At 75.0% G+C, this 57,671-nt stretch carries 49 protein-coding genes (1 of these 49 running past the window's edge); 27 read left to right on the top strand and 22 right to left on the bottom strand.

The genetic code is table 11. The features are described from left to right. The 4 genes from SLP03_RS14050 to dxs all read left to right on the top strand — a co-directional run. Nucleotides 1–177 carry the 3' portion of an APC family permease gene (locus tag SLP03_RS14050; protein ID WP_319461028.1) on the top strand. The gene continues 1,890 nt to the left of window position 1, outside the view, so the window shows 177 of its 2,067 coding nt (coding positions 1,891–2,067); the start codon falls outside the window, past its left edge; it ends in the stop codon at nucleotides 175–177. Continuing rightward, entirely contained in the window at nucleotides 174–1,421 is a 1,248-nt protein-coding gene (locus tag SLP03_RS14045; protein WP_319461027.1) for a class I SAM-dependent RNA methyltransferase, read from the top strand. The genes SLP03_RS14050 and SLP03_RS14045 overlap by 4 nt, the downstream gene beginning before the upstream one ends. A gap of 9 nt (nucleotides 1,422–1,430) precedes the next feature. Continuing rightward, entirely contained in the window at nucleotides 1,431–2,591 is a 1,161-nt protein-coding gene (locus SLP03_RS14040; protein ID WP_319461026.1) for an anhydro-N-acetylmuramic acid kinase, read from the top strand. Nucleotides 2,592–2,686: 95 nt separating this feature from the next. Further along, on the top strand, nucleotides 2,687–4,636 hold the full coding sequence (gene dxs, locus SLP03_RS14035) for a 1-deoxy-D-xylulose-5-phosphate synthase (protein ID WP_319461025.1): 1,950 nt from the start codon (nucleotides 2,687–2,689) through the stop codon (nucleotides 4,634–4,636). Nucleotides 4,637–4,710: 74 nt separating this feature from the next. Here the strand turns inward: dxs and SLP03_RS14030 are convergent, their stop codons facing one another. Then, nucleotides 4,711–5,904: a hypothetical protein gene (locus SLP03_RS14030; RefSeq protein ID WP_319461024.1), complete on the bottom strand. Its 1,194-nt coding sequence runs from the start codon at nucleotides 5,902–5,904 to the stop codon at nucleotides 4,711–4,713. 146 nt (nucleotides 5,905–6,050) lie between these two features. Here SLP03_RS14030 and SLP03_RS14025 point away from each other — a divergent pair, with 146 nt between their 5' ends. Next, nucleotides 6,051–7,919 carry a hypothetical protein gene (locus SLP03_RS14025; RefSeq protein WP_413644521.1) on the top strand — a complete coding sequence of 623 codons (1,869 nt, stop codon included), beginning with the start codon at nucleotides 6,051–6,053 and terminating at the stop codon, nucleotides 7,917–7,919. Beyond that, nucleotides 7,883–9,679, top strand: coding sequence for a hypothetical protein (locus SLP03_RS14020; protein WP_319461023.1), 1,797 nt, complete (start codon nucleotides 7,883–7,885; stop codon nucleotides 9,677–9,679). Before SLP03_RS14025 ends, SLP03_RS14020 begins: the two co-directional genes overlap by 37 nt. Before the next feature lie 59 nt (nucleotides 9,680–9,738). Here SLP03_RS14020 and SLP03_RS14015 read toward each other — a convergent pair whose 3' ends face one another. Next, the gene (locus tag SLP03_RS14015) at nucleotides 9,739–11,598 is read right to left on the bottom strand and encodes a hypothetical protein (RefSeq protein WP_319461049.1); all 1,860 of its coding nucleotides are present in this window, start codon (nucleotides 11,596–11,598) and stop codon (nucleotides 9,739–9,741) included. 125 nt (nucleotides 11,599–11,723) lie between these two features. Between SLP03_RS14015 and SLP03_RS14010 the strand changes: the two genes are divergently transcribed. Continuing rightward, nucleotides 11,724–11,870 (top strand): hypothetical protein, encoded by a 147-nt coding sequence (locus SLP03_RS14010; protein WP_319461022.1) that lies wholly within the window; start codon nucleotides 11,724–11,726, stop codon nucleotides 11,868–11,870. Then, the gene (locus SLP03_RS14005) at nucleotides 11,867–13,153 is read left to right on the top strand and encodes a PQQ-binding-like beta-propeller repeat protein (RefSeq protein WP_319461021.1); all 1,287 of its coding nucleotides are present in this window, start codon (nucleotides 11,867–11,869) and stop codon (nucleotides 13,151–13,153) included. The genes SLP03_RS14010 and SLP03_RS14005 overlap by 4 nt, the downstream gene beginning before the upstream one ends. Before the next feature lie 8 nt (nucleotides 13,154–13,161). Here the strand turns inward: SLP03_RS14005 and SLP03_RS14000 are convergent, their stop codons facing one another. Next, the gene (locus tag SLP03_RS14000) at nucleotides 13,162–14,355 is read right to left on the bottom strand and encodes a peptidase C39 family protein (protein WP_319461020.1); all 1,194 of its coding nucleotides are present in this window, start codon (nucleotides 14,353–14,355) and stop codon (nucleotides 13,162–13,164) included. Nucleotides 14,356–14,517: 162 nt separating this feature from the next. On the opposite strand from SLP03_RS14000, the gene SLP03_RS13995 reads away from it, so the two are divergent. From SLP03_RS13995 to SLP03_RS13975, 5 genes are all read left to right on the top strand, one after another. Beyond that, nucleotides 14,518–15,186, top strand: coding sequence for a response regulator transcription factor (locus SLP03_RS13995; protein ID WP_319461019.1), 669 nt, complete (start codon nucleotides 14,518–14,520; stop codon nucleotides 15,184–15,186). Next, nucleotides 15,183–16,340, top strand: a complete 1,158-nt coding sequence (locus tag SLP03_RS13990; protein WP_319461018.1) for a HAMP domain-containing sensor histidine kinase — start codon at nucleotides 15,183–15,185, stop codon at nucleotides 16,338–16,340. The genes SLP03_RS13995 and SLP03_RS13990 overlap by 4 nt, the downstream gene beginning before the upstream one ends. Nucleotides 16,341–16,652: 312 nt before the next feature. Continuing rightward, nucleotides 16,653–19,193 carry a malectin domain-containing carbohydrate-binding protein gene (locus SLP03_RS13985; RefSeq protein WP_319461017.1) on the top strand — a complete coding sequence of 847 codons (2,541 nt, stop codon included), beginning with the start codon at nucleotides 16,653–16,655 and terminating at the stop codon, nucleotides 19,191–19,193. An 80-nt stretch (nucleotides 19,194–19,273) separates the two neighbouring features. Further along, nucleotides 19,274–20,176, top strand: a complete 903-nt coding sequence (locus SLP03_RS13980; protein ID WP_319461016.1) for an AEC family transporter — start codon at nucleotides 19,274–19,276, stop codon at nucleotides 20,174–20,176. Nucleotides 20,177–20,344: 168 nt separating this feature from the next. Then, nucleotides 20,345–20,731 (top strand): VOC family protein, encoded by a 387-nt coding sequence (locus SLP03_RS13975; protein ID WP_319461015.1) that lies wholly within the window; start codon nucleotides 20,345–20,347, stop codon nucleotides 20,729–20,731. Nucleotides 20,732–20,796: 65 nt separating this feature from the next. Here SLP03_RS13975 and SLP03_RS13970 read toward each other — a convergent pair whose 3' ends face one another. The 4 genes from SLP03_RS13970 to SLP03_RS13955 form a co-directional block, all read right to left on the bottom strand. Further along, complete coding sequence (locus SLP03_RS13970) at nucleotides 20,797–21,684, bottom strand: hypothetical protein (RefSeq protein WP_319461014.1); 888 nt, start codon at nucleotides 21,682–21,684, stop codon at nucleotides 20,797–20,799. 291 nt (nucleotides 21,685–21,975) lie between these two features. Beyond that, nucleotides 21,976–24,078, bottom strand: coding sequence for a 3-hydroxyacyl-CoA dehydrogenase NAD-binding domain-containing protein (locus SLP03_RS13965; RefSeq protein ID WP_319461013.1), 2,103 nt, complete (start codon nucleotides 24,076–24,078; stop codon nucleotides 21,976–21,978). Beyond that, nucleotides 24,075–25,268 carry an acetyl-CoA C-acyltransferase gene (locus SLP03_RS13960; RefSeq protein ID WP_319461012.1) on the bottom strand — a complete coding sequence of 398 codons (1,194 nt, stop codon included), beginning with the start codon at nucleotides 25,266–25,268 and terminating at the stop codon, nucleotides 24,075–24,077. The genes SLP03_RS13965 and SLP03_RS13960 overlap by 4 nt, the downstream gene beginning before the upstream one ends. Nucleotides 25,269–25,468: 200 nt before the next feature. Then, a complete protein-coding gene (locus SLP03_RS13955; RefSeq protein WP_319461011.1) occupies nucleotides 25,469–26,791 on the bottom strand; it encodes a ribonuclease D in 1,323 nt (440 codons plus the stop codon). Nucleotides 26,792–27,015: 224 nt separating this feature from the next. Between SLP03_RS13955 and SLP03_RS13950 the strand changes: the two genes are divergently transcribed. Then, nucleotides 27,016–28,281: a trypsin-like peptidase domain-containing protein gene (locus SLP03_RS13950; protein WP_319461010.1), complete on the top strand. Its 1,266-nt coding sequence runs from the start codon at nucleotides 27,016–27,018 to the stop codon at nucleotides 28,279–28,281. Between the two features lie 142 nt (nucleotides 28,282–28,423). Next, entirely contained in the window at nucleotides 28,424–29,185 is a 762-nt protein-coding gene (locus tag SLP03_RS13945; RefSeq protein ID WP_319461009.1) for a hypothetical protein, read from the top strand. Nucleotides 29,186–29,302: 117 nt separating this feature from the next. On the opposite strand, the gene SLP03_RS13940 is transcribed toward SLP03_RS13945, so the two are convergent. Beyond that, a complete protein-coding gene (locus SLP03_RS13940; RefSeq protein ID WP_319461008.1) occupies nucleotides 29,303–29,875 on the bottom strand; it encodes a DUF3000 domain-containing protein in 573 nt (190 codons plus the stop codon). Nucleotides 29,876–30,053: 178 nt separating this feature from the next. Between SLP03_RS13940 and hemE the strand changes: the two genes are divergently transcribed. From hemE to hemQ, 3 genes are read left to right on the top strand one after another with little or no spacing between them, the layout of a single operon-like run. Then, on the top strand, nucleotides 30,054–31,154 hold the full coding sequence (gene hemE, locus SLP03_RS13935; RefSeq protein WP_319461007.1) for a uroporphyrinogen decarboxylase: 1,101 nt from the start codon (nucleotides 30,054–30,056) through the stop codon (nucleotides 31,152–31,154). 2 nt (nucleotides 31,155–31,156) lie between these two features. Further along, a complete protein-coding gene (gene hemG, locus SLP03_RS13930; protein WP_319461048.1) occupies nucleotides 31,157–32,566 on the top strand; it encodes a protoporphyrinogen oxidase in 1,410 nt (469 codons plus the stop codon). Next, entirely contained in the window at nucleotides 32,563–33,264 is a 702-nt protein-coding gene (gene hemQ, locus SLP03_RS13925; protein ID WP_319461006.1) for a hydrogen peroxide-dependent heme synthase, read from the top strand. Before hemG ends, hemQ begins: the two co-directional genes overlap by 4 nt. Before the next feature lie 58 nt (nucleotides 33,265–33,322). Here the strand turns inward: hemQ and SLP03_RS13920 are convergent, their stop codons facing one another. The 3 genes from SLP03_RS13920 to SLP03_RS13910 form a co-directional block, all read right to left on the bottom strand. Next, nucleotides 33,323–35,626, bottom strand: coding sequence for an N-acetylmuramoyl-L-alanine amidase (locus tag SLP03_RS13920; protein ID WP_319461005.1), 2,304 nt, complete (start codon nucleotides 35,624–35,626; stop codon nucleotides 33,323–33,325). 99 nt (nucleotides 35,627–35,725) lie between these two features. Further along, a complete protein-coding gene (locus SLP03_RS13915) occupies nucleotides 35,726–36,172 on the bottom strand; it encodes a GNAT family N-acetyltransferase (RefSeq protein WP_319461004.1) in 447 nt (148 codons plus the stop codon). Between the two features lie 66 nt (nucleotides 36,173–36,238). Beyond that, nucleotides 36,239–36,499, bottom strand: a complete 261-nt coding sequence (locus SLP03_RS13910; protein WP_319461003.1) for a Prokaryotic metallothionein — start codon at nucleotides 36,497–36,499, stop codon at nucleotides 36,239–36,241. A 155-nt stretch (nucleotides 36,500–36,654) separates the two neighbouring features. Between SLP03_RS13910 and SLP03_RS13905 the strand changes: the two genes are divergently transcribed. Then, nucleotides 36,655–36,930, top strand: coding sequence for an isoamylase early set domain-containing protein (locus SLP03_RS13905; RefSeq protein WP_319461002.1), 276 nt, complete (start codon nucleotides 36,655–36,657; stop codon nucleotides 36,928–36,930). 12 nt (nucleotides 36,931–36,942) lie between these two features. Here SLP03_RS13905 and msrB read toward each other — a convergent pair whose 3' ends face one another. Next, nucleotides 36,943–37,353 carry a peptide-methionine (R)-S-oxide reductase MsrB gene (gene msrB / locus SLP03_RS13900; RefSeq protein WP_319461001.1) on the bottom strand — a complete coding sequence of 137 codons (411 nt, stop codon included), beginning with the start codon at nucleotides 37,351–37,353 and terminating at the stop codon, nucleotides 36,943–36,945. Nucleotides 37,354–37,400: 47 nt separating this feature from the next. Here msrB and ligD point away from each other — a divergent pair, with 47 nt between their 5' ends. From ligD to SLP03_RS13875, 5 genes are all read left to right on the top strand, one after another. Further along, nucleotides 37,401–38,429 (top strand): non-homologous end-joining DNA ligase, encoded by a 1,029-nt coding sequence (gene ligD / locus SLP03_RS13895; protein ID WP_319461000.1) that lies wholly within the window; start codon nucleotides 37,401–37,403, stop codon nucleotides 38,427–38,429. 109 nt (nucleotides 38,430–38,538) lie between these two features. After that, nucleotides 38,539–41,730 (top strand): ABC transporter permease, encoded by a 3,192-nt coding sequence (locus tag SLP03_RS13890; protein WP_319460999.1) that lies wholly within the window; start codon nucleotides 38,539–38,541, stop codon nucleotides 41,728–41,730. A 67-nt stretch (nucleotides 41,731–41,797) separates the two neighbouring features. After that, the gene (locus SLP03_RS13885) at nucleotides 41,798–44,518 is read left to right on the top strand and encodes an FtsX-like permease family protein (RefSeq protein ID WP_319460998.1); all 2,721 of its coding nucleotides are present in this window, start codon (nucleotides 41,798–41,800) and stop codon (nucleotides 44,516–44,518) included. A gap of 1 nt (nucleotide 44,519) precedes the next feature. After that, the gene (locus SLP03_RS13880) at nucleotides 44,520–45,509 is read left to right on the top strand and encodes an ABC transporter ATP-binding protein (protein WP_319460997.1); all 990 of its coding nucleotides are present in this window, start codon (nucleotides 44,520–44,522) and stop codon (nucleotides 45,507–45,509) included. After that, the gene (locus tag SLP03_RS13875) at nucleotides 45,506–46,225 is read left to right on the top strand and encodes an ABC transporter ATP-binding protein (protein ID WP_319460996.1); all 720 of its coding nucleotides are present in this window, start codon (nucleotides 45,506–45,508) and stop codon (nucleotides 46,223–46,225) included. Before SLP03_RS13880 ends, SLP03_RS13875 begins: the two co-directional genes overlap by 4 nt. Before the next feature lie 33 nt (nucleotides 46,226–46,258). Here SLP03_RS13875 and SLP03_RS13870 read toward each other — a convergent pair whose 3' ends face one another. After that, complete coding sequence (locus SLP03_RS13870; protein WP_319460995.1) at nucleotides 46,259–46,711, bottom strand: GNAT family N-acetyltransferase; 453 nt, start codon at nucleotides 46,709–46,711, stop codon at nucleotides 46,259–46,261. A gap of 72 nt (nucleotides 46,712–46,783) precedes the next feature. Here SLP03_RS13870 and SLP03_RS13865 point away from each other — a divergent pair, with 72 nt between their 5' ends. Further along, the gene (locus SLP03_RS13865) at nucleotides 46,784–47,296 is read left to right on the top strand and encodes a potassium channel family protein (protein ID WP_319460994.1); all 513 of its coding nucleotides are present in this window, start codon (nucleotides 46,784–46,786) and stop codon (nucleotides 47,294–47,296) included. On the opposite strand, the gene SLP03_RS13860 is transcribed toward SLP03_RS13865, so the two are convergent. Both SLP03_RS13860 and SLP03_RS13855 read right to left on the bottom strand, forming a co-directional pair. Beyond that, nucleotides 47,223–48,791, bottom strand: coding sequence for an alpha/beta hydrolase (locus tag SLP03_RS13860; protein WP_319461047.1), 1,569 nt, complete (start codon nucleotides 48,789–48,791; stop codon nucleotides 47,223–47,225). The genes SLP03_RS13865 and SLP03_RS13860 overlap by 74 nt on opposite strands. Before the next feature lie 55 nt (nucleotides 48,792–48,846). Continuing rightward, nucleotides 48,847–49,959 (bottom strand): ATP-dependent DNA ligase, encoded by a 1,113-nt coding sequence (locus tag SLP03_RS13855; protein ID WP_319460993.1) that lies wholly within the window; start codon nucleotides 49,957–49,959, stop codon nucleotides 48,847–48,849. Nucleotides 49,960–50,093: 134 nt separating this feature from the next. Here SLP03_RS13855 and SLP03_RS13850 point away from each other — a divergent pair, with 134 nt between their 5' ends. Together SLP03_RS13850 and SLP03_RS13845 are read left to right on the top strand one after the other, a co-directional pair. Further along, the gene (locus tag SLP03_RS13850; RefSeq protein WP_319460992.1) at nucleotides 50,094–50,306 is read left to right on the top strand and encodes a hypothetical protein; all 213 of its coding nucleotides are present in this window, start codon (nucleotides 50,094–50,096) and stop codon (nucleotides 50,304–50,306) included. A 109-nt stretch (nucleotides 50,307–50,415) separates the two neighbouring features. Then, nucleotides 50,416–50,919, top strand: a complete 504-nt coding sequence (locus SLP03_RS13845; protein ID WP_319460991.1) for a DUF1990 domain-containing protein — start codon at nucleotides 50,416–50,418, stop codon at nucleotides 50,917–50,919. A 31-nt stretch (nucleotides 50,920–50,950) separates the two neighbouring features. Here the strand turns inward: SLP03_RS13845 and SLP03_RS13840 are convergent, their stop codons facing one another. From SLP03_RS13840 to SLP03_RS13810, 7 genes are all read right to left on the bottom strand, one after another. Further along, on the bottom strand, nucleotides 50,951–51,865 hold the full coding sequence (locus tag SLP03_RS13840; RefSeq protein WP_413644520.1) for a DNA-3-methyladenine glycosylase family protein: 915 nt from the start codon (nucleotides 51,863–51,865) through the stop codon (nucleotides 50,951–50,953). Nucleotides 51,866–52,139: 274 nt separating this feature from the next. After that, a complete protein-coding gene (locus SLP03_RS13835; protein ID WP_319460989.1) occupies nucleotides 52,140–52,799 on the bottom strand; it encodes a hypothetical protein in 660 nt (219 codons plus the stop codon). A gap of 205 nt (nucleotides 52,800–53,004) precedes the next feature. Beyond that, a complete protein-coding gene (locus tag SLP03_RS13830; RefSeq protein ID WP_319460988.1) occupies nucleotides 53,005–53,796 on the bottom strand; it encodes an anti-sigma factor family protein in 792 nt (263 codons plus the stop codon). Next, nucleotides 53,793–54,491: a sigma-70 family RNA polymerase sigma factor gene (locus SLP03_RS13825; RefSeq protein WP_319460987.1), complete on the bottom strand. Its 699-nt coding sequence runs from the start codon at nucleotides 54,489–54,491 to the stop codon at nucleotides 53,793–53,795. Before SLP03_RS13825 ends, SLP03_RS13830 begins: the two co-directional genes overlap by 4 nt. A gap of 82 nt (nucleotides 54,492–54,573) precedes the next feature. After that, on the bottom strand, nucleotides 54,574–55,431 hold the full coding sequence (locus SLP03_RS13820; RefSeq protein WP_319460986.1) for a fused MFS/spermidine synthase: 858 nt from the start codon (nucleotides 55,429–55,431) through the stop codon (nucleotides 54,574–54,576). Beyond that, complete coding sequence (locus tag SLP03_RS13815; protein ID WP_319460985.1) at nucleotides 55,431–56,393, bottom strand: hypothetical protein; 963 nt, start codon at nucleotides 56,391–56,393, stop codon at nucleotides 55,431–55,433. The genes SLP03_RS13820 and SLP03_RS13815 overlap by 1 nt, the downstream gene beginning before the upstream one ends. 131 nt (nucleotides 56,394–56,524) lie before the next feature. Beyond that, on the bottom strand, nucleotides 56,525–57,671 hold a 1,147-nt coding region (locus SLP03_RS13810; protein WP_319460984.1), incomplete at its 5' end, for an SbcC/MukB-like Walker B domain-containing protein.

The following is a 57,671-nucleotide window of genomic DNA, read 5'->3' as shown; positions in this document are numbered from 1 at the left end:
GTGCCGTGGCAGCTCGCCTCGACCGCCAGTAAGAACCTGGACCGGTTGGACGCCACGCTCAGCCGAGGGCCGGCGCGCGGGCCGCGGGTCGCCCCGCGCAGCACCCTGTCGCCGACCGCCCCGCCGGTGGTCTCCGCGCCGGCCGGTGAGAGCGGCCCGGCCGGGGACCGCCCGTGACCGCCGACGGTGTGGTCGGGCAGCGGCGGGCGCTGGAGGAGGCCGAGCGGGTCGAGCTGACCGTGGACGCGGTCGCCCCGGGCGGGCACTGCGTGGCCCGGCTCGACGGCCAGGTGATCTTCGTGCGGCACGCGCTCCCCGGCGAGCGGGTGGTGGCCGAGGTGACCGAGCTGCACCGGGGCTTCGCCCGGGCCGACGCGGTGGAGATCCTCGAGGCCTCGCCGGACCGGGTCGAGCCGCCCTGCCCGTACGCGAGGCCGGGCCGCTGCGGCGGCTGCGACCTCCAGCACGTGTCGCCCGGTGCGCAACTGGACTGGAAGACCGCCGTGGTGCGCGAGCAGCTCACCCGGCTGGGCGGGCTCACCGACGCCGAGGTCGACGGGCTCGGCGTCCGCGTCGAGGCGTTGCCCGGTGGGCCGCTGGGCTGGCGCTCCCGGGTCCGGTACGCGGTCGACGCCGCCGGCCGGGCCGGGCTGCTCAAGCACCGCTCGCACGAGGTGGTGCCGATCGAGCGCTGCCTGATCGCCCACCCGGCGATCCAGGAGCTGCCGGTGCTCGCCCCCAGCGGGGCGCGCTGGCCGGACGCGGACGCGGTCGAGACGGTCGCCTCCACCGGCGGGGACGTCAGCGTGGTGGCGGTGGCCGAGGGGGTGCCGACGCCGGTCAGCGGACCGGCAGTGGTGCGGGAGGTGGCCGCCGGGCGGGACTGGTCCGTGCCGGCGTCCGGCTTCTGGCAGGTCCACCCGGCCGCCGCGGACACCCTGGTCGGGGCGGTGCTGGAGCTGCTCGACCCGCGGCCCGGCGAGTCGGCCTGGGACCTGTACGGCGGCGCCGGGCTGTTCGCCGCGGCCCTCGCCGGCCGGGTCGGCGACGCCCGGGTCACCCTGGTCGAGTCCTCCGCGGAGGGGGTGGCCGCCGCCCGGGCGAACCTGGCCGACCTGACCCGGGTGGAGGTGGTGGCGGCCCGGGTGGAGACCGCGCTGGCCCGCCGCCGGGTCACCGGCCCGGTCGACGTGGTCGTGCTCGACCCGCCACGTTCCGGCGCGGGCGCCCAGGTGGTGCGCGACGTCGTGGCCGGCCGCCCGCGCGCGGTGGCGTACGTCGCCTGCGACCCGGCCGCCTTCGCCCGGGACGTGGGTACCTTCACCGGCCTGGGCTGGCGGCTGGCCGCGCTGCGCGGCTTCGACCTGTTCCCGATGACCCAGCACGTCGAGCTGGTGGGCCTGCTCCTGCCGCCCGACTAGCCTGGCGCGATGAAGATCGTCGGGCTGATGTCGGGGACCTCGTACGACGGGGTGGACGTGGCCGCGGCCGAGTTCACCCGCGCCGGGGAGACGCTGCGGCTGCGGCCGCTCGGCACGGCCAGCCTGGACTACGACGACGGGCTGCGGGCCGAGATCGGCGCGCTGCTGCCACCGGGCGGCACCACGATCGAGGCGGTCTGCCGGCTGGACAACCGGCTCGGCGAGGTCTTCGCCGACGCGGCGGCGACCGGCGTGGAGCTGGCCGGTGGCGCGGCCGACGTGGTGGTCTCGCCGGGGCAGACGGTCTTCCACTGGGTCGAGGCGGGCCGGGCCCGGGGCACCCTGCAGCTCGGCGCGCCGGCCCGGGTGGCCGCGCGGGTCGGCGTACCGGTGCTCAGCGACCTGCGGTCGGCGGACGTCGCGGCCGGCGGGCAGGGCGCGCCGCTGGTGCCGGCCTTCGACGCGCTGCTGCTCGACCCGGCCGCCGGGCCGCGGGCCGCGCTCAACCTCGGCGGCATCGCCAACCTCACCGTGGTCGCGCCCGGCGCGCCCGTCCTCGGGTACGACGTGGGCCCGGCGAACGCGCTGCTCGACGCGGCCGCCCGCCGCCTCCTCGGCCGCCCCTGCGATCTGGACGGGGCCCGCGCGGCGGCGGGCCGGGTGCACCCCGGGCTGCTGGAGCTGCTGCTCGCCGAGCCCTACTACGCCGCGGCCCCGCCCAAGTCGACCGGCAAGGAGCTGTTCCACGCCGGCTACCTGGACGACCGGCTGGCCGCGCTGGGCGAGCCGGTGGCTGCCGACGACGTGCTGGCCACGCTGACCGAGCTGACCGCCCGGACGGTGGCCGCCGAGTGCGACCGGCACCGGGTCACCGAGGTGGTCGCCGCCGGCGGGGGAGTGCGAAATCCCACACTCCGGGGCCGGCTCGCCGCGCTCGGGGCCGGCCGCTGGCGGCTGCGCACGACCGACGAGCTGGGCGTGCCGGCGCAGGCCAAGGAGGCGTACGCGTTCGCCCTGCTCGGCTGGCTGTCCTGGCACGGCCTGCCGGGGGCGATCCCGTCGGTGACCGGGGCCCGGCGGGCCGCCGTGCTCGGCTCGTGGACCCCGGCCGGGCCGGCGTACGCCGCCGCCGCGTCGGCCCCGCCGCGCCGGTTGGTGATCACCCCGTGACCGCAACGGCCGCCCGAGCCGGATATATCCGCTCCCACCTGCGAGGATCTCGGGCCGAGCTGCGGGTTGGCGGGTGGCCGATAGACTCTTCCGTCATGAGTGTTGAAGAGGGCACGGCCGACCACGGTCGGCTGCTGGGCGCCGTCCGCGGCCCGCAGGACGTCAAGCGGATGACCGCCGAGCAGCTGGACATCCTCGCCGCCGAGATCCGTGACTTCCTGATCGCGAAGGTCTCCCGCACCGGCGGGCACGTCGGGCCCAACCTGGGTGTGGTGGAGCTGACCCTGGCCATGCACCGGGTCTTCGACTCTCCCCGGGACCGGCTCCTGTTCGACACCGGCCACCAGGCCTACGTGCACAAGATCCTCACCGGGCGGCAGGCCGGCTTCGACAAGCTGCGCCAGCGCGGTGGGCTCTCCGGCTACCCGAGCCGGGCCGAGAGCGAGCACGACCTGATCGAGAACTCGCACGCCTCCACCGCCCTGTCCTACGCCGACGGCCTCGCCAAGGCGTACGCCCTGCGCGGCGAGCAGCGCAGCGTGGTCGCCCTGGTCGGCGACGGCGCGCTCACCGGCGGCATGTGCTGGGAGGCGTTGAACAACATCGCCACCGCCGGCAACCCGCTGGTGATCGTGGTCAACGACAACGGCCGGTCGTACTCGCCGACCATCGGCGGCCTCGCCGACCACCTCTCCTCGCTGCGACTCAGCCCCGGCTACGAGAAGGTGCTGGACAGCGTCAAGGACGCCCTCGGCTCGACCCCGCTGGTCGGCAAGCCGATGTACGAGGTGCTGCACGCGGTCAAGAAGGGCATCAAGGACGCGGTCGCCCCGCAGGCGATGTTCGAGGACCTCGGCATCAAGTACGTCGGCCCGGTGGACGGGCACGACGTGGCGGCGGTCGAGTCGGCGCTGCGCGCCGCGAAGAACTTCGGCGGCCCGGTGATAGTGCACGCGGTCACCCGCAAGGGCTACGGCTACCGCCCGGCCGAGGAGGACGAGGCGGACCGCCTGCACGGCCCGGGCAGCGCGTTCGACATCGAGACCGGCAAGCTGGTCGCCGCCCCGTCGGTGAAGTGGACCCACGTCTTCGCCGAGGAGTTGGTGGCGATCGCCGACGAGCGCCCGGACGTGGTCGGCATCACCGCCGCCATGGCCGAGCCCACCGGCATCGCCACGCTCGCCCGCAAGCACCCGCACCGGGTGTACGACGTGGGCATCGCCGAGCAGCACGCCGCCACCTCCGCGGCCGGCCTCGCGATGGGCGGCCTGCACCCGGTGGTGGCGGTCTACGCCACCTTCCTCAACCGGGCCTTCGACCAGGTCCTGCTGGACGTGGCGATGCACAAGCTGCCGGTGACCTTCGTGCTGGACCGGGCCGGCATCACCGGCCCGGACGGGCCGAGCCACTACGGCATCTGGGACATGTCCGTCTTCGGCGTGGTGCCCGGCCTGCGGATCGCCGCCCCCCGGGACGCCGGCAGCCTCCGCGAGGAGCTGCGCGAGGCGATCGCCGTGGACGATGGTCCGACCATTGTCCGCTTCCCGACCGGCACGGTCGCCGCGGACCTGCCGGCCGTGCGCCGGGTCGGCACCGTCGACGTGCTCGCCGAGTCGGCCCGTACCGACGTGCTGCTCGTCGCCGTCGGCTCCTTCGCCCAGCTGGGCATGGAGGTGGCCGCCCGGGTCGCCGAGCAGGGCTACGGGGTCACCGTGGTCGACCCGCGCTGGGTCCGCCCGGTCCCGGCCGAGCTGGTCGAGCTGGCCGCCGGCCACCGGCTCGTGGTCACCGTCGAGGACGGCGTCCGGGTCGGCGGCGTCGGCGACGCCCTCGCCCAGGCGATGCGGGACGTCGACGTCCGGGTGCCGCTGCGCGACCTGGGCGTACCGGCCGACTGGCACCCGCACGGCACCCGCGCGCAGATCCTCGCGGACCTCGGCCTGACCGCCCAGGACGTGGCCCGGGACGTCACCGGCTGGATCTCCGGGCTCGACGCCGAGCCCGTCGAGCCCGTCGAGCGCGACGAGGCCGGCGCCAAGAACTGACGCACCGCGAGGAACGGGCGGCCCGAGAACTCCGGGCCGCCCGTTCGTCGCGTTCAGCACCGCAACCGGCGGCGTCAGCGACCGCCGACGGACCGGTACCAGGTCTTCTCGGTGCCGGCCAGGCTGAACGTCTGCTTCCTCGCCGGCTGCGGCACCACCACCAGGCCCGGCCGGTCCACCAGGCGCGACGTGCCCGGCGGCGCCGCGAACGAGGCGTCCCGGTTGGCCCGCCAGTTCAACACCGCCAGCGGCCGCCCCGGCACCGGCAGCAGGTACGCCTGGAGGGTGGTGGAGCGGTCGGCGGGGGACACCACCGGGGTCCCGCCGTCGGCCGGGCGGTAGACCACGGCGGTCATCGTGCCGGTGGCGCTCTCCCAGCTCAGCTGCTCCAGGTCGGCCGGCTCGCCACCGCCGTGGGCGACCTCGCCCAGTGAGCGGACGGCGAGCTTCGCCATCGGCCAGGACTCCGGCGTCGAGCGGGGGGCGTCCTGGTCGCCGATCCGGCGCGGAATGCTGCCGAACGGGCCCTGCTCGCCGGCGAGCACGCAGGTGTCCAGCCCGGTGAGGGCCCGGCGGCCGGAGCCGGTCTCGTCGCGGACCAGCGGGTACCGCGGGTCAGCGGTGGCCGTACCGAGGTCGAGCAGGCGGTCCGCGGCCCGGCCGCGCGGCAGCGAGCGGGTGGGCCGCAGCGTGGCGGTCAGCGCCGCCGCCCGGCAGGCCGGCACGGCGACCGGCCCGGTGAGGCCGTCGGCGGTGGGCAGCGCCCGCCCGTCGGGGCCGAGCAGCCGCTCCACCCGGGCGGAGGTGAGGTAGTGCCGGCCGTCCGGGAGCTGTACCGGCAGCACGTCGGAGTAGACCAGGTAGCCGGGGTCGGTGTACTCGGTGGCGTGGCTGATCGTCCACCGGTCGCCGTCCCGGGTGAGCTGCAACAGCCAGGAGGCGCTCTCGCCGGGTACGTCCGCGGCGACCAGGGCCAGCGGCGTCCCGCCCACCTGACCGGAGAAGAGGATGCCCGACGAGGGCAGGTGCGCCCGGTCGTCGACCGGCGAGCGCCAGTCGCGGACCGCTGTGGTGACGGCCGCCGTCGCGGCGGCGTCACCGGTCAGGCCGCCGCGCGCCGGCCAGACCGCCAGCGACCCGTCCAGGCTGTCGTAGCCGACCGGCAGTCTGGTGGCCTGCCGGTCGGTGACCGGACCGCACGCGGTCGCGGTCAGCAGCAGGGTCAGCAGTGCGGTGGCCGTCGTGCCGCGCCGGCGGACTGAAGCCACCTGTACGCCCCCGATCGCGTCGCCGGTCGTGTTTTCGAAGCCACATGGTACGAGATGTCCGGTCGCCCGGCCCGCTGGCCCACGGCCACAAGGGACGACGTGGTGCGTTTCGTGCCGCTTTCCGGCTCCGGTAGACTCCGCCGACTGTGACCTCTGCCGAGCCCCGCGTCGAGTCCCGACCCGGCGCCCGCGCCGGCTCCGAGGTCGCTGTGACGCCGGACACTCCGGCGTGGCCGGGCGCCGGAGGGCGGGTGGCCGCGCTGCTCCGGGGCCGGCGGTGGACCCCCCGCCGGCAGGACCTCGCGGTGCACGGCGTCTTCCTGCTCGTCGCGGTCTGGGTGACCAGCCGGATCTGGGTCGACCCCGCCGGTCGGGTCGCCTCGCTCTACAGCAGCGACCCGGCGCAGGTGCAGTTCTTCCTCGCCCACTCGGTCCGGGTGGTGCTGCACGGCGAGTTCCCGTTCTACACCGACCAGTTCAACTATCCCGACGGGGTCAACCTGATGGCGAACACCGCCATCCTCGCGCTCGGCATCCCGATGGTGCCGGTGACCCTCCTCTTCGGACCGGCCGTCTCCTTCGTGACGCTGGTGACACTCGGCCTCGCCGGCACCGCCGCCGCCTGGTACCACGTGCTCTCCCGGCACGTGGTGCGGAACCGGCTGGCCGCCGCGGTGGGCGGCTGGTTCTGCGGGTTCTCACCGGCGATGCTCTCGCACGCCAACTGGCACCCCAACATCATCTCCCAGTTCCTGCTGCCGTTCATCGTCTGGCGGGTGCTGGTGCTGACCCGGGCCACCCGCCCGGTCCGCGACGGCGCGCTGCTCGCCCTGCTGGTCACCGGGCAGGCGTTCATCAACGAGGAGATCCTGCTCTTCACCGCGCTGGCCTGCGGCGCCTTCCTGCTCGCCGTGCTCGCCCAGCGGCGCGACCGCTGGCCGGCCGCGTGGCGCCCGCTCGCCACCGGGCTCGCGGTCTGCGCGGTGCTGGCCGGGGTGTTGCTGGCGTACCCGCTCTGGGTGCAGTTCGCCGGGCCGATGGCGTACCACGGGCTCAGCGACACGGTCCGCGACTACGGCAACGACATCGCCGCCTTCTTCGCCCCCGGCTCGCCCACCCTGGGCGGCAACGAGCGGGCCAACGTCAACCTGGCCCCGAACTACTCCGAGGAGAACGCCTTCTTCGGCTGGAGCCTGTCGCTGCTGGCCGTCGGCATCGTGTTCTGGCTGCGGCGCGAGGTGGTGGTCCGGGCGCTCGCGGTGACCGGGCTGATCTTCGCGGTGCTCTCCCTCGGCGAGCGGGTGTCCTGGTGGGACCGGGACCTCGCCACCGGCCCGTGGGAGCTGCTGGTCCGGTTGCCGCTGCTCGACGCGGTGGTGCCCACCCGGTTCGGCCTGATCACCGGCGTGGTGATCGGGGTGCTGCTGGCGCTGGCGGTCGAGCGGGCCTGGTCGCTGCGGACGGTCGAGCGGCGGACCGTGCGGACGCTCACCGTCGCCGGCCTGGTCCTCGCGCTGCTGCCGATCGCGCCGATGCCGCTGCAGGTCACCACCCGCCCGGCGGTGCCGCGGTTCATCACCGCCGACCGCTGGCGCGAGTACGTCGGCCCGGACCAGACCCTGGTGTCGGTGCCCGTGCCGAGCATGGGCAACACCCAGGCGATGCGCTGGGCCGCCAGCACCAACCTGGACTTCAAGATCCCCGGTGGTTACTTCCTCGCTCCGCGCAACGGCGTGACCGGCGACCCGGGCCGGTTCGGCGGGCGGCCGAGCGGCATCGGCGACCTGCTCGAGGAGGTGGCCACCACCGGCCGTACCCCTAAGCTGGACGACCGGCAGCGCCGGCGCTGCCTGGACGAGCTGCGGCACTGGCGGGCCGCCGTCGTGGTGCTGCCGCTGGACCAGCAGAACGCCGAGCCGCTGCGGCGTACCGTCGAGCAGTTGGTCGGCCCCGGCCGGCAGGAAATGGACGTGTGGTTGTGGGACGTCCGGACACTGACCGGCCGGTCGGCCTGACCGCCGCCCCGCCGGCCGCGCCCGCCCCGGCCGACCCGCCCCGCCGCCGGTGGCCGCGCCGCGTGGACGTGCTGGTGGTCGCCGGCTATCTCGCGCTGGCCGTGCTGCTCACCGGCGGACAGTGGGGCCGCCCGGGCCGCCTCTTCCACCAGGCCGGCGACCAGATGCTCTTCGAATGGATGCTGGCTCGGGCGGCGCGGGCGGTGGCCGGCGCGGACAATCCGCTGCACAGCACCGCCCTGAACGCCCCGGACGGGGTCAACCTGATGGCCAACACCTCGGTGCTCGGGCTGGGCGTGCCGCTGGCCCCGGTGACGTTGCTGTTCGGCTCCCAGGCGGCCTTCCTGGTGGCCGTGGCCTGCTGCCTGGCCGGCACCGCCACCGCCTGGTACGCCCTGCTGGCCCGCCGGCTGGTCCGCTCCCGGACCGCGGCGGCGGTGGGCGGGCTCTTCTGCGGCTTCGCGCCGGGGATGATCTCGCAGGCCGGCGCGCACCTGCACATGGCCGCCCAGTTCCTGGTCCCGGTGATCCTCGGGCTGGTGTTCCGGCCCGCCGCCGACCGGGTGCGGCGGGACGGGGTGCTGCTCGGGCTGGCGGTGGCGTACCAGGTCTTCCTCGGCGAGGAGGTGCTGGTCTTCGTCGCCCTCGCCGCCGGGGTCCTCGCCGGGGCGTACGCGCTGGCCGACCCGGGGGACGCGTGGCGGCGGGCGCCCGCGCTGCTCGGCCGGCTCGGCGTCGGCGCGCTGGTGGCGGGGGTGCTGCTGGCGTACCCGCTGTGGTTGCAGTTCCACGGTCCCGGCAACTACGCCGGGATGCCCTTCTTCGCGCAGGGCTACCGACTCGACGCGGCCTCGTTCACCGCCGCCGCCCGGCAGACCGTCACCGGGGACGCCCACGCGGCGGGGCTGCTGTCGCCGAACGCCACCGAGGAGAACTCCTTCTTCGGGCCAGGTCTGCCGCTGCTCGCCGCGCTGGTGGTGGTCCGGCTGTGGCGGCGGCCCCTGGTCCGCGCGCTGGCCGGCTGCGGCCTGCTCTTCGCCCTGCTCTCCCTCGGCACCGACATCCGGGTCAACCACCACGACACCGGGCTGCCCGGGCCGTACCGGCTGGTCAGCGGCCTGCCGCTGCTCGACCTGGTGGTACCCGCCCGGTTCGCGCTGGTCTGCGTGCCGGTGCTGGGGGTGCTGCTCGCCCTCGCCCTGGACCGGGCGTACGACCACCGGGTCGGGCGGGCGCGGCGGCTGCTCTGGACCGGGGCGGTGGCCGCCGCGCTGCTGCCGCTCACCCCGACGCCGATCCGTACGGTGCCCGTCGGGCCGGTGCCGGCGTTCGTGGCCGACGGCGGATGGCGGGCGTATGTGCCGGCGGGGCGGACCCTGGTGCCGGTGCCCCCGGTTACCGGGGCGGCAGTCAGCCCGGCCATGTTCTGGTCGGCCCGGACCGGGCTGGCCTTCACCGCGCCGGGCGGCTACTTCATCGGCCCGGCGAGCGCGGCCGACCCGACCGCGCACTGGGGCGCGCCGGACACCCCGACGTCGCTGCTGCTGCGCCGGGCCGCGGAGAGCGGCCAGGTGCCGCCGGTGGGCGACGCGGACCGCCGCCAGGCGGTCGAGGACCTGCGCCACTGGCGGGCCGCCGTCCTGGTGCAGGCCGGTTCGTCGCCCGCCGACCCGGTCCGCGTGACGCTGGACGCCCTCATCGGCCCCGGCCGGGACGTGGTCGGCGCCCACATCTGGGACGTCCGCCCGCTGGTCGGCTGACCCGAAGCGACGGGTCGGCCCCTGCCCTGCCGGCCGGCTGTCAGGCGGGAAACCCCGGCTCACACCAGGCCGCGGACGTCCCAGAGCCAGACGTCGTCGACCCGCTGGGGCGGGCCGAGCAGGGCGGTCATCAGCTCGCGCAGGACCCGCTCGCGTGGGTTCGCGCCGAGCACCACCACCGAGGCCTTCCAGAAGCGCAGGTCCTCGACCGCCTGGCGACGGTTCTCGGCGGTGAGCGGCGGCACCCGGTCGGCGTCCATGCTGGCGTAGATCAGGGTGCTGGTCGGCCGGTTCGGGGCGCCGAAGACACCCTCGCCCTGCTCGTTCGGGCCGATGAAATAGCCGCCGGGAATCGGGAACTCCTGCCCGGTCAGGGCGCTCCAGCGCAGCGTCGGCAGGCCGTGCACGTTGCTCGGGACGGGCACCGGCACCAGCGTCCGGCCGGCCGGGACGTACGGGCGCCAGCCGCCCGCCGTGATGAAGTGCGGCGGCGGGTCGACGTGCTGGGCGGGCAGTGGCCGGGGGATGAGCGGCAGCAGCGCGAGCGTGATCGCGGCGTACCCGATCGGGCGCAGCCACCGGCGACGCGGCCGGGTGGCCGGTGCGGGCCCGGCGGTGGCCCCCCGGGCCCCGGCGTCGGCGGCGCGGCGTGGGGCCGGCACCGGCGGAGGGCCGCCGCCGGCGAGGGCGTCCCAGGCCAGCGCCAGCAGGACACCGATCGCGCCCGCGACCACCAGCGTCAGCCGGGTCGGCATCATCATCTCGACCAGCGGCAGGTCGTCCGGGATGTACGCCCAGGGCCCGTCGATCGCGGTCTCCACCCCGTCGAACCGCACCTTCGGGCCGATCGCGGCGACGGTGAAGAGCACCACCAGCACGGCGAGGATCCGGGCGGCGAACGACCGGCGGACCAGCAGCACCAGGGCGACCAGCGCGACCAGCACCAGCGGCCAGCCGAACCAGGTGTTCTGCTCGGTCAGCCCGATGGTCTTCTCCACCGCCTCGTCGCCCGCCACGGTGTCCCGGGCGAAGGTGACGAACGCGGCGAGGTCCTCGCCCCAGCTGTGGAAGACGCCGCCCTGCAGGCCCCGGTAGGACTGCGGGCCGTTGAACTGGAACCAGATCGGGTACGCGGTCAGCAGCAGGGTGAGCCCGCCGCCGACGCTCCCGGCGGCGAGGAAGGCGCCGGCCTTCGCCCCCGCCGCGCGCGGCCGCTGCACCACGTAGGCGGCCACCACCACGAGGCAGGCCAGCGCGGTGAGCAGCAGCATCTCCTCGTTGATGAAGATCTGGTACGCGACCAGCACACCGAGCGCGATCCCATTGCGCCACCACCGGCCCGGCTCGCCGAGGCGCAGCATCCGCACCACGATCAGCGGGAGGAGGAAGTTGGAGACGAAGTTCGGCTGCCCGTTGGCGTGGTGCACGACGCCGGGCGCGAAGCCGAGGAACGCGCCGCCGACGAAGGCCGCGCCGCGGGAGCGGACCAGGTGCCGGGAGAGCATCCAGTACGACGTGCCGGCCGTCGCGGCGAGCGCCCCGCCCAGGTAGAGCGCGTACATCACCTGGGGGCCGAGGAGCAGGGTGAGCGGCGCCAGCGGCAGGGTGACCCCGAGCAGCGAGGTGTTCGCCATCATGTTCACCCCGTCGGGGGCGTTCTGCCGGGCGGTGAAGAGCGGATTCTCCAGGTGCCGTAGCGAGTAGGCGCCGTGCGCGAAGAGCCACTCGAACCAGCTGTGGTCGGTCGGCAGGTGCGACGACACCCGGTGCTGGACGTCCCCCCAGTAGTTGAGGCAGACGAAAACGCCGAGCAGCGCATAGGCTCCGATGGCCAGCACGTCGGCGCGGGCCGGTCGACGTCGGGGCCGGCGCGGCGGGTCGGCCACGGCGGGCTCGACCGCGACGGACGCGGAGTTCAGCGAGGGGTCTACCACCGGCACGGCCACGACGGGCCATCGTACAGGCGGCGCGGCGTGGCCCCGGCCGGGCCGGGTCGGCCCGGCGGTGCCGACCGGCTGCCGGGCGGGGACGGGGAGGGGTGGCCGTGGCCGTCATCGATCTGGGCGAACTCCGCGACGACCAGGTGCCCGGACCGCCGCTGCCCGGCCTGCTCGGCGACTGCCGGGTCGGCGCGGGCCTGCTCGTCCGTTGGCGGGCCGACGGCGGGTTCGGGCTGTGGCGGCTGCCGTGAGCCCGGTGATCGAGCTGGGCGAGCTGCGGCACGGCGACGAGGTCGAGCCGCCGCCCGACCCGCGCCGGCCCCCCTCCCGGTCGGTACGTCTCGCGGCGCTGCTCTGCGCCGCGCTGCTCAGCCTGACCGGTTCGGCGGCGGTCCCCGGGCGGCGGCCGTCCGTGACGGTGCCCGCCCCGCAGGGCGCCGGCTTCCTGGTGCTCGCCGACCGGCTGGTGGTCGCCGACGGGCCGGGCGCGGTGGGCCGGGCGGGTCGGCTGGTGACCGGGCACCGGCTGCCCGGCGGGGAGCCGCTGTGGCGGTTCGTCCTCCCCACCGGCGACCACGCGCTCGGCCTCACCACGGTGGCCGGCACGCCGCTGGTGATCAGCAGCCCCGCCGGGGCCGGCGACCCCGCCTCCACCGCGCTGGACCCGGACACCGGTGCGGTGCGCTGGCGGCAGCCCGGCTACCCGGTCCGGACGGAGTCCGACGGCCTGCTCTTCGAGACGCCCCGGGCGGACGGGACGGGCACCGTCCGGTCGGTCGACCCGGTGTCGGGCCGGTCCCGGTGGGCGTTGCCAATGCCCGGCAACGGGCTCGCGTACGAGGTCGGCGACCGGGGCGTGACGCGGGTGGTACTGGTCACCGCCGCCGGCCGGGTGGAGGTCCACGACGCCGGCTCGGGGGCGCTGCTGCGCGCCGGGCGGGTGCCGCCGGCCGCCGACGGGGTGTCGTACCGGATCACCCAGGTCGTCGGCGGCCTGCTGCTGGTCGACGGGGCGCCGGGCACCGTCACCGCGTACGGCCTGGACCGGCTGGACCGGCGGTGGAGCATGCCGGTCGGCCCGTCGGCCACGGCCTGGTTCGCCGACTGCGCCGGGGTGGTCTGCCTCCGCGAGCAGGGCCCCGGGGTGCAGGCTGTCGACCCGGTCACCGGGCGTGTTCTCTGGACGGACGACCGCTGGCTGGGGATCGGCCCGGTCGACGGCCGGCTCCTCGCCAGCGCCGCGGCCGTCGGCCTGGAGATGGACCTGTCGGTGGTCGACCCGCGTACCGGCGGCATCCTCGCCCGGCTGGGCCGCTGGCGGCTGGGCGGCGGGGACCGGTACGAGTCCGTGCTGCTCGGGCTCCGCCGGCTCGGCGGGGACCGGACCCTGGTCGCCGACCTGGACGTCCCGGCCGGGCAGGCCCGGGTCCGGGCCGTGCTGCCGGGCTCATGGGACGACTGCGCCGCCGCGGCCGCCGCCCTGGTCTGCCTGCGGCCCTCCGGCGGTCTGGTCGTCTGGCCGGACCGCCGCTGATCAGCGGCTTACCAGTTGGCCTGCGCGGGGGCGGGCGGCAGCGGCACCGAGGCCGGCCGGATCACGTACGCCAGGCCGCCGCTGCCGCCCAGCCAGGCGGCCTGGAACCGGTCCCGGTCCACGGTCCTGCGGACCCCGTCGTCGTCGGAGGCGTACGGGTCGTTGAGCACCGGGTCGCCGTCGGCGGTGAAGCCGACCAGCACCATCAGGTGTCCCCGGGTGTCGTAGTCCAGCCCGGGCACCTCCCCGGCGCGGAAGGCGGCCGACACGACCAGCGGAATGCCGGCGGCGACGAACTCCTCCGCCTCGGCCAGCGACCGCAGCCGGGTGACGAGGGCGTCCACCCCGTACAGCCCCGCGTACGCGGTGTTGAACGACCAGTTCCCCGCGCCGGCGTAGGCGTGGTCGTAGCATCCCCGGGCGGCGTGCACCACGACCGGGCGGGGGCCGGGCGGGGTCACCCAGGCGTACCGGTCCGGGGCCGGGCCGGCGCCCCAGAAGTCCAGCACCATCGACACGCAGGTGGGGCTGCACCAGGAGTCCCCGCCGCCGCCCCAGCGGGTCTCCCCGCCGCCGTGCAGCCGCTGCGCGTACCGGGGCACGTCGAGCACCCGCCCCCGGGCGGCGCCGGCCGCCGCGGTGGCGGCCGGCGGGTCGGGCGGGTCCACGTCCTCGGCCGGGGCCACCGCCCCGACGGTACGCAGCACCGGGCCGGCCGTGACGTCGGTGCGGCGGAACAGGGTGACCCGTGCCTGCCAGCCGGTGATCGCCGAGCGCAGCGCGCCCATCGTGTCGACCGTCGCCCAGGCCTCGTCGTGGGTCTGGCCCGGGACGGAGGTGCGGTGGATGGCGGTGTCGTCGGCAGCCCAGCGGCCCAGCACGTACCAGTCGGTCGACGGCGTGCCCTCGTCCCAGCCGCGCAGCTCGACCTGGAGCCAGCCGCCCTCCGGGGTGTCGCCGGTCCAGGACGGGACGATCTCGTCGACCAGAAAGCCCGTCCACACCACCGGGGCGGTCCAGGTCGCCCGGTCGTACCGGGCGGTGCGGCCGGTGTGCGGGTCGGTGTGGTCGAGCTGCCCGACCGGCGCGCCGATCGCCAGGCCGCCCGGGACGGCGACCACGCCCTCGGCGATGCCCAGGTCGAGGTCGGTCGGCAGGCGGAAGCCGCGGTACGCGACGTTCCGCCCAGGCGTTCCGGTCACAGCAGCTCCGTCCGCTCGTCGCCGGCCGCCGCCCCTCCGGGCGCGTGTCGGTGGGTGCCGGGAAGCATCGCGTACCCGACGGTTTTCTGCAACGACGGCAAGGGACGCTGGTTTGGCGGCCGGCACTAGGTTGTCGGGAGGTCACGAGGCGAGGAGGCCGGGATGCGGGTACTGGTGGTGGAGGACGAGCGCAACCTCGCCGACGCGATCGCGCGGGGGCTGCGCAAGCGCGGCATGGCGGTGGACGTCGCCTACGACGGCAGCGCCGGGCACGAGGCCGCCTTCGTCACCCGGTACGACGTGGTGGTCCTCGACCGGGACCTGCCCGGCGTGCACGGCGACCGGATCTGCGCCGACCTGGCCGCCTCCGGCACCCTGACCCGGGTGCTGATGCTCACCGCCAGCGGCACCGTCGCCGACAGGGTCGAGGGACTGCAGCTCGGGGCCGACGACTACCTGCCCAAGCCGTTCGCCTTCGACGAGCTGGTCGCCCGGGTGCAGGCGCTCGGCCGGCGGGCCACCCCGGCCGCCCCGCCGGTGCTGGAGGTCGCCGACCTGGTGCTCGACCCGGCCCGTCGGGTGGTCACCCGGGGCGGCGAGCCGGTCGACCTGACCAACAAGGAGTTCGGCGTCCTCGCCGAGCTGCTCAAGGCCCGCGGCGCCGTGGTCTCCAGCGAGGAGCTGCTGGAGCGGGTCTGGGACGCGAACACCGACCCGTTCACCACGATCGTCCGGGTCACCGTGATGACGCTGCGCAGGAAGCTCGGCGACCCGCCGCTGATCGAGACGGTGGTGGGCGCCGGCTACCGCACCTCCGAGGTGGCCCCGTGAGCGCGTCGCGGCTGCGTCCCACGTTGCGGCTGCGGCTCACCCTGCTCAACGGGGTGCTGCTGGTGGGCGCCGGGGCCATCCTGATGCTGCTCGCCTGGCTGCTCGTCCGTGACGCGCTGCGCCCCACCGACGAGCTGCTGCCCGGGACCACGGTGGTGCTCGCCGACGGCCGCACCCTCGACGCCGGGCAGTGGCAGCGGGAACTGGTCGACGCCGCGTCGTGGGAGCTGCTGGTCAAGGGGCTGGTGGCGCTGCTGGCGATCAGCGTGGTCGGGGTCGCCGGGGCGTACGCGGTGGCCGGCCGGGCGCTGCGCCCGCTGCACCAGGTCACCGCGACCGCCCAGCGGCTCGGCGAGGCCACCCTCGACCAGCGGATCGGCTGGTCCGGGGCGGACGACGAGGTGGCCGAGCTGGCCAAGACGTTCGACGCGATGCTGGATCGGATCACCGCCGCGTTCGAGGCGCAGAAACGCTTCGTCGCGAACGCCTCGCACGAACTGCGTACCCCGCTCGCGGTGATGCGGACCGAGATCGACGTGACGCTCAGCGACGACGAGGCGGACATCGCCGAGTACCGCCGGATGGCCACCGTGGTCCGGGACGCCTCGGAACGGGCCAACGGGCTGGTCGACGCCCTGCTGGTGCTGGCCCGCAGCGAGGCCCAGACCGGCCGCCGGTTGGGCCGCCGCGCCGAGTGCGACCTCGCCGCCGGCACCGCCAACGCGCTCTCCGCGGTCGCCCGCGAGATGGAACGGATCGGCCTGCGGGTGCAGACCTCGCTGCTCCCGGCGCCGGTGGTCGGCGACCCGGGGCTGCTCGACCGGCTCGCCGGCAACCTGATCGAGAACGCGGTCCGCTACAACCACCTGCACGGCCGGATCTGGGTGCGTACCGGCACGGACGGGCAGCGCTCCTGGCTGGTGGTGGGGAACACCGGCTTCGAGGTCGCCCAGGCCGACGTGCCGGGACTGTTCGAGCCGTTCCGGCGCGGCGGCCAGGAGCGCACCGGGGCGCGCGGCTCCGGCCTCGGGCTCTCCATCGTCCGCGCGGTCTGCGACGCGCACGGCGGAGCGGTCACGGTGCTCGCCCAGCCGGGCGGGGGTCTGGAGGTCACCGTCACCCTGCCGTCGGCCGACGCCCCCTGCCCGAACTGACCGGGCCTCCGTTCGGCGTCGCCGGGAGCGGCGGACGGCGCGGCGGTCCCCACCGATCCACCATCCACGGTCACCTTTTCGTGCGGGCGGGCCCACTGTCCCGTCCGGCCACCCAGGGTGGTCGGGCGGGTGCGTCCGAGGGTCGGATACAAAACGCGGCGGGCGCTGGACGGCGGGTGGACCGGTGCCGCAGGGTGTGCAGTGCGCCTTGCCTCACCCGGCCGTACCCCGGCGGCCGGACGGGTGCCTCACACCCCCCGCCGCGCCGGGAGTCCGCCGGTCCTGTCCGCGCATGCACAACCGGAGCTGCCAGTGACTCATCCCTCGGCCCTGACCCGCCGGGTCCTCGCGGCGCTCACCGCGGTCGCCCTCACCGCCGCCGGCCTCACCGCCGCCGGCCCGGCGACTGCCGCGCCCGACCACACCACGCTGGTGAAGGAGGTCCCCTCCACCGCCTCGCCGGACATCATGGACGGCACCGTCGACGCCATCTACGACGCCGGTACGAAGATCATCGCGGTGGGCGACTTCACCCGCGTCCAGAACCGCAACACCGATGTGGACATCCCCCGCAACTACGTCCTCGCCTTCGACAAGGCCACCGGGACGGTGGACACCGCCTTCGCCCCGACCGTCGACAACGAGGTCTACGCGGTGGTCGCCGGGCCCACCGCCGGCACCGTCTTCATCGCCGGCAAGTTCAACACCGTCAACGGGGTCACCCGACGCAAGGTGGCCCTGCTCAACGTCGCCACCGGCGCGGTGGTCACCAGCTTCGCCGGGCCGGCCTTCAACGGGCTGGTCAACGACGTCGCCCTGGTCGGCGGCCGGCTGCTGGTCGGCGGCATCTTCACCACCGCCGGCAACCCCAACCCGCGCGGCGGGCTCGCCTCGCTCAACGCCAGCACCGGCGTGGTGGACAGCTACCTGACCGCCACCCTGACCGAGCACCACAACTACGACGGGGTCAGCGGCGCCAACTCCGGCGTCGGCGCGAACAAGCTCGCCGTCTCCCCGGACGGCACCCAACTCGTGGTGATCGGCAACTTCAAGAAGGCCGACGGGGTGCTGCACGACCAGATCGTCAAGCTCGACCTCGGCGCGACCGCGGCCACCGTCGCCGACTGGAACACCAGCCGGTACACGCCGCGCTGCGCCTGGTGGGCCTTCGACACGTACGTGCGGGACGTCGCGTACGCCCCGGACAGCAGCTACTTCGTGGTGGTGACCACCGGCGCCCCGAACGGGGGCACCCTCTGCGACGCAGCCGCCCGCTGGGAGGCCGGCGCGACCGGTGCCGAACTCCAGCCCACCTGGGTCGACTACTCCGGCGGGGACACCTTCCTGTCGGTGGGGATCAGCGAGCAGGCGGTCTACGTCGGCGGCCACTTCCGCTGGCTCAACAACAGCTTCGGGGGCGACTCCGCCCAGGCCGGCGCGGTGGGCCGGCCCAGCATCGCCGCGCTGGACCCGCTCAGCGGCCTGCCGCTGTCCTGGAACCCGGGCCGGCACCCGCGCGGCATCGGCGCGTCGGAGATGCTGGTGACGCCGAGCGGCGTCTGGGTCGGCTCCGACACCTCCTGGATCGGCAACTTCCAGTACCGGCGGGAGCGGATCGCGTTCTTCCCGCTGACCGGCGGGGCCGCCCCGCACCCGAGCAACACGGCGAGCCTGTCCGGCAACGTCTACCGGGCCGGCGTCCCGGCCCCGACCAACGTGCTCTACCGGGTGAACGCCGGCGGGCCGCTGGTCGCCTCGACGGACAGCGGGCCGGACTGGGCGGCCGACGACTCCGACAACCCGAGCCCGTACCACAACACCGGCAGCAGCACCGCCGGCTTCGGCCCGGTGGGCGGCGTCGACGCCACCGTGCCGGCCGGCACCCCGGCCACGCTCTACGGCGACGAGCGCTGGGACTCCGGGGGCGACCCGGAGATGCGCTGGGAGTTCCCGGTGCCCGCCGGCACCGAGATCCAGGTCCGGCTCTACCTGGCCAACCGGTACGACGGCACCTCGGCCCCCGGCTCCCGGGTGTTCGACATCTCTGTGGACGGCAGCCTCGTCCTCGACGACCTGGACCTCTCCGGCGCCGTCGGGCACAACGTCGGCACCATGCGCTCCTTCACCGTCGTCAGCGACGGCTCGGTCGACATCGACTTCGGGCACGTCGTGGAGAACCCGCTCGTCGACGGCATCGAGATCGTCAAGACCGGGCCGCCGCCGGCGGGCACCGGCGACGAGGTGGAGGTCCGCCCGTACGACGGGGCGACCACGGTCGGGGCGACCAGCCCGGTGGCCAACCCGGACGGCAGCGCCTGGTCCACCGCCCGGGGCGGCTTCTGGGTGGGCGGCACGCTCTTCTACGGCATGAACGGCGCGCTGTGGCGGCGTACCTTCGACGGCGCCACCTTCGGCACGCCGACGCTGGTCGACCCGTACCACGACGCGTACTGGGACGCGGTGGAGACCGACTCCGGGCCGGCCGGCCAGACGTACGTCGGGGTGACCAGCGACTTCTACGCCGAGATCCCGAACGTGAGCGGGACGTTCTACACCAGCGGCCGGCTCTACTACACCCTCGCCGGGCAGGGTGGGCTCTACTGGCGCTGGTTCACGCCGGACAGCGGCGTGGTCGGCGCGGACAAGTTCACCGTCGCCGGGGTGGGCGGCCTCGCCGACGCCGGAGGGCTGTTCGTCTCCGGCACCACCCTCTACAAGGTCAACCGCGGCACCGGGGAACTCTCCTCGACCGACTGGGCCAACGGGGCGCCGACCGGCGCGTTCGTGGTGCGCAGCGGTCCGGCCATGGATGGCAACGACTGGCGGGCCAAGGCGGTCTTCGTCGGCCCGTAGCGCGGACCCGTGGGGCGTCCGGCCCGGTCCCGACCTCGGGGCCGAGCCGGGCCCGTCCCGGCCCCCCGTACGCTGCTGCGGTGCTCGCCGCCTTCGTACCCATCTGGACGTTGACCGGACTGGGCTGGCTGACCGGGCGGTACCGGCTGCTGGGCGAGGACGCCGAACGGGTGCTCGGCGGCTTCGTCTTCCACCTGGCGATGCCGGCGGCGCTGTTCACCGTGCTGTCCCGGACCCCGCTGGAGTTCCACGCCCGGGCGCTGGGCGCGTTCGCGGCCGGCACCGCCGCGACCATGGCGGTGGCCTTCGCGCTCGCCGTCCGGGCGCGCCGGACGACCGGCGAGGCGACCATCGGCGCGATGGCCGCCGGCTACGTCAACTCCGCCAACCTCGGCATCCCGGTGGCCCTCCAGGTGGTGGGCGACGCCGCCTTCCTCACCGAGGTGCTGCTCTTCCAGGTCCTGGTGATCACGCCGGTGCTGCTGGTGCTGCTGGACCGGGGCACCGGGCGGCGGCTGCGACCCGGCCGGCTGCTCACCCTGCCGCTGCGCAACCCGGTGATCGCCGGGCCGGCCCTGGGCGCCCTCTGCGCCGGCCTGGGCTGGCAACCGCCGGGCGCGGTGGCCGGCCCGCTGGCCCTGCTCGGCGCCGCGGCGGTGCCGACGGCGCTGGTGACGCTCGGGCTGTCGCTGACCGGCGGCGGCGGGCCCCGGCCGACCGGGGCGGGCGGCGAGGTGGCCGTGCTCAGCGGCCTGAAGCTGGTCGTCCAGCCGCTGGTGGCCTGGCTGGCCGGGCTGCTCGCCGGGGTCGGGGCGGCGCAGCTGCTGGCCCTGGTGGTCTGCGCCGCGCTGCCCACCGCGCAGAACACCTACCTCTTCGCCCGAGAGTACGACAGCGGCACGGCGGTGGCCCGCGGGACGGTGATCGTGAGTACCGCGCTGTCGATGGCCACCCTGGCCCTGATTGGCTGGCTGCTGAGCTGAAAGCCGTTGTGTGACAGGCCGGCGGGGTGACATGATCGGCCGCGTCAGCCCGACGCGCGGAAAGGGGGTGCGGTCGATGTCCACCATGAACAGTCCCGCGCCCCGCCCCGGTCACCGCTGACAGAATCCACCTCCGCGGGGCGCACTCCACATCAGGAGGAAGCACCCGTGAGTGCGCTGATCCACTGCGTCACCGTCGAGTCCGACGACCCGTACACCCTGGCCAGCTGGTGGGCGGGGGCGCTCGACCGCCGGCTGCACGACGACGACCACCCCGGTGACCCCGAGGCGGTCCTGGTCGCGCCCGGCGGCCACGGCCCCGACCTGCTCTTCGTCCAGGTCGGGGAACGGCACGGCAAGGGCGCGTTCCATGTCGACCTGCAACCGGCCGACCGGACCCGGGACGCCGAGGTCGAGCGGCTGCTCGGGCTCGGCGCCGCCCTGGTCGCCGACCGCCGCCGGCCGGACGGCACCGGCTGGGTGGTGCTGGCCGACCCGGAGGGCAACGAGTTCTGCGTCTGCCGGAGCGCGGCGGAACGGGCCGCGTCGGCGTAGCCGCCGGTACGGGACGGGCCCCCTCCGCCACGGCGGAGGGGGCCCGGACCACCGGCTCGGGCGGGTCAGCCCTTCTGCTCGATCTGCCCACGCATGGTGACCAGCTCGGCCTGCGCCTGCGCGCCGGACTTGAAGTAGATGACGATCACGCCAAGGCTGCCGCGGTCGGCCCAGACGCAGACGCCCACCTGGATGGCGTCGGCCTTGCCGTCGCCGCACTTGGCGTTACCGCCCAGCGGGCCGGCGTCCACCGTATTGAACGTCGTCACCGTCAGCTCGCTGGAGAGGCCCTTGGTGGCGTCCTCCAGCTCCTTCTTCGGGTCGGCCAGCACACCGGACGCACCGGCGATCATGACCAGGTCCTTCTTGTCCGGGTTGCCGTAGAACGCGCCGACGGTGCTGGTGGCATCCGGGACGTTCTTCTTCATCTCCGAGCTCATGTCCTCGGCGGCGGACGTCAGCTTCGGGTCCGTCACCTTGGGTCGGCCGGCCAGCGTCGCGGGCGCCACCATGCGGGTCTTGGTGGCCTCCACCACGTCGCCTACCGGGCCCTTGGCGGCGAAGAAGAGGACCGCGGCGCCGCCCAGGCAGAGCACCACCACGACGGCCAGCGTGATCAGCAGGATCCGTCCGACGTTCGACTTCTTCGGCGGCGGGCCGGCCGGGGCGCCGTAGGACGGCTGGCCGCTCTCCAGGTAGGAGCCGGCCTGCGGCGCGGGCTGCTCGCCCGGGTAGCCGCCGTACTGCGGGCCGGGCTGCTGCGGCGGCGGGTAACCACCGCCGTACTGCTGGCCCGGCTGCTGCGGGGGGTAGTCACCGCCGTACTGGGGGCCGGGCTGCTGCGGCGGGTAGCCACCGCCGTACTGGGGGCCGGGCTGTGGCGACGGGTAGCCGCCGGGCTGCTGCGGCGGCGGGTAAGAACCGGGATACGGATTGGAGGGCGGCTGGGACACGTGTCAGCTCCAGGTGAAGATTGGGACCAGTGATGGTAGCCAGGCCGACCGACCGCCCGCTGACCGCCCGCTGCCGAGGTGACGAAACCGCCGCCGGGTCGTGACCGGGCGGGCTGAGCTGGCGCACCGTTCCCGGGAAAGATCCGGCCGCCGCGATGCGGGCCGGGAGGCCCGGGTTGGCGTGCTGTCGGGCCGGGAGGCCCGTCCCGGGCCCGGGAAATGACGACCGCGGTGGCCGGTCCGTCCGGGAGGGGACGGTCGGCCACCGCGATCGTGGGGGAGCGGGGTGGATCAGGCGCGCAGGCTGGCTACCCCGCGCGGCAGGAACCGCTGGCCGGTGACCCGCTCGGAGGTGCCGGTCCGGTCCAGGTACGGCGTGACGCCGCCCAGGTGGAACGGCCAGCCGGCGCCGAGGATCATGCACAGGTCGATGTCCTGCGCCTCGGCGACGACGCCCTCGTCGAGCATCAGCCGGATCTCCTGCGCCAGCGCGTCGAGCGCGTTCTGGCGTACCTGCTCGGCGGTGAGCGGCTGGTCGCCGACCACGAGGAGCTTGGCCACGTCGTCGTTGACCTGGTCGTCGACCACGATCGGCTGTCCGGACTCGGCGATCCGCTTGAGGTTCTCGCTGACGTGGAACCGGTCCGGGAACGCGGCGTGCAGGGTGCCGCCGACGTGGTACGCGACGGCCGGCCCGACCAGCTGGAGCAGGGCGAGCGGGCGCATCGGCAGGCCCAGCGGGTCCAGCGCGCTGTTCGCCACGTCCAGCGGGGTGCCCGCGTCGACGGCGGCGAAGACCGTGCCGAGGAAGCGGGTGAGCAGCCGGTTGACCACGAACGCCGGGGCGTCCTTCACCAGCACCGAGGACTTCTTCAGCTGCTTGCCGACCGCGAACGCGGTGGCCAGGGTGGCGTCGTCGGTCCGCTCGCCGCGGACGATCTCCAGCAGCGGCAGCACGGCGACCGGGTTGAAGAAGTGGAAGCCGACCACCCGCTCCGGGTGCTCCAACTCCTCGGCCATCGCGGTGATCGAGAGCGACGAGGTGTTCGTTGCCAGCACCGCCTCCGGCTTGACGATCTTCTCCAGCTCGGCCCAGACCTGCTTCTTGACGTTCAGGTCCTCGAAGACGGCCTCGATGACGAAGTCACAGTCAGCGAACGACGTGAGCTGGCCCGGCGTGGACGCGGCGAAGGCCTCGGCCTTCGGCGAGCCGCTGATCAGGCCGTACAGCTTGGCGGCGGTGCCCTTGTCCATCCGGCCCCTGCTGACGGCCTTCTCGATCTGGGTGTGCACGTAGCCGACGCCCTTGTCCACCCGGGACTGGTCCAGGTCGGTCAGCACGACCGGCACCTGGAGGCGGCGGGCGAAGAGCAGGGCGAGCTGGCTGGCCATCAGGCCGGCGCCGACGATGCCCACCTTGGTGACCGGCCGGGCCAGGCCCTTGTCCGGCGCGCCGGCCGGCCGCTTGGCCCGCCGCTGCACCAGGTCGAAGGCGTACAGGCCGCTGCGCAGTTCCTCGGAGAAGACCAGGTCGGCCAGGGCCTCGTCCTCGGCGGCGGTGCCGGTGGCGAAGTCGGCGTCCTTCGCCGTCTCCAGCAGGTCCAGCGCCTTGTACGCGGCCGGGACCGCGCCGTGCAGCCGCTGGTCGAGGGTCTGCCGGGCGAAGTAGAGCACGCCCGCCCACATGTCCTTGTCGACCTCGGGCCGGGTCACGGTGACCGTGCCGGAGACCACCCCGGCGGCCCACTCGAGGGACCGTTCCAGGAAGTCGGCCGGCTCCAGCAGGACGTCCGCGATGCCCATCTCGGTTGCCTGCTTCGGCCTGAGCATCTTGTTCTGCATCAGCGGGTTCTGGATGACCACCTGGGTGGCGGCGGGGATGCCGATCAGGTTCGGCAGCAGTTGGGTGCCGCCCCAGCCGGGGACGAGGCCGAGGGAGACCTCGGGCAGCGCGAGGGCCGCCGCGCCGCCGGAGAGCGTCCGGTAGTGGCAGTGCAGGGCCAGCTCCAGGCCGCCGCCCATCGCGGCGCCGTTGACGAAGGCGAAGGTCGGGATCTCGCTGTCCTTGAGCCGGGCGAAGACCCGGTGGCCGAGCCGGCCGATCTCGAGGGCCTGCGCGCGGTCGGCGAGCGCCGGCAGGCCGACGATGTCGGCGCCGACGCAGAAGATGTACGGCTTGCCGGTGACCGCGATGAACGCCGGGTTCGCGGCCAGGGCGGCGGTGATCGCCTCGTCCAGGCTGGTCAGGCCGGCCGGGCCGAAGGTGTTCGGCTTGGTGTGGTCGAAGCCGTTGTCCAGGGTGATCAGGGCGGCCGGCCGGTCCAGGCCCGGCACCTGCACCGAGCGCAGCAGCGCCTTGGTGACGACCTCGTTCGGGGCGGAGAGCGCGCTCACTTGTTTCCCTCCCAGTGCGGGTTCTCCCAGATCACGGTGCCGCCCATGCCGATGCCGATGCACATGGCGGTCAGTCCGTAGCGGACCTCGGGGTGCTCGGCGAACTGCCGGGCGAGCTGGGTCATCAGCCGGACGCCGGATGAGGCGAGCGGGTGGCCGATGGCGATCGCGCCGCCCCACTGGTTGACCCGCGGGTCGTCGTCGGCGATGCCGAAGTGGTCCAGGAAGGCGAGCACCTGCACGGCGAACGCCTCGTTCAGCTCGAACAGGCCGATGTCGTCGATGGTCAGGCCGCCGATGCGCAGCGCCTTCTCGGTCGACGGGATCGGGCCGACGCCCATCACCTCGGGCTCGACGCCGACGAAGCCGAACGACACGAGCCGCATGGCGACCGGGAGGCCCAGCTCGCGGGCGACGTCCTCGGAGGCGAGCAGGCTGGCCGTGGCGCCGTCGTTCAGGCCGGCCGCGTTGCCCGCGGTGACCTTGCCGTGCGGGCGGAACGGGGTCTTCAGGGTGGCGAGCTTCTCCAGCGAGGTCTCCCGGGGAGCCTCGTCGGTGGTGGCCAGGCCCCAGCCGGCCTCCGGGTCGCGTACGGCGACCGGCACCAGGTCGTCCTGCAGCTTGCCGTTGGCGTACGCCTTGGCGGTCTTCTGCTGCGAGGCGAGCGCGAAGGCGTCCGTGCGCTCCTTGGTGATGTGCGGGACCCGGTCGTGCAGGTTCTCCGCGGTGGCGCCCATGACCAGGGCGGACGGGTCGACCAGCCTCTCCGCGATGATCCGCGGGTTGGGGTCGACGCCCTCACCCATCGGGTGGCGGCCCATGTGCTCGACGCCGCCGGCGATGGCGATGTCGTACGCGCCCATGGCGATGCCGCTGGCGACGGTGGTGACGGCGGTCATCGCGCCGGCGCACATCCGGTCGATCGAGAAGCCGGGGACCGTCTTGGGCAGGCCGGCCAGCAGGGCGGCGGTGCGGCCGAGGGTCAGGCCCTGGTCGCCGATCTGGGTGGTGGCGGCGATGGCGACCTCTTCGACCCGCTCCGGCGGCAGCTGCGGATTGCGTCGCAGCAGCTCACGGATGCAGCGGATGAGCAGGTCGTCGGCGCGGGTGTTGGCGTACATGCCACCCGCCTTGCCGAACGGGGTGCGGACGCCGTCGACGAAGACGACATCTCGGACTTCACGGGGCACTTGAGCCTCCTAGCCGGCACTGGCAACTTCCTCGGATGCTACTCGCCAGTAACCAACCCCGACACCACCCCCCGTGTGGCCCACCCCACAACAACGCCACCCGCCCCGCCCACAGCGAGTCGATCAAGAAGTTCGCGTCCGTGGATCGGCGTGCCGCGGACGAAAACTTGTTGATCAACAGCGTGGGTGGGGCGGTGGGGTCAGGCGGTGGGGTCCGCGAGGGCCTGGGTGAGGTCGGGGAGGAGGAGGGCGATCTGCCATTCGCGGGCATTGAAGCCGCGCAGCGTCTCCGCGACCGTGTCGTCCGTGACCCCCTCGGGCGGAACCCAGGCGAGGCGGCGGATCGAGTCGGGGGCGATCAGGTTCTCCGCGGGCAGGGTGTGCTCGCCGGCGATCCGGACCACCACCTCCCGGCAGCGGGCCAGCCGGCCGGCCGCCACCGGGTCGCGCTCGGCCCAGCGGTGCGGCGGCGGCGGGCCCTCCACGGTCGGGGCCACCGGCAGGGCGTCCAACGGCAGTTGGCGGGCGTCGTCCAGGGCCGCCAGCCAGGTGCGGGCCAGCCGGCGTACCGACCGGCCGCCGAAGCCGGGGAGGGTGAGCAGGGTCTTCTCGTCCGTCGGATCCAGCTCGGCGGCGGCCACGATGGCCGAGTCGGGCAGCACCCGGCCCGGGGCGGCGTCCCGCCGGGCGGCGATCTGGTCCCGGGCGTACCAGAGAGAGCGGACCCGGGCCTGCGCCCGCGCGCCCCGCACCCGGTGGATGCCGGAGGTACGCCGCCAGGGCTCGGCGCGCACCCGGGGCGGACGGGCGCCGGAGCGGACCAGCGCGGCGAACTCCTCCGCCGCCCACGCCGACTTGCCCTGCAGGCGCAGCTCCTCGTCGAGGGCGTCCCGCAGGTCGACGAGCATCTCCACGTCCAGCGCCGCGTAGGTCAGCCAGGACTCCGGCAACGGCCGGCTGGACCAGTCCGCCGCCGAGTGGTGCTTCTCCAGCGTGTAGCCGAGCAGCTGCTCGGTCAGCGCGGCCAGACCGACCCGCTCGAAGCCGGCCAGCCGGGCGGCCAGTTCGGTGTCGAAGAGCCGGCGGGGCCGCAACCCCACCTCGGCCAGGCAGGCCAGGTCCTGGCTGGCGGCGTGGAGCACCCACTCCGCCTCGCCGATCACTGTGTCCAGGGCAGCGAGATCGGGCAGCGGCAGCGGGTCGATCAGCGCCGTGCCGGAGCCGGACCGGCGCAGCTGCACCAGGTAGGCACGCTGGCTGTACCGGTAGCCCGAGGCGCGTTCGGCGTCCAGGGCCACCGGTCCGCTACCCGCGGCGAAGCGGGCCACGACCTCGTCGAGCTCGCTCGGGGTGGCCACCGGCGCGGGCGTGCCGTCGCGTGGCGCGGTCAGCGGTACGGGCCCGCCGGTGGTGGGTTCGGTCCCCGCGTCCGCAGGCTCCGGCGCGGCCGGTGACGGGTGCTGGGATGCCTCTCCCGTACGGCTTTCGGCGGGCCGACGGCGCAGGGGTGGTTCGTCGGTCACCCGACAACCCTAGTGCGCGACCGGATCCGGTGTGCGCAGCCGGTCGGGTGCGTGTCGACGCGGTTGCCGTCGAGTGTCGTGGCGGGGTCGGGTGGCGCCGACGTGGCAGGGTCGGACATCGGGGGAGACAAACCGCGTTCGCGCAGGTACGGTCCATCGAGCCGCCGAGGGGTCGAGGGTCGCTGGCGTCGCGGCACGGCGTCTACGGGGAGGACGTGGCGATCATGACGGCTGGGTACGGGTCGGGCGACGGGACGCCGGGACACGGTGCCGACGAGGCGACCGAGGTCGGCCGCGCGGAACGTTCCGACGACGGCCGGCCGGGTCCGCTGCCGCCGCGCTTCGAGCCGCACCGACCGGTCGTCCCCGGCCACCCGCCGGCCGTCCCCAGCCCGCCGGCCGTTCCCGGGCCCCGGGCCGGCTGGTCCCCGCCCCCGAACAGCGGCCAGTTGGGCAGCCCCACCGACGCTGGTCCTGCCGCGCCGGGGGCGCTGCGCGGGCCGGGCGGATGGCCACCCGCCGAGCCCGTGCCCGGGCAGCCGCCCGGCGCCGAGGCCGGGTTCCCGGGCGCCTTCGCCGGCCAGTCGACCGCCGGACCGGGATACCCAGCTGGGCAGCCGGTCCCGGTGCCCGCGTACCCGGGCGGGCAGCCGTTCTCCGGGCCGGCGTATCCGGGTGGGCCGGCCGGGTGGCCGGTACCCGCGGCCCGGCCCGAACGGCGGCGCCGGCTGCCCGTGGTGGCGCTCGCGCTCGCCGTGGTGCTGGCCCTCGTCGCGGGGGTGCAGGCGTACCAGCTCCACCGGCTGGACGACCGGCTCGCCGCGACCGACCGCCGGCTGGCCGACGCGCAGGGCGCCGACGGGAGCCGGATGGACGACCTGGAGAAGCGCGCGGAGGCGCTGGAGAAGCAGGCCGGCGCGGCGTTCAACCCGGAGGCCGTGGCGAGCGCCGTGCTACCCAGCGTGTTCCGGGTCCGGGCCGGCCAGTTCACCGGTACGGCGTTCGCGATCGGTAAGCCCGCCGCCGGCGGCACCACCCTGCTCACCAACTTCCACGTGGTGGAGTCGGTGTTCGACGGCGGCGGCCGGAAGGTCTTCCTGGAGCGGACCGACCAGCGCTTCGAGGCCACCATCGTCAAGGTCGACAAGGCCAAGGACCTCGCCCAGCTGCGGACGACCGCCAAGTTCAGCGGCCTGGTCGCCGCCGCCACGCCGGTCAAGTCCGGGCAGCAGATCGTCGTGGTCGGCGCCCCGCTGGGCTTGCAGGACAGCGTGACCACCGGCGTGGTGAGCGCCTTCCGCAAGGACGAGGGCGGTTCCGGTCCGGTCATCCAGTTCGACGCGCCGATCAACCCCGGCAACTCGGGCGGGCCGGTGATCAACGGCTCGAAGGAGGTCGTCGGCATCGCCACCGCCAAGGCCCGGGACGCCGAGGGCATCGGCCTCGCCGTGCCGATCAGGACCGCCTGCGACACCTTCAAGCTCTGCTGACCGAACGACCCGGCCGGGCGATCGGCCTTGACCGCATGCCGCACCGTCGAACCTGAGGCGGCCGACGATGTCGGCCCTCGACCCGCAGACCCGGCCCCTCGGGGCCACCCCACGGGGGACCAGCAATCCGGAGGAAGAAATCATGTCCCAGCCACCTACCGGCCCGGAGGGCTACCCGCCGGCCTACCCGCCGCAGCCGCCGGCCGGCGGCGTCTACGGCAACCCGTACGGCGCCGGCCAGTCCGCACCGCAGGGGTACGGCCCGGCCCAGCCGGACCCGACCGTGCCGCAGCCCGTCCAGCCCGCGTCCGCCCCGCCGGTCCCCGGCCAGTACGCGCCCGGCTCCGCTCCGGTCTCGGGACCGACGTACCCGCAGTCGTACTCGGCGCCGCCGATGTCCGCCCCGCCGGTCTCCGGTCCGGGCTTCGGACAGCCGATGTCCGCCCCGCCCGGCTCGTTCCCGCCCTACGGTGCCCCCGCCGCGGGCGCCGGCAAGGGTCGCACCACGCTGATCCTCGCCGTCGTCGCGGGGCTTCTCTTCGTCCTCGGCGGCGTGATGACCGGCCTGTTCGTCACCAAGAGCAGCGAGCTGAACCGCACCGAGACGAAGCTCTCCGCCCAGGTCAGCGAGCGGGACGGCACCATCGCGGCGAACAAGCAGGAGATGGAGAAGCTCAAGACCGATCTCCAGTCCGTGCGGGACAAGCTGGCCGACACCGAGCAGGACCTGACCGGCACCAAGAACGACCGGGACGAGCAGGCCCGGCAGAAGAAGGTCATCGCCACCTGCCTGGACAAGCTGACCCAGGCGATGGCCGCGGCGTCGGCCGGCAACCGGGCCGCCTTCGAGAAGGCCAGCAAGGGCCTGAACAAGGTCTGCGACGAGGCCGAGAACTACCTCTGACCCGCGGACCGCGCGTCGATCATGGAGTTGTGGTGCCCGCCGAACGGGGCGAAGCGCCAGGAATGAGGCGCCACAACTCCATGATCGACTCCGGGACGGGACGTCACGGGAGGGGAGTCAGGCGGTGCCGGCGGGGCGGCGGGACGGAAGGGCCGTCACACCGGGTGGGGGGAGACCGGCGGTCGAGGCCAGCAGGGCGCACCAGCCCAGCAGATGCGGGGCCAGGTCGACGCCGAGCGGCGTCCAGGAGGCCCGGATCTCGATGTCGCCGGCCGCGGGCGGGCCGGCCAGCTCCCCGAACCGGGTCGACAGGGTCTGGGTGACCGTGCCGCCGATCGCCCGGTGCCCGGCGTGCTCCGCGTCCAGCGCGTCGGTCAGCCAGGTCCAGCCGACGACGGGCAGCAGCGGGTCGGCGGCGAGATCCACCTCCAGCTCGGCGGTCACATACGTGACCAGCCGCAGGGTGCCCTGCCACGCCTCGTGCCCGGCCGGGTCGTGCAGCAGGATCAACCGCCCGGTGGCCACCTCGTCGCCGTCGCGCAGCACGGCGGCGGAGAGCGCGAACGCGTACGGGGCGAGGCGCTGGGGTGCGCCGACCTCCTCCAGCACGATTTCCTGCCGACAGGTGACCGACCGCAGTCCGGCGACCGCGCGGGCGAAGGTTTCCGGGAGCGCGATCGGGGGGGCCATGCCGGCAGCCTATGCCGCCGCCCGTCCGGTCGTCGGCACGGCGCGCCGAGGGGCGCGGTCACGATCATCGGAGCGCGGAACGGGTCACCGCCGGCGGTCCGTACCGGTGTCGCGGGCCCCGTCACAAAAGGCGGCGGTGCCCGCTGGCGGCACCCGGCGGCGTGGCACGATTGCCGCGATGACCACCGACACCACGGGCACTGCCGCCCGAGACGGAGAACCCCGCCGCGGCGGGCCGGCCGACTCGCCCTTCGTCCGGGCCTGCCGCCGTGAGCCCGCCCCGCACACCCCGGTCTGGTTCATGCGCCAGGCCGGCCGGTCGCTGCCGGAGTACCGCGAGATCCGGGCCAACGTGGGGATGCTGGAGTCCTGCCGCCGCCCCGAGCTGGTCGCCGAGATCACCCTCCAGCCGGTCCGCCGGCACGGGGTGGACGCGGCGATCCTGTTCAGCGACATCGTGGTCCCGGTGGCCGCGGCCGGGGTCGACCTGGACATCGTGGCCGGCACCGGGCCCGTGGTGGCCGAGCCGGTGCGTACCGTCGAGGACGTCGAACGGATCCGCCCGATCACCCGGGACGATGTGTCCTACGTGGACGAGGCGGTCCGGCTGCTCGTCGCGGAGCTCGGCGACACCCCGCTGATCGGTTTCGCCGGCGCCCCGTTCACCCTGGCCAGCTACCTGGTCGAGGGCGGCCCGTCGCGTACCCACGCCAAGACCAAGGCGCTGATGTACGGCGAGCCGGAGCTCTGGCACGCCCTCTGCGACCGGCTGGCCGAGGTGACCCTCACCTTCCTGCGGGTGCAGGTCGACGCCGGGGTCTCCGCGGTGCAGCTCTTCGACTCGTGGGCCGGCGCGCTCTCCGAGGCCGACTACCGCCGCTACGTGCTGCCGCACTCGGCGTCGGTACTCTCCGGGCTGGCCGACGCGGGCGTGCCCCGGATCCACTTCGGGGTGGGCACCGGCGAGCTGCTCGGCGCGATGGGCGAGGCCGGCGCGGACGTGGTCGGCGTCGACTGGCGTACCCCGCTCGACGTCGCGACCCGCCGGATCGGCCCGGACAAGGCCGTCCAGGGCAACCTCGACCCGTGCCTGCTGTTCGCCCCGTGGCCGGTGGTGGAGGCCGAGGTGCGGCGGATCCTCGACCAGGGGCGGGCCGCCCCCGGTCACGTGTTCAACCTCGGCCACGGCGTGCTGCCGGAGACCGACCCCGACGTGCTGACCCGGGTGGTCGCGCTGGTGCACGACCTCTCCGCGCGGCCGGTCGAGCAGGGGAGATGACGGTGCGGCGGCCGTGGCGGGTGGCGGTCGTCGGTGGCGGGATCACCGGTCTGGCCGCCGCCGTCCGGTTGCGCGACCGCGCCCCCGCCGGCACCGAGATCACCGTGTACGAGCAGTCCGGCGCCCTCGGCGGCAAACTGCGCACCGGCGAGCTGGCCGGGCAGGCCGTCGAGTTCGGCGCCGAGTCGTTCCTGATGCGGGACCCGGCCGGCGCGGAGTCCGCCGCGGTCAGCCTGGTCCGCCGGCTCGGGCTGGCCGACGAGATCGTCCATCCCACCGTCGGGCAGGCCGCGCTCGCCGTGGACGGCGGGCTGCGCCCGGTCCCGGGCGGGACCCTGGTCGGCGTACCGGGGGACCTGGCGAAGGTGGCGGCGGTGGCGACGCCGGCCGCGCAGGCCGACCGCGACGGTGGCAGGCCGCTGCTCGGGCCGGACGAGGACGTGGCCGTCGGCGTGCTGGTCCGCCGCCGCCTCGGCGACCAGGTGGTGGACCGGCTGGTCGACCCGATTCTCGGCGGGGTGTACGCCGGCCGGGCCGACGACCTGTCCCTGGTCACCACGATGCCGGCGCTGGCCCGGGCGGCCCGGGTCGAGCACACCCTGGTCGGCGCGGTCCGGGCCGCCCAGGCCGCCGCGCCGCGCGCCCCGGGCACACCGGTCTTCGGCACCCTGGCCGGCGGGCTGAGCACCCTGGTCGAGGCGGCGGCGACCGCCAGCGGCGCGATCATCCGCCGGGACGCCGCGGTGCGCGAGCTGCACCCGACGGCGACCGGTTGGCGGCTGGTGGTCGGCCCGACCCGGGAGCCGGAGCTGGTCGAGGCCGACGCCGTGCTGCTCGCGGTGCCGGCCCGCCCGGCCGCCCGGCTGCTCGCCGGCCCGGCGTCCGAGGTGGCCGTGGCCCTCGCCGGGCTCGACTACGCCAGCGTCGCACTGATCACCATGGCCCTGCCCCAGCCGGAGCTGCCCGAACTCTCCGGGTTCCTGGTACCCGCCACCGAGGGCCTGCTGATCAAGGCGTCCACCTTCTTCACCACCAAGTGGGGACACCTGCGCCGGGCTGACGGGCTCGCCCTGGTCCGCGCCTCGGTCGGCCGGTACGGCGACGAGACGTCGCTCCAGCTGACCGACGACGACCTGGTCGCCACCGTGCACCGGGAGCTGTCCAAGGTGCTGGGCACGCCGCTGCCCACCCCGGTCGCCAGCCACGTGCAGCGGTGGGGCGGAGCCCTGCCGCAGTACGCCCCCGGCCACCTCGACCGGGTGGCCGCGGCCCGGACGGCGCTGCGCGCCGCCCACCCCACGCTGGCCCTGGCCGGCGCCGGTTACGACGGCGTCGGCATCCCGGTCTGCGTCCGCTCCGGCGAGACCGCGGCCGAGGAGATCATCACTGCCCTGGGAGGATCGGGATCATGACCGAGCAGACCAACGCGGCCCGGCTCAAGGAGCTGAACGCCACCGTTCGCTACACCATGTGGTCGGTGTACCGGGCCACCAGCCCGCTCCCGTCGCTGCGCGAGAACGTCATCGACGAGGTCGAGTCCCTCTTCGAGGAGCTGGCCGGCAAGGACGTGACGGTCCGCGGCACGTACGACGTCGCAGGCCTGCGCGCCGACGCCGACCTGATGATCTGGTGGCACTCCTCGTCCAGCGACGCCCTGCAGGACGCCTACCTGCGGTTCCGGCGGACCACGCTGGGCCGGGCGCTCACCCCGGTCTGGTCGCAGATGGCGCTGCACCGGCCGGCGGAGTTCAACAAGAGCCACATCCCGGCGTTCCTCGCCAACGAGGAGCCCCGGGCCTACCTCTGCGTCTACCCGTTCGTCCGCTCCTACGAGTGGTACCTGCTGCCGGACGCCGAGCGGCGGGAGATGCTCGCCGAGCACGGCCGGCTGGCCCGCGGCTACCCGGACGTGCGGGCCAACACGGTCGCCTCGTTCGCCCTGGGCGACTACGAGTGGATGCTCGCCTTCGAGGCCGACGAGCTGCACCGGATGGTCGACCTGATGCGCGACCTGCGGGCCTCCGGCGCCCGTCGGCACGTCCGGGAGGAGATCCCCTTCTACACCGGCCGCCGACGGTCGATCGCCGACATCGTCACCTGCCTGGTCTGACCGGCGACACGGAACGGGCCCCGGAGAAAGCTCTCCGGGGCCCGTCGCCGTTCGCGGGTCAGCGCACGTAGACCGGACTGTCGGCGATCACCCGGGGGCGGCCCGAGGTGCCCACCACCACGATCTTGATGGTGTGCCGGGCGCTGCCGGTCCAGCTCTTCGCCCAGACGATCCGACGGAACTGGGTGGTGCTGGACCTGAGGTCGACCGTGGCGGTCTTGACGCCGTCGATCCAGACCTCCGCCTGGCCCGAGGTCGAGGTCGTCGTGGCTACGAAGGCGACCGAGCGGCCGGTGAAGACCCAGGAGAGCGAGGCCTTGCCGGCGGTCGCGGTCAGCGCCGAGCCGCCCAGGTAGTTGCTGTTCGTGTAGGTCGTCCAGGTGCCGGTGCGGGTCGCCTTGGACTCCGGGATGAAGCTCGGGGTCCAGGCCGCCGAGGCGGTCGCGGTGTTGCCGGACCAGTCGTCGGCCCGCATCGACCAGGTGGTGGTGACCCCCGGCTTGGTCGTGGTGCCCGAGGCGCCGCTGGCGGCGAAGGTGCCGGTCGTCGGGGCGGTCAACGAGACCGACCGGACGGCGACGTTGTCCGCCGACCGCCAGCCCAGCGTGACCGGCACGACGGTGCTGCTCACCCCGCCGGTGCGTAGGGACAGCGTCGGCACCTGCGGGAAGGTCGGCGCGACGGTGTCCGCCACCACGGTTTGCGCCGGGGTCGCCGCGGTCCGGCCGAGGACGTGCACGCCGCGGACCTGGACGGTGTGCGAGCCGGGGGTCACGGTGAGGGCCGCGGACCGGGCGGTGCCGGCGGTCGTCGCCACCACCGCGCCGTCCACCAGGACCTCGAAGCGTGAGATCAGGGTGCTCGGCGTGCTCACCGACCAGGACGCGGTGACCGTGTTCTTCGTGTAGTAGGTGGTGCCGTTCTTCGTGCCGGTCAGGCCGGTCAGGGCCAGGCCGTACACGCTGGCGGCCTTGCTGCGGAGGACCGCGAGCTGGCCGTACAGGGCGTCACCGGGGCACTCGGTGGCCACCGCGTCGCGGTGCCCGGAGATCCGGTTGAAGACCACCTGCTCGCCCAGGTGGTACTTGCTTTCCACGCCGGAGGTGAGGGTGACCTTGTCTAACGGGTCGTTGCCGTACTGCCCGAGCTTGTACGCGGCGACGTGCGCGACGGCGTCCTGCACCACGGTGGGGATGCCGGTGTCGATGTAGGTGCCGAGCACGGCGATCGCGGCGTTGTCGGTGTTGAAGCCGTACGTGTGTGCCCCGGTCACCGGCTTGTCGATGCCGCCCTTGCGGCCCTCGAAGACGACCCCGCACTTGTCGACGAGGAAGTTGTAGCCGATGTCGTTCCAGCCGTTGCTCTTGACGTGGTAGACCTCGATGCCCCGGACGATGGCCGCCGAGTCGGCGCAGCTGTAGTCGTTGGTGCCGGCGGTGTGGTGCACGAAGAAGGCCTTGACCGTGGTCCCGTACGTCGGCGGGTCGGTGACGATCGACTCGTCGGCCTTCCAGTCCGGGCGGGTGACCACCTTCGGCGTGGGGACCGGGTTCGCGGGCGCGGTGGCGGTGGGCGCCACGGTGGGCGCGCTGGTGGTGGGCGCTGGGGCCGACGTGGTGGTCGGCGCGGGCGCGGTGGTCGCCGCCGGCGGGACGGTGGTCTCGGTCGGCGCCGGTGCGGTGGTCTCGGCCGGCACGGTCGCGGTCGGCGGGTCGGTCGGCGTGGTGTCGGTGGGGGCCGGGTCGGTCGGGGTGGGCTCGAGCGCCCGCACCTCGGCGACCGGCTGGAGGCGCTCCGGCCGGACGTGTCCGATGCCGGCCGCGCCGGCCTTGCTGCGCTTCGTCAGGCCCGGGTCGACCAGTTCCAGGCGCAGCCCGGCGGGAAGCTGGTCGCTGGTGCCGCCGCCGGCCGCCGTGGCCCGCACCTCGACCCCGTCGGACTGGCCGACCCAGAGCGGGTCCGTGCCGCCGCGCGCCTTGCCGGCGGTCGCCCTGGCGCCGGGCTCCGGACCGAAGTGGTTGTCGAGCTCCAGCGGCCGCCAACCGGACCACTTGCCGTCCACCGCGTGGGTGCGGACGGCGACCGCGCCCTTGAAGTCGACGCTGGGGTTCGCCCAGGTCACGCCGACCATGGCGAACCGTTCGGTGTCCCGCCTCGGGATCGTCACCTCGCGGCCGTTCGCGGCCGGGAAGGCCACGGTGTGCAGCGCCGTGCTGACCGGCCCCGCCCCCTCGCCCCACACGGCGCGGTCCTCGCCGAAGTCGGCAGCTGCCAGGCTCGCTGTCCCGGCGACGGCGGTGGCCACTATGGCGGCCCCGATGCCGGCCGTCCGGCGGTTCCAGCGGATCCCCGTCAATTTCACAGTTGAGTCCCTCCGAATGATCTCACTGGAGGGCTCAGCGCTGTCAACGCCCAGAGCGTTACCCCGCCCGGTCGCCGCGCGCCACGACGGCGGGGTGGGTCAGGCGCCGCGGCGCATCGGGGTGTGCGGGATGCCGTCCTCTACGTAGTGGGCGCCGCTGACGGTGAAGCCGTGCCCGGTGTAGAAGGCGACCAGGTGCGTCTGGGCCTCCAGCACGCACGGTCGGTCGCCGACCAGGGCGAGCGCCTCGGTCATCAGCCGCCCGGCCAGGCCGCCGCCGCGGGCCGCCGGGGCCACCACGACCCGGCCGATCCGCGCCACGCCGCCCGGGTCGGCCAGGATCCGCAGGTACGCCACGACGTCGCCGTCCCGGGTCAGCCAGAGGTGCCGGGTGCCCGGCTCGACGTCCCGGCCGTCCAGTTCCGGGTACGGGCACGCCTGCTCCACCACGAACACGTCGATGCGCAGCCGGAGCAGGTCGTGGAAGGTGCGGGCGTCCAGGTCGGCGAAGGCGGCGACCCGGACCTCGAGGGGCGGCGACGGCATTCCGCGATGGTAGGCCCCCCTCATCGGACGCCTCCGGGGCGGCGGTGCGGGTGGCCGGGCCGCCGCTCAGGCGGGGCGGGCGCCGACGGCGTCGCGGATCTCGGCGCCCTCCTTGCCTTCCTCGGCCCGGGCGCAGTGGGCGCAGCAGAAGAAGCGGCCGGAGACCTCGACGCCGTGACCGACTATCTTGATCTGGCAGTGCTCGCAGATCGGTGCCATCTTGTGGATCGCGCACTCGAAACAGTCGAAGGTGTGCACGTCACCGCTGACCGTGCGCACCTCGAACGCCATCCAGTAGTCGTTACCGCAAACCTCGCAGGTAGCCATTCCAAAACCCCCTGATACGGACACGTCACACCAGCGTCGAGCAACGGACACCTCCGGGTAACCGAAACCGGCGAATCTGATCCGGTTCCACGGCGAGTCGCTCCCGGCGTGTCGCGCGTTAGGCCTGGTGACAGCCTCGAACCCCGGAGGACCAAGTGATCAAGCGGAATAAGCTCTTCGGCAACCAGACCCGGGTCACCTTCTGCCTGCCCCGGGAGACCCCGCCCGGCACCGTGAGCGTCGTGGGCTGCTTCAACGACTGGCAGCCCGGCCGGCACGAGTTGGTGGCCCGCCGGGACGGCACCCGTACGGTGACCGTCCGGCTCGCTCCGGGCGAGTACCGCTTCCGCTACCTGGCCACCGGGGGCGTCTGGCTCGACGACGAGTCCGCCGACCAGGTGGACGACCGGGGCGGCACCCTCCTGCTCTGAGCGGTGGCCGGGTCAGGAGCCCTTCGGCTCCAGCCGGATCGAGACCGAGTTCACGCAGTGCCGGGTGTCCTTCGGGGTGAAACCCTCCCCCTCGAAGACGTGCCCCAGGTGGCTGTCGCACCGGGCGCAGCGGATCTCCGTACGGACCGTGCCGAGGGTGTTGTCCGGGATCTCCTTCACCGCGCTGGGGATGGCGTCGTCGAAGCTCGGCCAGCCGCAGTGCGAGTCGAACTTGGCGTCACTGCGGAACAGCTCCAGGCCACAGGCCCGGCAGTGGTAGACGCCGGGGGTCTTGGTGTCGACGTACTCGCCGGTCCACGGCCGCTCGGTGCCGGCCTCGCGGAGCACGTGGAACTCCTCTGGGCTCAGCCGGACCCGCCAGTCTTCCTCGGTACGGGGCACTTCACTCTCGTCAAGACTCACCGTTCAACGGTACGCCGGACGTCGGTGCCATCGCATATGGTCGCGCAATGGGTGGCACCAAGGCAGCGGCGGCGGAGATCCAGGTGGCCGGGCACACCGTACGGCTGAGCAGCCCGGACCGGGTGATCTTCCCGCAGCGCGGGTTCACCAAGGCGGACGTCTTCGGCTACTACCTCTCCGTCGGCGACGGGATCATGCGGGCCCTGCGGGACCGCCCGACGACGCTGCAGCGCTTCCCGGAGGGCATCGAGGGGGAGATGTTCTTCCAGAAGCGGGTGCCGGCCCGGGGCGTACCGCCGTGGGTGCGGACCGCGGAGATCAGCTTCCCCAGCGGTCGGACCGCCGCGGAGCTCTGCCCGGCCGACCTGGCGCACGTCGCGTGGGCCGCCCAGATGGGCACCGTGGTGTTCCACCCGTGGCCGGTCCGCGCCGCCGACGTGGACCGCCCCGACGAGCTGCGGATCGACCTGGACCCGCAGCCCGGCACCGACTTCGCCGACGCGGCCACCGCCGCCGGTGAGCTGCGGGCGCTGCTGGACGACCTGGGCGCCACCGGCTGGCCGAAGACCTCCGGCGGCCGGGGCGTGCACGTCTACCTGCGGATCCACCCGCGGTGGACGTTCACCGAGGTGCGCCGGGCCACCATCGCGCTGGCCCGGGAGCTGGAACGCCGCCGCCCCGAGCTGGTCACCACCGCCTGGTGGAAGGAGCAGCGGGGCAGCCGCGTGTTCGTGGACTTCAACCAGATGGCCCGGGATCGGACGATCGCCTGCGCGTACTCGCTGCGGGCCAACGCGCGGGCCACCGTCTCCACCCCGGTCGACTGGGACGAGCTTCCCGAGGTCGACCCGGATGACTTCCACCTGGGCAGCGTGCCGGCCCGGCTCGCCGAGCGGGGCGACCCGCACGCCGGCATCGACGATGCCCCGTGGGACATCACCCCGCTGCTGGAGTGGGCGGAGCGCGACGCCGCCGCCGGCCAGGGCGACCTGCCGTACCCGCCGGACCACCCGAAAATGCCCGGCGAGCCGAAGCGGGTGCAGCCCTCCAAGGACCGGGACCGGCCCCGGGACTGACCCGCTGCTCCCGCCCCCGGGTAACGATCATGTAACGAGCGCGAACCTTTCCCACGCCCCGACCGGTCTTCCTGGTCGTCGGCCCGTCGGGGGCCCCGGGAGGCGTCGGATGAAACTGGTGTGGAGGCGGGCCGTCGAGGCGCGCGGGCTGTTGCTCGCCGCCGCGGTCGCGGCCCTGGTCGCGGTCGCGTTGGTCGCCGGCCTCTCCGACTACAACCGCCGGGCCGTCGCCGCCGGGCAGCGGACGATGCTCCAGGCGGCGCCCGCCGAGGAGCGCAGCCTGCTGGTGAGCGGGTCGGGCGGTGCTGACGCCGCCGCGTACGCCGACCGGGACCGGGCGGTACGCGCCCAGTTCGCCGACGGCCTGGGCGGCGTGCCGGCCTCCGTCGCCGCCGCCCGCCACGGCACCGGGCGGGAGCTGACCGGCGACCTCGGCGCGGCCCGGGTCGGTGACGACCCGCTCTTCGCTGACCTCGCCACCCTCGACGACCTGGCCGGGCACGCCGAGCTGACCACCGGCGGGTGGCCCACGCCGGGGGCCAACCCGCTGCAGGTGACGCTGCCGGAGAAGGTCGCCGGCCAGCTCGGGCTGCGCACCGGCGACCGGGTGCCGCTCTTCGACCGCAGCGCCGAGCGGGCCGGCGAGGTGGTGCTCGCCGGCACCTGGCGACCCTTCGACCCGGCCGAGGCGTACTGGCGGCTGGCCCCCGGCGTCGGCGACGGCGGGGCGGGCGCGGTCACCTCGTACGGGCCGTTCGCCCTCGACCCGGCCGACTTCGCCCGTACCTTCCCCGGCTCCAGCTCGGCGTCCTGGCTGGTCGCGCCGGATCTCGCCGGGGTCGAGCCGAGCCGGCTGACCTCGGTCACGCAGGCCGTCGCCACGATCTCGGCGAAGGTCCCGGAGGCCACCGGTCTCGGCTCGTCCGCGCAGAGCGTCAGCACCATGGACCGGCTGACCGACCGGCTCGGCCGGGCCGACCTGGTCGGCCGGTCCGCCCTGCTCACCCCGCTGCTGCTGATCGTGGTCCTCGGCGGGTACGCGCTGGTGCTGGTCGCCGCGCTGCTCAACGAGGACCGGCGGGCGCAGACCGCGCTGCTGCGCGCCCGGGGCGCGGCCCGCGGCCAGCTCGCCGGCCTCGCCGTACGCGAGGCGACGCTGGTGGTGGCGCCGGCCGTGCTGCTCGCACCGGCGCTGGCCGGCGCGACGCTGCGGCGGCTCGGCGCCGGCACGGCGGACCTCCGGCTGGCCGACGGCGGCGCCGGCCCGGTCTGGGCGGTGGCGGTCGCCGCCGCGGTCGGCTGCCTGCTCGCCATGGTGCTGCCGGCGCTGCGCCGGGCCGGCACCTACGTCGCCGACATGGCGGCCCGCTCCCGCCCCACCCGGGGGGCCGCGGTGCAGCGGGCCAGCGTCGACCTCGCCCTGGTGGCGCTCGCCGTGCTCGCCTGGACCCAGCTGCGGCAGTACTCCTGGCCCCTCGCGGGGGCCGGTGGGCGGCTCGGCATCGACCCGCTGCTGGCCGCCGCGCCGACCCTCGGCGGGCTGGCCGGGGCGGTCGTCGCGCGGCGCCTGCTACCCCCGGCGACCCGCGTCGCCGAGCGGTGCGTCGACCGGCGGCCCTGGACGGCGTCCCTGTTCGGGATGTGGCAGGCGGGCCGGCGCCCGCACGCCGGGCCGGTGCTCCTGCTCGCCCTGGCCGTCGGTGGCAGCACCCTCGCCTGGTCGTTGGTGGCCTCCTGGGAAGGCTCGCAGCGCGACCAGGCCCAGCACCGCGTCGGCGCCGACCTGCGGCTGGACGAACGCAGCGGCGTCGCCCCGGCCGGCCGGGCCGCCGGGCTGGCCGCGGTGCCGGGGGTGGACCGGGTGCTGCCGGCCTGGCGGGACGACGTCCGGGTCGGCCGGGACGAACTGCCGGCGACCGTGGTGAGCCTGGACGCGGCGGGTGCCGCCGGCACGCTCCGGCTGGACGACGCCGCCGGCGGGGCGTCCGCCGCCGACCTTCTCGACCGGCTGGCCCGGGGCCGCGCCGCGCCGGCCGGGACCGCCCTGCCGGCCACCGCGCGGCAGCTCACCGGCGCCGTCCGCACCCCGGCCCAGGCGTACGGGAATCCGCGGGTGGAGGTGACGGCGCTGCTCACCACCGACGGCGGTCCGGCGTGGCGGCTGCCGCTGGCCACCGCGCGCGGCGACGGCCGGCTCGTGCCCTTCACCGTGCGGCTGCCCGACACCGGTGGCGCCACGCTGCGCCTCGCCGGGTTCGAGGCGGACGGGGGCGAGGCGACCGGCGACAGCTACCGGCTGCGCATCGACGGGCTCGGACTGGTCGACACGGCGGGCGCCCGGCTGCCGCTGGCCCTGACCGGTGGGTGGAACCTCGCCGACGCCAGGCAGGGACCGATCCGGCCGGCCCGCGTCGGGGGCTCGAGCGTCGACGCCACGTACCAGCCGGTTATCCCCGATGGCGGCCGGTTCGCCGACCTGCCGCCGTCCCGGTTCGTCGTGGTGCCGGACGGTGACAACGTGCCGGCGCCAGCGCTGCTGACCTCCCGGGTCCGGGCCGCGCTGAACGTCCGCACCGGCGACACGGTCACCCTCTCGCTGGCCGGGGTGACCCTGCCGGTGCGGGTGGTCGGCGAGGTCGAGGCCGTTCCCGCGACCGCCGACAGCGGCGGCGGGGTGCTGGTCGACCTGCCCGCGGCGACCGACTGGCTGCTCAGGCACCAGGGCACGGTCCGGCCGGTGCCCGAGTGGTGGCTGCGCATCGACCCTGCCGGGCACGCCGGGGCGGCGACCGCGCTCGCGGGGCTGCCCGGGGTGACCGTGCTCGACCGGCGCGCGGTCGCCGCCGAGGCCGCCCGGGATCCGTACTGGCTCGGGGCGCGGACCGGGCTGCTCGCGGCCGCCCTCGGTTCGGTGGTGCTGGCCCTGGTCGGCCTGGCGGTCGACGTCTGGGCCACCGCCCGACGCCGGCTGGGAGAGTTCGCGGTGCTGCACACGTTGGGCGCCGCGCCCCGGCTGCTGGCCCGGGCGCTCCTGGCCGAGCAGGCTTTCCTGGCCGGCATCGGGGTCGGCGTCGGGCTGCTGGTGGGGGCCGGCGTCGCGGCGACGATGGTGCCCCTGGTGATCCTCACCCCGGCCGCCGGCCGGCCGGTGCCCGACGCCGCCTTCCTGCTGCCCTGGACACCGATCGGGCTGACCGCGCTCGGACTGCTGGTGGCGGCCCTCGCCTTCAGCGCCGTCATCACCACCGGCATCCGGCAGCGGGTCGCCGCCCTGCAGCTGCGGATCGGGGGAGATCAGTGAGCGAGCGAATCATCCGGCTCGGTGCGACGGGAACTCGTCGCGACGGCGAGCGAGGCGAGGCGGCGCGATGAGTGTCTTCGGGGTGGTTCGGCGGGTGCGGGCCCACGGCGGGCACTTCCTGCTGCTGGCGGTGCTGACCCTGGTCACCGCGCTGCTGATCACGGCGGTGCCCCGGGTCGCCGACCGGCTGACCGGGCAGGGGCTGCGGGAACACGTCGCCGCGCAGCCGGTGGCCCGCCGGGACCTGCTCTACACCACGGCGGAGAAGCCGGTCCTGGGGGCGAGCCGGTCGGTGGCCGCCCTGCGCGCCGGCGAACTGGACACGCTCCAGCAGCGGATGCCCCCGGCCGTGGGGCAGTCGGTCGGCGAGCGGTGGTACACGGCGCGGACGGGTTTCGCCCGGCTCACCGGGCCGGAGCTGACCTCCGACAAGGGACTGATCGACCTCAGCCTGCGCACCATGGGCGGGGTTCGGGAGGCGGCCGGCCTGGTCGAGGGGCGGTGGCCGGAGAAGGGCGTGACCGACGACGGCGACGTCGAGCTGGCCCTCGCCGAGACGGTCTCCCGCCCGCTGGGGCTGCGCGCCGGCAGCCGGCTGCGGCTGTCCGTCCTGGACGCCGACGGCAGACCGCTGAAGGCGAAGAAGATCACGCTGGTGGGCGTGTTCCGGCCGACCGACCCGAGCGACGGGATCTGGGACGCCCTCCCGTCGATGCTGCGGCTCACCCCGCCCATAGGGGACGGCGAGCCGTACCTGAGTGTCGGGGTGACCGCCGACCCCGGCTTCGACGCGTTGGCCGCGGCCGGCTGGCCGGTCGGCTTCGCCTGGCGGTACCGGATCTCGCCGGACCGGATCAGCCCGGGCCAGCTCGGCGAGCTGATCGACGGGCTGGCCACCCTGGACCGGACCCGCCCGGCGGGGCTCACCGTCACCCAGGGCGTGGACATCCCGCTGCGGCGGTTCGCCGAGTCGCTGGCCGCCGCCCGTACGCTGCTCGCCGTCATCGCCGCCGGGCTGCTCGCCACCCTGGCCGGCCTGACCGTGCTCGCCGCCCGGCTGTCGGCGCGCCGACGCCGGGCCGAGTACGTGCTGCTGCGCGCCCGGGGCGGCTCGACCGGCGCGGTGCTGCGCCGCGCACTGGCCGAGTCGGCGCTGGTGCTGCCGTTCGCGGCCGGGGCCGGCTGGCTGCTCGGCGGCCTGCTGCCCGGCGGCGGCTCGCAGCTGCGCTGGGTGCTGCTCGCCGCCACGCTGGCGACGCTGGCGCTGCCGGTCGCCGCGCTGACCGGGCAGCGCGCGTCCGGCCGGGACGACCTGATCGGCGCCCGGTCCGCCGCCGTCCGGCTCACCGTCGAGGTCAGCCTGCTCGGCGTGGCCGTGCTCGGAGCGTTCCTGCTGCGGCGCCGGGGACTGACCCTCGGCGGGTCGGTGGACCCGCTGCTGGTGTCCGTACCGGTGCTGGTGGCGGTCGCCGCGGCGATACTCGCACTGCGCGCGTACCCGTGGCCGTTGCGACTGCTCAGCCGGGCCGCCGCCCGGGCCCGGGGCAGCGTCGCCTTCCTCGGCACGGCGCGGGCCGGTCGGGCCGCCGCGACCGCGCCGCTGGTGGTGGTGGTGCTGGCGATCGCGACGGCCGCGTTCTGCGGGGTGGTGGCCGCCGGCATCGAGGCCGGCCGGGACCGGGCCGCCTCCCGCGCCGTCCCCGGGGACGTGCTGGTCGACGGGGAGCGGTTCGCCCCGGACACCACGGCGGCGCTGGCCGGGCTGCCCGGGGTGCGCGCGGTCGCCCCGATGCTGGTGGAGCCGGCCCAGCGCCCGTACGCCGACGCCGCCGGCCGGTTCGGCGGGATCGGGGAGACGCAGGTCCTGCTGGTCGACGGCGCCACCTTCGCCGAGGTGGGCCGCCGCGCCGGCGTCGCGGTGCCCGACGTGCTCCGCACCGCCGGTGACGGCTCGACGCCGTTGCCGGCGCTGGTCTCCCCGGCGCTGGCCGCGGACCTCGCCGAGGCGGGGCTCGCCGACGCCGCGGGGCGGCGCCCGGCCTGGCTCGACGTCCAGGGCAACCGGCTGCCGGTGCGGGTGGCCCGGACCGTCGACGAGTTCCCGCTGGAGGACCGGAACACGGAGCGGTTCGCGGTGCTGCCCTGGCCGGCGCTGCCGGCGGACGCCCCGCATCCGCTGGTCCCCACCGGCTTCGTGCTGGCCGGTGACGGCATCGACGCGGCGGCGGTGAGCCGGGTGGTCGACGAGGGGCAGCGCCGCTACCAGCGCGGCGGCGTGGTCACCGGCGGGGAGCGGCCCCGCCAGCCGGAGGTGCGCACCTGGTCGGCCGTGCGGGCGGAGCTCGGCGGCAGCGGGGTGAACGGGCTGCTGGTCTTCGGTTTCACCATCGGCGCGGCCGGCGGCGCCGCGCTGGGCCTGCTCGCGCTGGCGTTCGCGGTGCTGGCCGGGGCGCGCGGCCGCGGTGAGGTGCTGTCCCGGCTGCGCACCATGGGGCTGTCCCGGCGGCAGTGGCGGGGGCTGCTGCTGGTCGAGCTGACCCCGCTGGTGCTGGTCTCGGTGCTCACCGGCGCGCTGGTCGGCGCGCTGCTGCCCCTGCTGTTGACCCCCGTCCTCGGTCTGCCCGCGTTCACCGGGGGCGCCGCGGTGCGGGTGCGTTTCGAACCCGGTCTGGTCGCCGGCGTGCTCGGGCTGGCCGTGCTGGCCCTCGGCTTCGCGGTCGCCCTCGAGGCCCTGAACAACCGCCGGATGCGCCTCGGTGAGGTGCTCCGGCTCGGAGAGGAGAGCTGAGATGACAGCCACCGCCGAGGCGTCCGTCGTGCCGGACCTGGCCGCCCTGCAACAGCGGGCCGCGCAGCGCGCGGCCGAGCGGGCCGGCGGCCAGGACCGGCTGCGCGGGCACATCGTCTGCGACGGCCTGGTCCGGATCTTCAAGACCGAGGGGGTGGAGGTGGTCGCCCTGCAGGGGCTCGACCTGGTCATCGACCGGGGCGAGCTGGTCGCGATCGTGGGCGCCTCCGGCTCGGGCAAGTCCACCCTGCTCAACATCCTCTCCGGGCTGGACACCCCCACCGCCGGCATCGCCCGGGTCGCCGAGTACGACCTGCTCGCCCTGTCGCACCGGCGCCGGCTCAGCTACCGGCGGGAGATGGTCGGCTTCGTCTGGCAGCAGACCGGCCGCAACCTGCTGCCGTACCTGACCGCGGTGGAGAACGTGGAGCTGCCGATGAAGCTGGCCGGCGGGCGCGGCCGGCGGGCCCGCCGGGAGCGGGCCCGGGAGCTGCTCGACCTCGTCGGGGTCGGCTACTGCGCGGAGCGGCGGCCGGGCCAGCTCAGCGGCGGCGAGCAGCAGCGCTGCGCCGTCGCGGTGGCGGTGGCCAACGACCCGGAGGTGCTCTTCGCCGACGAGCCGACCGGCGAGCTGGACGAGGCGACCGGCGCGGAGGTCTTCGCCGCGCTGCGGACCATCAACGCCGAGCTGGGCGTGACCATCGTGGTGGTCACCCACGACAACGCGGTGGCCGGCCAGGTCCGCCGGACCGTCGCGATCCGCGACGGTCGGACCGCCTCCGAGGTACGCCGCACCGCCCGGCTCGCCGCGGACGGCAGCACCGAGCTGGTCAGCGAGGAGTACGCGGTGCTGGACCGGACCGGTCGGATGCAGCTGCCCACGGCCTTCGTCGACGCCCTGGCCCTGCGCGACCGGGTCCGGCTCAACCTGGCACCCGACCACGTCGAGGTGCGGCCCGGCGACCGGGCGCACGAACGGAGAGAGGCATGACCGAGCAGTTGTCCGTGGCGCCGGTGGGCGCGGCCACCACCGACCAGGTGGTCCGGGTCGACGGGGTGAGCCGTACCTTCGGCCGGGGCGAACACGCGGTGCACGCCGTCCGGAACGTCTCGTTCTCCGCCGCGCGGGGTGAGCTGGTCGCGGTGCGGGGCCGGTCCGGCGCCGGCAAGACCACGCTGCTCAACCTGGTCGGCGGGCTGGACCGGCCGGACTCGGGCCGGGTGCGGGTGGCCGGGCACGACGTGACGGCCGCCGGTGAGCGGGAGCTGCTGCGGCTGCGTCGGGGGACGATCGGTTTCGTGTTCCAGACCTTCGGGCTGGTGCCGATCCTGTCCGCGGCGGAGAACGTCGGCGTGCCGCTGCGGCTGGCCCGGGTGCCGGCGGCCGAGCGGGAGCAGCGGGTCGCGGTGCTGCTGGAGCTGGTCGGCCTCGGCGGGCACGCCGCGCAGCGCCCGTACGAGCTGTCCGGCGGGCAGCAGCAGCGGGTGGCGGTGGCCCGCGCCCTGGCGAACGAGCCGGACCTTTTGATCGCCGACGAGCCGACCGGCCAGCTCGACTCGGAGACCGGGCGGTCCATCATGGACCTGCTGCGGGCGGTGGTGCACGCCCGCGGCATGACCGCGCTGGTGGCCACGCACGACCCGGCCCTGATCGAGCTGGCCGACCGTACCCTGACCCTGCGCGACGGACACCTGGTCGACGTCTGACGCCCGCGGCTGCGGCGGCTCGGCTCCTGGCCGTCAGAGCGCCAGCTTCATCCCCTCGTGGCTGGCGACGAAGCCTAGGTCGCGGTAGAAGCGGTGGGCGTCGGCGCGGGTCTTGTCCGTGGTGAGCTGCACCAGCGCGCAGCCGCGCTGCCGGGCCTGGTCGACGGCCCAGGCCATCATCTCCCGGCCGAGCCCGCGGCCCCGCCGGTCGGAACGGACCCGGACCGACTCGATCAGGGACCGCTCCGCGCCGTGCCGGCCCAGCCCCGGGATGTACGTGATCTGCATGCAACCGACCAGCTCGCCGCCGGCGTCCGCGACGACCAGGTGGTTGCGCGGGTCGGCGTCGATGTCGGCGAACGCCTTCTCGTACGCCTCGTCGACCTCGGTGAAGTCGCGGGCCTTGCCCAGCACGTCGTCGGCGAGCAGGGCGATGATGGCGGGCAGGTCGGCCCGGACGGCGTCGCGGAAGATCACGTCGGTCATGCCGGCAGCCTGACACAGCGACACCGGGCGATGTGCGGGCGTCTGTTGCCGGCACCGGGCAGCATGTGCGCCATGGAGCTCCTGCTGCTGCCGTTCCGCTGGATCTGCCGGGGTCTCGTCTGGTTCGCCAACTCGCCGCGGACGCTCATCACGTCGTACCTGCTGATGATCGTGGTGGCGGGCGTCCTCTACAGCCACGCCGAGCACAAGAGCGCCGCCGACTCGGTCTGGTGGGCGGTGGTCACCGCCTCCACCGTCGGGTACGGCGACATCTCGCCCGCCAGCTGGCAGGGGCGCACCCTCGCCGCGCTGCTCATCTCCACCATGGTGCTGCTGGTCATCCCGCTGATCACCGCGCACTTCGCCAGCCGGCTGATCGTCGACGACGACGCCTTCGAGCACGCCGAGCAGGAGGAGCTCAAGGCCGACGTCCGGCGGATGCGCGCGCTGCTGGAGGAGCTCGCCGCCCGGCAGGGCCTCCAGGTGCCCGAGCCGGAGCGCCGCGAACCGCTCAACGCGCCGGACAGCGCAGCCCCGCTCTGGGAACGGTCAAGGAGATCAAATAGGCGTCGACGGCGGCGGTGACGCAGGCGGTCTGCGGGTACGCCGTGTGCCCCTCGCCCTCCCAGGTCAGCACCCGGCCGACGCCGAGCATCGAGGCCAGCGCGGCGGTCTGCTCGTACGGCGTGGCCGGGTCGCCGGTGGTGCCGACCACCACGACCGGCGGCGCGCCCACCGCCCTGCCGGTCGGGTACGGGTCCCGCCCGCCCGGCCACTCCACGCAGCCCAACATGCCCACCGCCAGCGCCGACCCGAAGAGCGGGTACTTCTGCCGCCACTGCGACTGCAGCTGACGGATCTGCTCCCGGGTCGGCTTCTCGGTCTCGTCGGCGCAGTTCACCGCGAGGTTGGCGTCAAAGAGGTTGGAGTAGTGCCCGTCGTCCTCGCGGCCCGCGTACGCGTCGGCGAGCTTGAACACCTCGGTCGGGTCGCCGCCCTGCAGCCGGTCGATCGCCCGGGCCAGCTCCTGCCACCCGGACTCGGTGTAGAGCGAGGAGATGACCGCGTAGAAGACCCAGCCCGAGGTGGCCTCCCGCCCGTCCGTGCCCCGGACCGGGGAGACCTTCGCCTTGTCGATGGCGGCGGTGACCGCGCCCCGGGCGTCCGGGGCGATCGGGCAGCGGCCGGCGTTGGCCCCGCACCACCGGGCGAAGTTGTCGAACGCCCGCTCGAAGCCTTTCGCCTGGCTCTCCGACCCGGCGATCAGCTTCTGCTGCGGGTCCACCGCGCCGTCGAGCACCAGGGCCCGGACCCGGTTCGGGTAGAGCTGGGCGTAGGTCGCGCCGAGCAGGGTGCCGTACGAGTAGCCGAGGTAGGTGAGCTTGTCGTCGCCGACCGCCGCCCGCACCGCGTCCATGTCCCGGGCCGCCTGCTCGGTGCCGTAGAGCGGGAGCTGGCCGCCGTACCTGGCGCCGCAGCCCTGCCCGATCCGCTTGTTGAGGTCGACGAAGCCGGCGAACGACGCCTGGCTCTCCGGGTCTGGGTCGTAGCCGAAGCTGGCGTCCAGGTCGGCGTCCGAGATGCACTTGACCGGGCTGGACCGGGACACCCCCCGCGGGTCGAAGCCGACGATGTCGAAGCGGTCCGTCACCGCGGCGGGCAGCCCGCCGAACGCGGAACCGAACGAGAGGTAGACGGCGGTGTCCACGCCGGACGCGCCGGGACCGCCCGGATTGACCACCAGCGATCCGATCCGGTCGTGCTGCTTGTTCGACCGGATCCGCAGCAACGCGATCTCGAAGGTCGCCCCGGCGCCGGGCCCGGCGGTCGCGCCGGTCGCGGCGCCGCCGCCCCAGTTCCGCGGTACGGCGATCCGGGCGCACTCGTAGCGCATGCCCGCTGCGCCCCGGCCGACCAGCTCGTCGGGCACCTCCGGGCAGGCGCGCCAGGTCGGTGCGCTGCCGGGGGCGGCCGCCTCGCCCTGGCTCTCGGTCCGCGGGGCGAACGCCGGCAGCGTGCAGCCGGCGGTGACCACCACGGCCGCGGTGAACCCGGCCAGGGTGAGGCGGACCCGGCGGATCCGGTCGGAGAAGCGGGTCACGTGGGAGCCTTCCGTGATCGTGTCGACGGCCAGGCTACGCCGGGCCCGGTGCGCTGCCGACGGTCGCCGCGGGATCCCCGCGCAGCACCTGGTCCACGTCGTAGCGGACCGGGCGCTCCAGCTGGTCGTAGCGGCAGGAGCGGGGATCACGGTCGGGCCGCCAGCGGACGAACTGCGCGGTGTGCCGCAGCCGGTCGCCCTCCATCGCGTCGTAGCCGACCTCGACCACCAGCTCCGGCCGGAGCGGCTCCCACTCGAGGTTCTTCGTGCCGGTCCACCGGCTCACCCCGCCGGGGATGCGCTGGCCCCGCTCATGGTCGCCGTGCACCCACGGGTGGTCGCCGGCCACGTCCCGGTACGGCTCCAGCTCGGTCAGCAGCTCCTTGCGGCGGGCCGCGGTGAACGAGGAGCTGACCCCGATGTGGTGCAGCACGCCGGCGTCGTCATACAGGCCGAGCAGCAGCGAGCCGACCACCGGACCGGACTTGTGCCAGCGGAAGCCGGCCACCACCACGTCGGCGGTGCGGGCATGCTTGACCTTGAACATCAGCCGCTTGCCCGGCGCGTACGGCAGGTCGGCCGGCTTGACGATCAGGCCGTCCAGCCCGGCGCCCTCGAAGACGTCGAACCAGCGGCGGGCCGTCTCCGGGTCGGTGGTCACCTGGGTGACGTGCACCGGCGGGCGGACCTTGGCCAGCGCCTGCTCCAGCCGGGCCCGGCGCTGCGGATAGGGCTGGTCGAGCAGCGCCTCGTCGTCGATGGCCAGCAGGTCGAAGGCGACGAAGTCGGCCGGGGTGGTCTCGGCGAGCAGCTTGACCCGGGAGGCCGCCGGGTGGATGCGCTGGGCGAGCAGCTCGAAGTCGAGCCGGGGCTGGCCGCCCGGCCCGTCCCGGCGGACCACGATCAGCTCGCCGTCGACCGCGCACCGGTCCGGCAGCTGGGCGCGCGCCTGCTCGACCACCTCCGGGAAGTAGCGGGTCATCGTCTTGCCGCCGCGGCTGGCCAGCTCGACCTCGTCACCGTCGCGGAAGATGATGCAGCGGAACCCGTCCCACTTCGGCTCGTAGGTCATGCCGGGGGCGGAGGGGAGCTGGGGCACGCTCTTGGCCAGCATCGGCTCGACCGGGGGATTGATCGGCAGGTCCACGGCGACCAGTCAATCAGACGGGGCCGACAGCCGTGAGGCAGATCACCGCCGGTGCGGTGCGGCGTGTCCCCGCCCGGCCCGTTAGTCACCCGCGTGCGGATGATGAAACCGCAGGTCAGAGCTACCTTCGCCGGGTGCGGGAGTGGGTGTGCGGCTGCTGCGGGCGCTGGCGGGTCAGTGTGGAGCTGATCCGGGGGCGGTACCGCTACCGGTTGGCGCACCGCTACCGGCCTGAGTTCGGCGGCGGCGCGAACGTCGTCGGCGAGGTCTCCTCGGTGGCCGAGCTGGAGGAGTTGCTGCGCCGGCACGCCCCGGTCGGCCTGGCCGACCTGCGCGAGGCCGCCTGAGCCCCCGCGCCCGCTGGATCCCACCACAGCCGCCAGCGACCGCGCCGGGCGGCCCACCCGCGTCGGCCGTACGCTGGCGGGGTCCGACTCGACCGTGGGGGTGCGTACCGTGCCGGAGCTGACCTACCCGGACGTGGGCGCCACCCGCGAGGGGCCGTTGCCGTCCGGCTGGCGGCACGTCCGGCACCGGGTCCCGCTGCCCGCGGGGTCGTTCGCCGCCGCCGGCGCGGCGGTCCTCGGCTGGCGGTTGCACCGCGCGGCGGGCATCCGGATCGAGGCCGACGCGCCGCGGGCCGCCCCCGGGGTCCGGGTCGTCTCCGGCCTGGGCGTCGGGCCGCTGCGGCTCGCCGCGCCCTGCGCGGTGGTCTGGGCCGTTGACGACGAGTGGCGGGCCGGCTTCGGGTACGGCACGCTGCCCGGTCACCCGGCGCGCGGCGAGGAGGCCTTCGTGGTCACCCGGGACTCCTCCGGCGCGGTCTGGTTCGAGGTACGTGCCTTCAGCCGCCCGGACCGCTGGTTCATGCGCGCCGCCGGGCCGGCCGGCGGGGCCTTCCAGCGCGGGTACGCCTGGTGGCTCGGCCGTACCCTCCGCCGGCTCTGCACCCGTCCCTGACCCGATCCGCCAGCCGGGGACGCGGCGGGCGTCAGAAGCGGGCGAAGGAGCGGATCGGGGCGCGCGGGCCGTAGCGCGGGGCGTGCACGCCGGCCGCCTCCAGCAGCAGGCAGACCCGCCCCCGGTGGCCCCGGAACGGCTCCAGCAGGGCCAGCATCCGGGCGTCGTCCCCGCGCGGCTCGCCCGCGAGGGCCCAGGCCACGGTGTTCGGGATGTGGTAGTCGCCGACGCTGACCGCGTCCGGGTCGCCGTACGCGATCCGCACCACCTCGGCGGCGGTCCACGGCCCGATGCCGGGGATCGCGGTCAGCCGGCGGGTGGCCTCCTCGGCGTCCGCGCAGCGTTCCAGGCGGTCGGCGGCGGCGGCCGCGCGACGCAGCGTCTCGGCTCGCCGCTGCTCCACCCCGAACGGGTGGAAGACCCAGTACGGCGCGGCGGCCACCGCGGCCGGCTCCGGGGGCAGCAGCAGCGGCTGCAGCGGCCCCGGCGCCGGCTCGTGGAAGTGCCGCACGGTGGCCGCGTACGCCCGGTAGGCCTCCTTGCCGGTGACCTTCTGCTCGAAGACGGCCCGCAGCAGCCGGGGGAAGAGCTGCCCGGTGGCGGGCATCCGCAGCCCACGGTGCTGGGCGGCGAGCCGGGCCACCACCGGGTGCGCGGCGGCGAGGTCGGCGAAGCCGGTGAGGTCGTCGCGGAGCCCGGCCACCGCGTCCGCCCGGTCGACCACCCAGCCGGCGCCCGGTCCGTACCCCTCGGCGACCAGTTCGTCGGCCGCTGGCCGCAGGGCGAGGGTGGCCGGCCCGGCCGGGGTGCGGGTGGCCCACCAGAAGGTGCCAGCGGCGATCCGGGCGCACGGGTCGTACGGGCTGAAGGTCAGCGCCCGGACCGAGGCGGCCAGGCGGTAGCCGGCCGGCGGGCGCAGCGTCCGGTGGGCGGCGGGAAGCGTCACCCCAGCCACTCTGCCACGAGGCCTCCCCGTGACGGGCGACACCGCCGACGCGCGGGGCGTCGGCGGTGCCGCCGAACCGGAGCGGACCGGCCGGATCCGGCCGTGGGTGCGGGTTGGGTGGACCTCGGCGGCGCGCCTGGTGACGTGGGCGTCCGCCGCCCTTGCCGCTCCGGGACGCGGGGGCGTTGCCGGTACGCCGGCGTTCAGGTTCACGACGGTGGCCGGCCGCGCCCTCCCCGGCTGCGACCGGCCACCGTGTCCGTGCGGTGCGGGATCAGTACGAGTACCCCGAGCTGCTGCCGTCGGAGCTGCCCGAGTCACCGGACGCGGGCGGGGCGACCGCCTTCGGCGTGCCGGTGGGCAGGCAGGTCAGGTTCTTCTTGCCGTTCGGGTCGACCACGAACCAGGTGCCGCCGACCCCCTGGCCCTTCCACTGGCCGGGCTTCTTGTCACCGATGTAGCGGTAGACCGGCCAGCCCCCGACGGTGATCTGCCGGGTGCCGTCCTGGCGGGTGACGGTGCCGGCCTTTTCCTCGGAGACGCCCTCGAGCTGCGGGTTGCCGTCGGTCAGCGCGGGCGGCCAGACCTGGGCGCACTTGTCCACGCAGTTGGAGGACGGCGGGTCGGCGGAGTCCTTGTCGAAGCGGTAGAGGATCCAGCCGTCCTGGTCCATCACGACGTTGCCCATTCGGGGCACCTTCTTGCCGACCAGCTGGTCGGTGAGCCGGACGTCCGCCGGGGGCGCCTTCTCGGGTGCGGGGGCGTCCGCGGTCGCGGAGGCCTCCGGTTCGGCCGCCGCGGTGGGTTCGGCCGCGGCGACGGCTACCGGCTCGGCCGCGCTCGAGTTCGCCCCGTCGTAACCCGCGGGAGCGCAGGCCGTTAGTGCGACCATCGCGCTCGCGACGATGACGGTCGTCCGCTTCAGGTGTGCCACGTGCCCTCCTCATTCTTGGCAGTTCACCGGGTAGTACGGGTGGTTCGCTGTCAAGGTTGAAGGGGAAAGAGTGCTCCATTTCACAATGGACCGATTGAACCGTTCCGGCCCCCGGCGCGTATGGGAGCACGTCGGGTCATCCTCGCCCGGGCACGCCGAAGCGGCGCCGGGCGATGTCGCTGCCCGGCGCCGCCGTCGTGGCGGGTCAGAGGTCGGCCACCGTCACCAGCGGGCTGGCGATCCCGTTGACGTCGACCGACTGCACCTGGAGCTTCGCGATGTCGTTCTGGGTCGCCGAGGTGGACGCGCTCAGCTCCAGCGGGAGCTGATTGGTGCTCGTCCCGTACCCGCCGCCCGGCACCGACCAGGTGGAGACCACCTCGCTGGTGTTGTTCCTGCGGACCACCACGAGCCGGCAGGTCCGCGGCCCCGGCAGCCTGGTGAGCTGAACGCTGATCTGTGTGCCGTACTCCTTCGCGGCCAGCCACATCGTGGTCTTCACGCCGGTGCCCGGATCGGTCGCGTCGTGCGGCTCGCCCTCGACCGGTTCCTTCTCGCCGCCGATCCCGTTGCCGGACTTCGTCGGCCCCGGCGACGGCGGGCCGGTCACCGGGTTGGTCAGGGTCGGCTCGGCCTGCGGGATCCGGTTGTCGTCCCCGCTGCCCGCGAAGCCGGCGATGCCGACGCCGCTCAGACCGCCGAAGACCACCACGGCCGCCGCCGTGGCGAGGAGCTGCCGGAACCGGGTACGCCGGCGGTGCTGCCGCACCGCCACCAGCGTCCGGTCCAGCAGGGCCGGGTCGGTCTGGGTCTGCTCCAGCGCGGTCATCGTCTCGCCGTCGATGCCGGCGAGCATCCCCACCACGGGGACCATGGTCTCCAGCTCCGCGGCGCACGCCCAGCAGGTGGCGAGGTGCTCCTCGAACCGTTCGGCGTCCTGCTGGTCGAGCACGCCGAGCGCATACGCGGCCACGTCCATGTGGTCTGCCCGGCTCATTCCGTCACCCCCCGTTCCTGCAGAGCCGTGCGCAGCGCGCGCAGCGCGTAGTAGACGCGCGACTTGGCGGTGCCGAGCGGAAGGCCCAGCTCCTCGGCCGCCTCCGGCACCGTACGCCCCCGGAAGTACGTCGCCACCAGGATCTCCCGGTGCGACTGGCTCAAGGTACGTAGCGCGTCGGCGACCGTCATCGTGCGCAACACCCGGTCCGTGCTGTCCGCCTCGGCGAACGCGGTCAGGTCCCGGTCGTACGTCTCCGGCGGGCGGGCCTGTTCGCTGCGATGCTCGTCGATGGCGATCCGCCGCGCCACGGTGACCAGCCAGGGACGCAGCGATCCCTGGCCATGCGTGCCGAGCCGGTGCGCGTTGCGCCAGGCCCGCAGGAGCGTCTCCTGGACGATGTCCTCGGCGCGCTGCCGGTCACCCCCGGTCAACCGCATCACGAACATCAGCAGCGGACCGGCGTGCTCCGCGTAGAGCAGCCGGATCAACTGGTCGGAGTGGCTGGCCTCAGGGGACGTCGCCTGGTGACGCCCGGGCGCCGGTCGCGGCGGCACCGGATCATTCTGGCGATCCGTGGGGCGCGCGTCGACCCCACGGCCCGTCTTCGACGCACGCGACCGGGGCTGCGCCCGGGCGAACATCCATCCGGGCCTCGCCACCCCGCCGTGCCAGCCGGCCGCCACCGCATGCATGCAGACCTCCGGGTGTCCAGTGACATCAGCCGGCCCCCACGGGCATGGCCGTCCGGGAATACGGAGTGACCCGCCCAGCGGATCAACGGCGCACGGAAAAAATTCCGGGCGGGGGTGGGGTGGAGGCGGTGGCCTCGGCGTCGTGCACCACGCCGGCGCCGCCGGCGAACCGGTCCAGCTCCTCGCCGGCCAGCACCCGGCCGGGGAACCAGTCGCCGGCCGCCCGCCGGGTCAGCTCCGGCACCGGCGGATCGACCCGGCCGGCCACCAGCACCAGGTTGCCGTAGCGCCGCCCGCGCAGCACCGCCGCGTCGCCGATCAGGCAGGCCCGGGGCAGCACCGAGCGGACGGTGGCGACCTGGGCGCGGGCGTGCCGCAGCGGCGGGCCGTCGGCGACGTTGGCCAGGTACCAGCCGTCCGGCCGGAGCACCCGGGCCACCTCGGCGGCGTACTCCACCGAGGTCAGGTGGGCCGGGGTGCGGGCGCCGGCGAAGACGTCCGCGACCACCACGTCGTAGCTGGCGTCCCGGCTGGCGGTCAGGGTGGCCCGGGCGTCGGCCACCCGCACCCGCAGCCGGGGGTCGGTGGGCCAGGGCAGCGCCCGGCGGACAAGTTCGACCAGGGCACCGTCCACCTCGGACACCCGCTGGGTCGACCCGGGCCGGGTCGCGGTGACGTACCGGGGCAGGGTAAGCGCGCCGCCGCCGAGGTGCAGCACCCGCAGCGGGGCGCCGGCCGGGGCGATCAGGTCCAGCGCGGCGGCCAGCCGCCGGACGTACTCGAACTCCAGGTGGGTCGGGTCGGCCAGGTCCACATGGGACTGCGGGGCGGCGTCGAGGAGCAACGTCCACGAGCCCGGCCGGTCCGGATCGGGCACCAGCTCGGCCTGCCCGGTGTCGACCTGCTCGACCACCCGGTCGGCGTCGCGTCGACGGCCCATCAGCGCCGGATCCCGCGGGCCGCCGCGATCAGCACCCGGTGCAGCAGGCGGGCGTCGCCCAGCAGCCCGCGCAGCCGACGCTCCAACCCGGCGATGGGGATGAGGTTCTGCGGGGCGCGCGGGTCCTTGTACGGGGTGGAGGCGAACCGGGGCAGGGTGACCAGCGAGAGGTCGGCCAGGCCGATCGCCTCGGCCGGCGTCAGCTCGGTCGAGCACTCCACCCGCACGACGCCGGCCCAGGGCGCGCCGCCCGCCACCGGCAGCCTCAGGTACCACGAGTAGCCGCCCCAGGCGGTGCCGAGCCGGAACACCGGGGAGCGCTGGCCCGAGGCCAGCCCGGTCACCACCGCGGTCAGCCGGGCGTCCAGGTACTGGCTGTGCTGCGTCTTGATGTAGCCCAGGGTGCGCGGCAGCTGCCGCCGGCCGCGCAGCGGCCCGTCCACCACCAGCAGGTCACCGTCGACCCGGGCGGCGTCGGAGACGGCCACCTCCAGCGCGGTCAGCGGACCCTGCACCGCCGCCGGCAGCTTGCTCAGCTCACCGGCGCCGCCGACCCGGTGCACCGGATAGTGGATCCGGCCGGCCACCACGTCCTGCGCGGAGGGGCTGGCGGTGAAGAGACCGCGGCCGACCCGGGCGCCGGCCAGTTCCGCCACGCCGCGCTCCAGATCGCAGCGGACCACCCCGGCCGCGTACGAGGCGGCGATGCCAGGGAACGACGCGCCGTCCTCCTCGGCCGTCCAGACGCTGGCGTCGATCCGGCGTACCCCGTCGACGAGCAGCACCACGTCCGGGGCGGGTACGTCCCGCCGGGCCCCGATCGCCCGCCAGTCCGTCGCCGGCAGCTCCACGTCCGGGTCGACCTGGGCGCTGCTCGGCGCCGCCGGGCCGCCGGCCGACGCCTCGAACGAGGTCCCGTACGCCGGGTCCCAGGCGTCGACGAAGAACCGCGGCTCGGTCACGCCGACACCCCGCTCACAGGTCGGGCCTTTCGTTCGCGACTGCGGGGCTCCGCTGCGCTGCACTCCTCGCGCTCACAGGTCGGGCCTTTCGTTCGCGACTGCGGGGCTCCGCTGCGCTGCACTCCTCGCGCTCACAGGCCGGTCCGTTCGATGCGGGCGGTGCGGGCGTCCTTGCGGACCTCGTAGCGGACCGGGATCCGCTCGGCGAGGGCCGGCACGTGGGTGACCACGCCGACCATCCGGTCGCCGCGGGCGGCCAGGCTCTCCAGGGTGGCCGCGACGGTGTCCAGGGTCGCCGCGTCCAGCGTGCCGAAGCCCTCGTCGAGCATGATCGACTCCAGGCTCGCCGCGGTCGTCGACATTCCGGCCAGCTGCTCGGAGAGCGCCAGCGCCAGCGCCAGCGAGGCCTGGAACGTCTCCCCGCCGGAGAGGGTGCGGACGCCCCGGCGCAGCCCGGCGTCGTGGTGGTCGACCACGAAGAACTCACCCTTGTCGTGTATCAGGTCGTACTGGCCTCCGGAGAGTTCCCGCAGGATCCGGGAGGCGCCGTCGACCAGCAGGTCCAGCGCCTCGGCCAGCAGCCAGCGCTCGAAGTTGTTGGCCCGCAGGTGCCCGGCGAGGGCCCGGGCGACCCGCGCCTCCCGCTCGTGGCCGGTCCGCTGCTCGCGCAGCTCGGCGGCCTGCTCGCGCCGCTCGACCAGCCGGCGCAGCTCGGCCTCGGCGCGTTCCACCGCCACGGCGGCGGCCCGGCCCGGGTCGTCGGCGACGTCCAGGCCGGCGGCCGTGAAGAGGACGCCGATCCGCTCCTCGACCTCGCCCGCCGCCGCCTGGGCCGCGGTGACCGAGTCGACCAGCCCGGCGCGGTCGGCCCGCCGCCGGTCGGCCTCCCCGCCGGCCCAGCCGGCCAGGGTGGCCCAGGCGGCGGCCACGTCGTCGCGGTCCGCGGCCGGCGGGCCGAACCTGCCCAGCCGGTCCCGGGCCGTGTCGAAGTCACGCCAGGCCCGGCGCAGCCGCTGCTCGGCGCCGTCCAGCGCGCCCCGGGCCCGCCGGGCGGCGTCCCGTCCGGCGCGGACCGCGGTCGCCGCCTCTTCCAGCAGCCGGCGCAGCCGGGCGTGCTCGTCCAGCGCCTCCCGCAGCGCGGCCGGCGCGGCGGCGGCGGCGAGCTGGTCGTCCAGCTCGGCCAGCCGGGCCCGCAGCTGGTCGTGCTGGGCGCGGGCGCGCAACAGCACGCGTTCCAGGTCGCGGGCGGCGGCGTCGCGCTCCTGCACCGCCCGCGAC

Source organism: Micromonospora sp. RTP1Z1 (genome assembly GCF_033804685.1).
GTDB lineage: Bacteria > Actinomycetota > Actinomycetes > Mycobacteriales > Micromonosporaceae > Micromonospora.
This window is presented reverse-complemented; position numbering and strand designations above follow the sequence as displayed.

What these genes read in the sequence shown, in the direction of transcription:
- hemE (WP_319461007.1), top strand. Translation starts at nt 30,054, where the DNA reads ATGACCACCGACACCACGGGCACTGCCGCCCGAGACGGAGAACCCCGC.
- SLP03_RS13890 (WP_319460999.1), top strand. Translation starts at nt 38,539, where the DNA reads ATGAAACTGGTGTGGAGGCGGGCCGTCGAGGCGCGCGGGCTGTTGCTC.
- ligD (WP_319461000.1), top strand. Translation starts at nt 37,401, where the DNA reads ATGGGTGGCACCAAGGCAGCGGCGGCGGAGATCCAGGTGGCCGGGCAC.
- SLP03_RS14040 (WP_319461026.1), top strand. Translation starts at nt 1,431, where the DNA reads ATGAAGATCGTCGGGCTGATGTCGGGGACCTCGTACGACGGGGTGGAC.
- hemQ (WP_319461006.1), top strand. Translation starts at nt 32,563, where the DNA reads ATGACCGAGCAGACCAACGCGGCCCGGCTCAAGGAGCTGAACGCCACC.
- SLP03_RS13865 (WP_319460994.1), top strand. Translation starts at nt 46,784, where the DNA reads ATGGAGCTCCTGCTGCTGCCGTTCCGCTGGATCTGCCGGGGTCTCGTC.
- SLP03_RS13830 (WP_319460988.1), bottom strand. Translation starts at nt 53,796, where the DNA reads ATGAGCCGGGCAGACCACATGGACGTGGCCGCGTATGCGCTCGGCGTG.
- SLP03_RS13880 (WP_319460997.1), top strand. Translation starts at nt 44,520, where the DNA reads ATGACAGCCACCGCCGAGGCGTCCGTCGTGCCGGACCTGGCCGCCCTG.
- SLP03_RS13910 (WP_319461003.1), bottom strand. Translation starts at nt 36,499, where the DNA reads ATGGCTACCTGCGAGGTTTGCGGTAACGACTACTGGATGGCGTTCGAG.
- SLP03_RS13885 (WP_319460998.1), top strand. Translation starts at nt 41,798, where the DNA reads ATGAGTGTCTTCGGGGTGGTTCGGCGGGTGCGGGCCCACGGCGGGCAC.
- SLP03_RS13995 (WP_319461019.1), top strand. Translation starts at nt 14,518, where the DNA reads ATGCGGGTACTGGTGGTGGAGGACGAGCGCAACCTCGCCGACGCGATC.
- SLP03_RS13875 (WP_319460996.1), top strand. Translation starts at nt 45,506, where the DNA reads ATGACCGAGCAGTTGTCCGTGGCGCCGGTGGGCGCGGCCACCACCGAC.
- SLP03_RS13825 (WP_319460987.1), bottom strand. Translation starts at nt 54,491, where the DNA reads ATGCATGCGGTGGCGGCCGGCTGGCACGGCGGGGTGGCGAGGCCCGGA.
- SLP03_RS13915 (WP_319461004.1), bottom strand. Translation starts at nt 36,172, where the DNA reads ATGCCGTCGCCGCCCCTCGAGGTCCGGGTCGCCGCCTTCGCCGACCTG.
- SLP03_RS13820 (WP_319460986.1), bottom strand. Translation starts at nt 55,431, where the DNA reads ATGGGCCGTCGACGCGACGCCGACCGGGTGGTCGAGCAGGTCGACACC.
- SLP03_RS13870 (WP_319460995.1), bottom strand. Translation starts at nt 46,711, where the DNA reads ATGACCGACGTGATCTTCCGCGACGCCGTCCGGGCCGACCTGCCCGCC.
- SLP03_RS13945 (WP_319461009.1), top strand. Translation starts at nt 28,424, where the DNA reads ATGTCCCAGCCACCTACCGGCCCGGAGGGCTACCCGCCGGCCTACCCG.
- SLP03_RS13950 (WP_319461010.1), top strand. Translation starts at nt 27,016, where the DNA reads ATGACGGCTGGGTACGGGTCGGGCGACGGGACGCCGGGACACGGTGCC.
- dxs (WP_319461025.1), top strand. Translation starts at nt 2,687, where the DNA reads ATGAGTGTTGAAGAGGGCACGGCCGACCACGGTCGGCTGCTGGGCGCC.
- SLP03_RS13940 (WP_319461008.1), bottom strand. Translation starts at nt 29,875, where the DNA reads ATGGCCCCCCCGATCGCGCTCCCGGAAACCTTCGCCCGCGCGGTCGCC.